This window comes from Allokutzneria sp. NRRL B-24872 (assembly GCF_002155965.1).
Taxonomy (GTDB): Bacteria; Actinomycetota; Actinomycetes; order Mycobacteriales; family Pseudonocardiaceae; genus Allokutzneria.
Window position 1 is genome coordinate 1 of record NZ_MUMH01000044.1, and the last position, 57,671, is coordinate 57,671.

The following is a 57,671-nucleotide window of genomic DNA, read 5'->3' on the forward strand; positions in this document are numbered from 1 at the left end:
GGCGGGTGAACTGCTCGGGGATGGCGTCCTGCCACAGGGCGTTGAAGGAGGCCCGCCGCGAGCGGTCGGACTGGCGGTGCTCCTGGATGCTGGTGAGCAGCTCGACGAAGCGGTCGTGGGCGACCTGCGGGTCGAAGCCGTCGGCGGCGAGCGCGGCGCGGGCGGCGCGCAGGGCGGCGGCCACGGGGGCGGAGCGCTCGTCAGGGGTGACGGAGAGTCGCGACTCCGTGGGGGTCGCCACCGCGTCGAACTCGACCGCGATCAGCGCGGCGGCCGCGAAGGGAAGGGGTTCGGACGGCAGGCGCTCCAGCCCGGTCAGCGCCCGCTCCACCGCCTCCATCAGTGCCTGAAGTGCGTCGTTCGTTACCACCCCGGGGACCCTAATCGGGTGGCGGCGCACGACGCGCACCGCCGCGCGATCATCACTCTTCCCGGTGGGGCCGCCACCGGATCATGGGTACCGCCGGGCGAGTGATCACACACCGTCACGAGAGACGGGCGATGGTGCCCTGGGCGACGGCGCAGAGCGTCTCGACACCGTTCGAATCCACAGTGGACAGATCGCAGCGGCAGGCCACGCGGGTGCGACCGGCGCGGACCACGGTGGCGTGAGCGCGCAGCACGGCGCCGTCGGCGGGGCGGAGGTAGTCGATGGTGAACCCGGCGGTGATCAGCCCGGCCCCGGCGACGCTGCCCGCGGCGAAGGTCAGCGCGTTGTCGGCGGCGTAGCCGAGCACGCCACCGTGCAGGACGCCGTACTGCTGGCGCAGCTCGTCGCGGACGTCCAGCTCCAGGGTCGCCGCGCCGTCGCCGAAGGCGGTGAGCCGGGCGCCGAGCAGCGCGCTGAACGGCTGGGCGGCCAGGACCTCGCGCGCGGTCTCCAGATCGGGGATGTCGGGCACAGCTCCACCTCACTTCGCTAGTGAAGTGAGCATCGCCAGCGCCGCCCCGGTCTGTCAAGATCGACGCATGCCCGAGCCCGACCAGCGCCTGTTCTTCCTGCTCCAGCGGGCGGCGCACCAGCTGCGCACGGTGGCCGACCGGCGCTGCTCGGCGGCGGCCGGGATCACCACGGCGCAGCTGGGCGCGCTGTTCGCGGTGCGCGAGCGGCCGGGGACCACCCAGCGGGAGCTGGCCGCGACGCTCGGATTGCGCGAGCCGGGGGTGACCGCGCTGGTCGGCAGGCTCGTCGCGGCCGGGCTGGTCAGCAAGGCGCCGCACCCGCGCGAGCACCGCGCCTCCGTGCTGGAGCTGACCGAGGACGGGGCCGCCGCGTTGGCCGCGGCGCGGCCGGAGATCGAGCGCTTCAACACCGAGATGCGCGAGCTGCTCGGCGAGGACGGGTTCCGCCGGACGGCCGCCGCCCTTGATCGACTCGCGCACTGGCGGCCGTGATCGACCCCGCTACGGTGGGTGCGTGGACGACGACCTCGCGGGCCTGCCGATCGAGCGGAAAGTCCGGCTGCTGACCGGAAAGACCATGTGGCGCACGCACGCCGACCCCGCGCTGGGGTTGCGCGAGCTGGTCATGTCCGATGGCCCGATCGGGGTGCGCGGCGAGAAGTGGGACGAGCGCGACCACTCGCTGGCGCTGCCCTCCCCCAGCGCGCTCGCGGCCACCTGGGACGAGGAGCTGGTGCGGCGGCTCGGCGCGGTGCTGGCGGCGCAGGCGCGCCGCAAGGGCGTGGACGTGCTGCTGGCGCCCACGATCAACCTGCACCGCTCGCCGGTGACCGGGCGGCACTTCGAGTGCTTCTCCGAGGACCCGGTACTGACCGCGCGGATCGGCGTCGCCTTCATCGAGGGCGTGCAGTCGGGCGGGGTCGCGGCGACGGCGAAGCACTACGTGGCCAACGATTCCGAGACCGACCGGATGACGCTGGACGCCCGCGTGGACGAGCGCGTGCTGCGCGAGCTGTACCTGGCGCCGTTCGAAGCGGCCGTCGAGGCGGGCGTGTGGGTGGTCATGGCCGCCTACAACGCGGTCAACGGCACGACGATGACGGAGAACCCGTTGCTCGCCGAGCCGTTGAAGGGCGCGTGGGGCTTCGACGGCGTGGTCGTCTCCGACTGGGGCGCGGTGCGCTCGGTCGCCGCGTCCGCGAACGCGCCGCAGGACCTGGTGATGCCCGGCCCGCGCAGTCACTGGAACCTCGGGCTGGCCGAGGCGGTGCGTTCCGGCGAGGTACCGGAGTCCGCGCTGGACGAGAAGATCCGCCGCCTGCTCCGCCTCGCCGAGCGTGTGAGCGGGCCTTCGAGCAGCGAGTCCCACGACGACCGCGACCTGCTCCGTGAGGCGGTCACGGCGAGCACTGTGTTGCTGCGCAACGAAGACGGACTGCTTCCTCTGTCCACTGTAGAGCGAGTGGCGGTGATCGGCCCCAACGCGGCGGCGGTGCGCTTCCAGGGCGGCGGCAGCGCGGAGGTCTACCCGGCCGCCGTTGTATCCCCTGTGGACGGTCTGCGCGCGGCGCTCGACGGCGTCGCCGAGGTCGTGCACTCCCCCGGGGTCCGCACGACCACCAAGCCGACGCCGCTGCACCGGGGCAACGCCACGCATCCCGTCACGGGCGAGCCCGGCGTGCTCGTGCGCATCCTCGACGCGGACGGCGCGGAGCTGCTGAGCGAGCACCGGCTCACGGGCAGGCTGCCGGAGCCCGGACGCGCCGAGGGCGAGCGGATCGCCGAACTCCAAGCAGTTCTACACCCCGACGTCTCCGGCGACTGGGAGCTGTCGTTCGGCGCATGGGGCCCGGTTTCCCTTGTGGTGGACGGAAAAACCGTCATCGATGAGGTCATCGACGTCGACACCGACGATCCCGCGACCCTCTACCTGGACCCGGCGTGGCGCACGGTCACGGTGGCGTTGGAGGCGGACAAGCCCGTGCTCCTCGTCGCCCGCCGCCAGCTCGCCCCGGACGCGCCCAGAGCCTCCGTGCTGTCCGCGGACGCACCGCGCGGCGACGACGAGTTCGCCAGGGCCGTGGAGCTGGCGCGCACCAGCGACGTCGCGGTGGTCGTGGTGGGCACGACCGACGAGTCGGAGAGCGAGGGTTCGGACCGCGCCACGCTCGCGTTGCCCGGCAGGCAGGACGAGCTGGTGCGCGCGGTCAGCGCGGTGAACCCCAGGACCGTCGTCGTGGTGAACTCCGGCGCGCCGGTCCTGATGCCGTGGCGCGACGAGGTGCCCGCCGTCTTGCTGAGCTGGCTGCCTGGCCAAGAGGGCGGCGTCGGGTTGGCGGACGTGCTGCTCGGCGCGGCGGAGCCCGGCGGGCGGCTGCCCACGACCTGGCCCGCCGAAGACGTTTCAGCGGCTTCGGTGACACCGGTGGACGGCAGGCTGGAGTACTCCGAGGGCCTGGACATCGGGCACCGGGGCTGGCTGCGCAGCGGCGAGGAGCCCGCGTACTGGTTCGGCCACGGACTCGGGTACACGACGTGGGAGTACTCGGAAGTCCTTGTGGAGCACGGAAATCGTGTGCGCGTGCGACTGTCCAACAGCGGGTTGCGGGCCGGGCGCGAGATCGTGCAGGTCTACCTCTCGCGGCCGACGTCGGAGATCCAGCGCCCGGTGCTGTGGCTGGCGGGCTTCGCCGCCGTGACCGCCGCGCCGGGTGAGGCCGTCGAAGCCGTCGTGGACCTGCCGGAGCGCGCTTTCGAGCACTGGGCGGACGGCGGTTGGCAGCGCGAGGTGGGCCCGTTCGACGTCCTGGTGGGCCGCAGCGCGGGCGATATCAGGGTGCGGTCGCAGTCCTGGTAGAGCGGTCCGGTAGGACATGCGGCATGAGAACGATCCGAATGGCCGCGCTGGCGGCCGTGCTGGCGTTGTCAGGTTCCGCGTGCGGTGGGGGCGGCACGAGCACGAACACCTCCCCCACCGCGCCGGGCGGCGACACGAGCGCTTCCGAGCCGAGCAAGCCGGCGAAACCCCAGACCTTCGCCGACGTCCCGGGCGAGGCGATGGTCTTCCAAGCCTCCTCCCGCGTCGGCGTCAACAAGGCCAAGGCCGCGGTGAAGGTCCTCCAGGTGGAGTGGGCGACCGAGCACTCCAGCCAGATGAAGCCGGCGCCCGCGGGGACGAAGTTCCTCAAGGTGTACTTCGCCGTCGCCTCCGCCAACCCCGCCGTCGAGGTCGAGGACTTCGGCCCGCGCGACCTCAACGTGCGGTGGGCCCAGTCGCAGGCGCCGTCCCAGGGGTGCCCGACCGGCGCGTACAACCCGATCTTCGTCACGGGCTACTGCCACGCCGGGACGGAGAACCCGCACACCGACCTGGTCCTGCTCACCAAGAGCTGGTCCATGCACAGCTACGCGACCAACTACAGCCCCACGGCCAAGCTCACCCCCGGCACCGGGTACGTGACGATGGGGCTGTACAAGATCCCGGACGTGGTCAAGGGGGACCTCGACGTCTGCGCCTCCGGCATGTTCAAGACCGGCTCGGAGAAGGAGACGGGCTGGCCCTGCCAGAAGCTCGACCTGCCGCCGAGGCCCTGAGCCCGCGACAGCGTGGTGCTCACAGCGTGGTGCTCACAGCGTGGTGCTCACGGCGTGGTGCTCACACCGGCAGCGGCTCGCCGGTCTCCAGCAGCGTCTTGAGGCTGGACAGCAGCGAGGGCCAGCCGCCGCCGATCATGCCGAGCACCACGCTGTCCGGCTCGAACCCGTCGTGCAGCACGGTGAGCTTGACCAGCTCGCCCTCCTGCTCCAGGTCGAAGGTGACCTTGGAGCGGGATTCGGCTGTCATCTTCGCCGCCGTCTCGGCGTCGATGTCGTAGGCGGCGACGAACTCCGGCGTGAAGGTGTGCCAGGTGTAGGACAGCCTCCGGTGCGGTTCGGCCTCCAGCACGACCTGGTCGGGATCGGAGATGCGCGTCTTGTCCGAGACCCACGTCATCGCCGAGCCCTTCTTCCAGTCGGTCTCGAAGCGCTCGCCCCAGTAGCGGCTGGTGAAAGCGGGGTCGGTGAGCGCCTGCCAGAGCCGCTCGGGCGTGGTCCTGATGTAGGTGGTGTAGCTGAACTCGGTCTGGCTCACGGTTTCCTGCTCCAATGCGGTCTTGAGGTCGGCCAGCGCCCGCACGCGCTGCCGGGCGTACTGCCCGATCCAGCGGTCGGCGATGGCGTTGATCGGCTCTGCGTTGAGGTAGTGCAACTTCTCCCGCCCCCGGCGCGAGGTGGTCACCAGGCCCGCGTCCTCCAGCAGCGCCAGGTGCTTGCTCACCGACTGCCGGGCCATGTCCAGCCCGGAGCACAGCTCGCGCAGCGTCTGCCCGTTGCGCGCGTTCAGGCTGTCCAACAGGCGCCGCCTGCTGGCGTCGCCGAGCGCCTTGAACACCTCGTCCATCGCTTCCCCCAATAGGCAGCCGGTTGGCTGCCAAAAATATAGGCAGCCTTCTGGCTGCATGTCAACCGCGCCGTTCCCGGACCGCCAGGCCCAGCGCCACCAGCACCAGCGCGACGGCGCAGGCCAGGGCCACCGCGAGCCCGGCTCGCCCGCCCGCCTCCGCCGCGACCACGTGGAAGGCGGCCACGAGCAGGGCCGCGCCGATCGCGGTGCCGATGCGCTGACCGGTCTGCAACACCGCGCCCGCCACCCCGGCCATCTCCCCGCGCACGTTCTCCAGCGTCATCGTGGTGTTCGGCGAGATCACCATCCCGCCGCCGAGCCCGGCAACGGCCAGCGGCAGCGCCACCCACGCGCCGAGCCAGGTCTCCGGGGCGGTCAGCGCGAGCACCCCGGCGACGGTGAACCCGCCCGCCACCAGGCACAGCCCGAGGATCGTCATGCGGCGGCCGAAGCGGGCGACGGCGCGACCGGCGAGCCCGGCGGCCAGCGCGGAGGCGAGGGCGAACGGGGTGACGACCAGACCGGACTCCAGCGCCGTGTAGCCCTGCCCGGTCTGGAAGAACATCGACAGGACCACGAAAACACCCGTGAAGCCGCAGAAGTAGGCCGCGCCGATCGCGGCCCCCGAGGAGTAGCCGGGGGTTTCGGTGAACAGCCGCGTGTCCAGCAGGGGTGAACGTCCTTTGTGGACGGTGTGGCGCTCCCATCTGACGAACACCCAGCCCAGCACCACGGCCAGCGGGAACAGCCACCAGAACCGGGCGAGGCCGTCGTTCTCGAACTGCACCAGGGGAAACAGCACGCACAGCACCGCCAAGCCCAGCAGCAGCGCCCCGACGACATCGATCTCGTCGCGCACCCGCGCGGGACGACGGCGGTCGGCGGGCAGCAGCCGCACCGCGAAGGCCAGCGCGACCAGGCCGATCGGCAGGTTCACGTAGAAGACCCACCGCCACCCGTGCTCCGCGCCGAAGAGCGCGATGATCACCCCGCCCAGCACCGGGCCGACCGCCGTGGACACGCCGATGCAGGCGCCGAGCAGGCCGAAGGCGCGCCCGCGCTCCGGGCCGCGGAAGAGGTCCTGGATCAGCCCGGAGTTCTGCGGGTTCAGCAGCCCCGCGCAGGCACCTTGGAGCAGCCGCGCCACGATCAGCGTCGTGGTGTCGGTCGCCATCCCGGCGAGGGCGCTGGTCAGCACGAACCCGCCGAGGGACACCAGGAACATCGTGCGGCGGCCGAGCGCGTCGCCGAGCCGCCCGCCCGCGACGAGGGTCAGGCCGAAGGCGAGCGCGTAGCCGGAGACGACCCACTGCACGGCTCCGGCGGAGGCACCGAGGCCGGACTGCATCGAGGGCAGGGCGACGTTGACGATGCTGACGTCGAGCAGGCCCATGAACCCGGCGCTCAGGCTGACGGCGAGGGCCTTCCAGCGGCGCGGGTCGGGCTGGTCGTGAGTCATGATCACATCCTCCCCCGCCCGGCCCGTCCCCCGCGCTCCGGAGATGCGGGCTCCGCCGCGCTGACCGACGATCGAGGTGAAGGTCCACGACGAAGGGATGCTCCGATGCGGACGTTGCTCGCCAACGAAGGTGACCTCGGCGGCCAGATCGCGGGGTGGAGCCTGCTCAGCGTCGTCCTGGCGATCGGGGTGGCCGCGCTGGTCATCTACATCGCGGCGCTGGTCGGCATCGTGCGCAGCGAGAACTACGCTCCGGGCGGCAAGGCGATCTGGGCGCTGGCCGTGCTCGCCTTCCCGTTCCTGGGGCCGCTGTTCTGGTTCGTGTGGGGAAAGAACTCGCGCTTCACGGCCTGACTCGGAGGAGGACATCGTGCTGCCGGAGGAGTTCGCGGCGCTCGCCGAGCGGCACCGGGCCGAGCTGCGGGTGCACTGCTACCGCATGCTCGGTTCCTTCCACGAGGCGGAGGACCTGGTCCAGGAGACGCTGCTGCGCGCGTGGAAGAACCGCGACGGCTTCCAGGGGCGCTCGACACCGCGGGCCTGGCTCTACCGGATCGCCACCAACGCCTGCCTCGACGTGCTGGACAGCTCCGCGCGCCGGGTCCTTCCCTACGACCTCAACGGCCCCGGCGGAGCGCTACCTTCGCGCACGGACATCCCTTGGCTGCAACCGTTTCCGGACCGCTGCGCGCCTCGCGACGCCGAGCCGGACTCCGTCGCCGTCGCCAGGGAAACGATCGAGCTGGCGTTCCTGGCCGCGCTCCAGCACCTGCCGCCCCGCCAGCGAGCCGCGCTGATCCTCGGCGACGTGCTCGGCTGGCCCGCCAAGCAGACCGCCGCGCTCCTGGAGAGCAGCGTCGCGTCGGTGAACAGCGCTCTGCAACGGGCGCGGGAGACGATGCGCGAGCACCTTCCAGCGCGGCGCGAGGACTGGGCGGCTTCCCCTGAGCGGGAATCCGCCGTGCTGCGCCGCTACATGGACGCGATGGAACGCGCTGACCTCGCCGGGCTCGCCGAGGTGCTGGCCGACGAGGTCCGCACCGCGATGCCGCCGTGGCCCATGTGGCTCCAGGGGCGCGACTCGGTGCTTGCCGCGTTGGCTGCGAGTTGGGACACGGGTTCGGCGAGCTACATCGGGCGGTTCCGGATGTTGGCCACGCGCGCGAACTTCCAGCCAGCCGTGGCGACCTACGTGCGCCGCGTGGGCGACACCGCCTTCCAGCCGTTCGCCGTGTCGGTGCTGCGCGTGGCGGAGGACCGGATCGCGGAGGTCACCGCGTTCCACGACCTCGACCTGTTCCCGGCGTTCGCCCTGCCCGAGCACCGATGAGTTTTCCCGGCCGCCACCGTCTCAACTCCAGTCGACCACTCGTGACGGAGGTAGATCATGGCCAAGATGCTGTACTCCGCGACCATGTCACTGGACGGGTTCATCGCGGGGGCGGGCGGTGACATGTCCTGGTTGCAGGAGCACATCGGCCCCAACCCCGCCGTGCAGGAGCTGATCTCCGAGATCGGCGCGCTGCTCGTCGGCAAGCGCAGCTACAGCGGCGACGACCCGCACCGAGGCGATCCGGAGCGCGAGGGCAAGGCGTTCGGCGGCGGGTGGGACGGGCCGCAGTTCGTGCTCACCCACCACGCGCCCGCCGAGCCGGTGCCGGGAGTGAGCTTCGTCGGCGACCTGGCGAGCGCGGTCGCCGCCGCGAAGGCCGCCGCCGGGGACCGCTACGTCAACATCATCGGCGCCGACGTCGCCCGCCAGTGCCTCGAAGCGGGGGTGCTCGACGAGATCTTCGTGTTCGTGGTGCCGGTGCTGCTCGGCGACGGCGTGCGCCTGTTCGACCACCCCGGCGGCACCAACGTCAAGCTCGAACGCATCGGGCTGAGCGAGGCGGCCGGCGCGACGAACCTGCGGCTACGCGTCGTCTGAGTCCCAGTCCCACTGGATGCCGACGACCCCGGAAGTGCCGTCCGCGACGAGGATGTGCACGCCGTCGCGGTCGTTGAGCGGCAGGTCGCCGGTGATCCGCTTCGGGCTGTAGAGGTCGCCCCGCTCGTAGGACCGGCAGCGAGCGGGGCGGCACTCCGGGTGGAAGCGGACCTCCATCACGTACTGCTTCTCGTGGTAGCGGAAGGCGTGCGCGAACTCCGTGCTGCGCCCGGGATGGCTGCTCACGCCCCGGTACTCGAAGACCCACGTGTCACCCGCGCGCAGCGTCTGACCGAAGAGCAGTTCGGCGACCATCACCGGCGAGCCCGGGTGCCTGCGCACGCGGCCCAGCTCGCAGTTCTCCAGCGGCACCAGGCCGACCGACTCGCTGGAGCTGTCCTCCGCGCCGAAGTAGCGGACCACGAAGCGGTCCACGCCGTCGCGGCGCGCGCGGATCGCCGTGCGGCAGAGGTAGTTGCCGAAGCGCCCGTGCTCGTCGAGCACCACGCGGTCGTAGCGGTTGAGCACGGCCAGGTGCTCGCCCTGCGTCTCGCCGAACTCCGACAGCAGCTCGCCGAGCGGGCCGATGTGCTCGCTCAGCCGCTGCGGGGTGGAGCGCGCGAGCAGGGTCACCAGCGACAGCCTCGGCAGGTGCAGCACCTCCTCCAGCGCGCGGACCACGTGCTCGGAGTCGGCGCGGCCGGGGCGGCTGTGCCCGTGCTGCCAGTTGCTGAGGCTGGAGAGCCCGATCGACACGCCGTGCCTGCGCAGGTGCGCGCGCAGGCGCTCCAGGGTCAGCCCGCGCTCCTTGATGGCCAGCCGCAGCGCCGCGTGGAAGGGGCCGGTGCGCAGCAGGGCGCCGAGCTCGCGAGAACGCCCGGTCTGGGTCACGCCCGGGAGTCTAAGCCGATCAGCGGCCTCAGACGCCGGTCTGTTGCGGAGGCGTGTTCTCCGGGTCGAAGCCCACGCGTGGGGGCCAGCGCCGCAGCTCCTGCTCGGAGGGATCGCGCATCTCCGAGTACACCTCGCGGCCGTCCTCGACCACCTCGCCGAGCAGGTCGAGCGTCTGGACGTCGATCAGCTTCCAGTCGACTCGGCGGCCGTCCGCGTTGAGGTAGCCGTGCTCGTCGCGCCGCGCGATCTGCAACGCCCTGGCGTGGGCGTCTGCCCACACGTCCTCGCCGCTGTCGGGCACCGCGAAGACCCACACGGAGCGGCTGATCGTGCTGAGGCCGTCGCACTCGACCGTCGAGGCGTAGCGGGCGGAGGCGCTGAACCAGGGCATGGCTCCAGCATGCCGAGCTCGCCGACGCCCGCGCCAGGCGGATGGCCGTTACGCGCGGGTCGCCTCTTCCAGGCCAAGGCGCACGGCCTCGCGCAGTTCCTCCGGCGAGAGTTCGGCCAGCTCGGGGTTCTCCGCGATGACCTCCGCGAGCGCGGCGCCGAGCTGGGCGGTCAGCTCCTCGGTCTCCTCGGCGGTCAGCTCTGCCTCGAGCTCGGCGTCCAGGTCCTGCCACGCGCCGTCGCGGTAGACGAGGTACTTCTCGCCGTTCCAGTACGGGATGTCGAGCCGCGCGGCCTTGTCTGAGTCGGCCGTCCACCCCTGAGCCTTGAGTTCAGCGTCCGCTTCGGCGGTTGTGTCGGCGGCCGTGTCGGTGCCGTACTCCTGCCACGCGCCCGCCTGGAAGACCATGGACTGCTGCTCGTTCCAGTGCCGGTCCCCGTCCTGCGGCTGGTAGAGGTGCATGAACACGTCATGCAGGTCCGCGTCGTGCTGCGCCAGCAGCGACCGGAACAACGCCTCGCGCCCGTTGTCGTCGATGAGCTGGCGGCGGTAGTCCTCGGGCATCGACGTGTCGAGCCAGTCGAAGAGCTTCGCGCGCTGCGCCGGGCCGGGTCCCTCGCCGATCCCGCTCATCCGCTCCGACAACGATGCGCGAGCGTCGTCCCACGACACGTCTTCCGACCACGTCCGCGCAAGCTCCGCGAACGTCGCCACCCACTTCTCGTGCAGATCGCGCCGAGCCTCAGTCGCCTGATACACGTTCTCCCCCTCTCACTACTTGCGCAGGTCCGACTCGTCTTTTTCGTCTGGATCGAATGTCACGTACTCCCCTGTGCGGCCTCGTTGTCATCACGCACAGCGACGGAAGCGGCATTCCATGACTTCATGACTTCCGACTCCGCTGTCCGATCGGCGTTCTTCATCTGCTCTTCAACCTTCCGCATCGCCTCCTGCAGGCGACGTTCCCTCCTCTCACCCCTTTCTTTGAGCCACTCATCGTCACGAGGGTCCACCAGACCGGCCACGTGCGCAGCGCGTGCTTCGCGGAGATCCCTCGTGTTTCGCTCTCGCTCGCGTTGAAGGTCCCGATGAAGCTCGCGAAGCTTCTCGTCGGTGGCGTTCGCCACCGTTTCGGCGACATGCTCCAAGAATTCTTTCAGCGCTTTTTCGGCAACCCTTTCCGTCGTTTCACCGAGATTCGACTTGCCCTTGGCCGGGTTGCCCTCGCGCGTGAAGCCGGGACGCTGCGGCACACTGCGGCTCGCCCTGACAACGTGGTCCGCAAACCCCGGGCGCCGCACCGCACGAGACGAGCCTCGCGCTAGCAAGGGCGCGAGCGCCGTCGCGATCACAACACCAGCAGTAATCACGTTCTGCGTGGTTGCGTCCTCAAATCCGCGCTGTGCGGGGGGCGTCATCGTCGTCGTCATCACGCGGAGAAGTCATGAGCGCACGCTAACCACGGCCGGATCGGCGCACCTGCCCGAAAAGGCAGAGCCGGGTGCAGTCCTCAGTGGACGGTCAGCGAACCCAACCGGCGAGGTACTGCGCCCAGTCCTCCGGGGTGGCGGCGAAGTCGACGTAGACGGCCGCGCCGACGCGGCGACCCGGAACCACGCCGAGGCGAATGCCCTTCACCGCGGCGGCGACGGTCTCGGCGGCGGTGTGCATCGGGCCGTCGTGGTAGGCGGGGACGCCGACGAGCAGATCGACCTCGGGCGGCACGACCTGGAGCGCGATGCGGGTCTGCGCGCGGAGGTAACCGGCGTAGGCGGCTTCGACGGGAATGCCGGAGTCGTAGGACATGACGGCGATCTGGTCGACGCGCCCGGCGACCTCGCCGATGTAGGTGGCGGACCACCAGTGCGGTTTTCCGCGCAGCGTCTGACCGACGAAGTTCGTTCCGCGCACGGGCTCGATCTGGTTGGCGGAAACCGAAAGCACTCTCGCCCGCGACTTCGTCATCTCCCGCGCCGAAGAAAGGGTTTCGAGGAGGTCGCGATCCCCCTCGGGAACGGGCTCGAAGTTGTAGTGCACGCCGCCGAAGCCGTCGTCGAGCACCTGGCGCCCGCTCTCCACGATCCGCGCTCGGGTCGCGGGGTCGGCGAGCTTCATGCGGCCCTCGTCGACGACGTTGCCGAGCCACGCCTGCACGCGGACTCCGGGCAGTACGCGGTGCAGCTGCCCGAGGAGATCGCGCGCGGTCGGGCGGAGCGCGGGGTCGAGCGAGCCGTCGTCGCGGAGCGGCCCGGAGTGCACGAAGAGATCGCGGAACCGCGCCTCGCGGACGCGGGCCACCAGGGCGTCCACATCGGAGCGCGAACGCCGACCGTCGACCCAGGCGTGGCCCATCCACAACGCGTCCGTCCCGCTCGCGCGCGAAGCCGAAGCCAGGTTCTGCGCGACCAGCCAGCTCCCGCCGCCGGTCACCACGAGCGCCGGCGCGAGGACCACCGCCGCCACGACGACCGCGCGGTGCACGCGGAGCCGCACCACGGCGGCCACCCAGAGCGCCGCCACGGCGACCAGGAGCACCACCCAGAGCACGCTGTCGAAGCCGAGAAGCACGCGCGTTTCGAGCACGATCGCGGTCAGCAGCACCGCCGCGAGGGCGAACGAGGTGATCCACAGGGCCTTGGACACGCACGCGAACCTACCCGTGACCGGCGATCGCGAAGGATCTCCGTGAATTCCCTTCACTGGATACCGCCAGATGGAGCAGTGCGTCGACAACCAGTGATCATCGACCACCCCGGCAAAACCACATCCGTGGACCTTCCCGAACACCGCGGAGTGAATATCCATGCATTTCCCTGCCTCATTCGACGGTAAATATCGAGTCAATAACTGCCCTTGTGCACGCCTATTTCCCGCCCGCACGCTGTCCGGCGGGCGGTTCGATCTAGCAGGCAGGTCGGGGTAGACGGCGGATCGCTCATTCGCGGAAATGCATTCCCAGAATGGAGCCGTCATGCGTCGCCGACAGCACCGAACACCGAAGGCACTTCTCGCCGTCGTCACCGCGTCGGTGGTGACCGCCGCGCTCGGGGCGGTGCCCGCGCACGCCGCCGACCCGCCGACCGTCTCCGACCCGGGTATCGGCAAGATCGGGGTGTTCGAGACCTCGGGAACGAAGAACGTCGCGAAGAACAGCCAGAACTGCCTGGAGACCTTCACCACCGCGGCCAACGGCGACATCTGGCAGATCGGTCAGACCGCTCCGGGCGCGCGCTGGGGCACGTGGACGAACCTGACCGGCGCCGCGGCGGGCAACCCGGTGGTCGTCAAGAACGCCGACAAGCGACTGGAGATCCTCGTCAGGGGGACCGACGGCGCGGTGCGCTACACCAGCCAGGGCACCACCGGGGTGACCTGCGGCACCAAGTGGGAGACCGGCGGCTGGAAGTCGCTCGGCACCAAGATCACCGGCGATCCCGCCGTGGCGCTCAACCCCGACGGCCGGGTGCAGCTGGTGGCGCGCGCCACCGACGGCACGCTGGTCAGCCGCTGGCAGAAGACCCCTGGCAGCGCCTTCACCGAGCAGTGGGACAGCGCGGTGGGCCAGCTCGGCACGCCGACCGGCACCACCATCGCGATGGAACCGGTGGTGGAGGCGAACCTCCAGGGCAAGCTCCAGATCTTCGCGGTCGGCGCGGACAAGAAGCTCTGGAGCCGGACCCAGAAGACGGTCAACGGCGTCAACGACTGGACCGCGTGGGTCGACCTCGGCGGGGAGTTCGCCGGTGTGCCCGCGGTGGGCCGCAACCACGACGGCCGGTTGCAGATCTTCGGGCGCCGCGCCAACGGGCAGATCTGGTACAGCGCGCAGATCAAGGCCGACGGGACGACGTGGGGCGCGTGGACCTCGATGGGCGGGGTGCTCAAGAACGACCCGGTGGTGATCTCCAACTCCGACGGCCGCCTGGAGATCTTCGCGAAGGCCGTTTCGGACGGCATGATCGTGCACCGCATCCAGGGCCAGCCCGGCAGCGTGGACACCTGGCGGGAGTTCGAGCGCCTCGGTGATCCCGGCACCGACAACCAGCTGATCGCCGCGCGCAACATGGACGGCCGCGTCGCGCTGATCACCAGGCAGGCCGACGCGCGGATGTCCACCAGGACGCAGAACGCGCCGAGCGCACCGCCCGGCAACGACTGGAGCGAGTGGACCAGCCTGTCCTCCGGGCCGTCGCCGTGCTCGGGGACGGGCGGGATGAACTGCCTGAGCATCCTCAACGTCGCGTCCAACCTGACGATCGGGCCGCTCGACGAAGCGCAGACGGACACCTACTACAACCTCTACCCGCCCAATCCGGCCAAGGAGAGCCAGAACTGGAAGCTGGAGTCGCGCGGCGGCGGCGCCTTCCTCTTCGTCAACCGGGCGGCCAACCGCTGCATGGACGTCTGGGGCTGGACCATGCGGATCTACCAGGAGACGTGCAGCGAGGGCACGAACCAGAACTGGTACCTGGAGCCGGTCAAGCTGGGCAGCACGTACCTGATCAGGCGCACCTCCAACGGCAGCTGCCTCGCCAAGATCGACAAGGTGGCCGCCGTCGAGGTCGGCACGTGCAACGCCAGCGACACCAAGCAGCACTGGCGGCTCGGCAAGAACAACGGTGACGCGCCGGGCACCGGCAACCTCGCCATCGACCACGGCCTCGCCAGGTGCGCCAGCGACAGCGGCTCGTGCGACTTCACCTTGGACGGCAAGGTCAACAACGCCTACGTGGACACGGTGCAGTGCCTGCCGACCACGCTGTCGCGCAACCTCGCCAAGATCAACCAGACCGCGGTGCTCAACTACACCGAGATGACCGGGTGGCAGAACACCGTCGGCGGCTCGATCACCGGTTCGGTCGAGTTCGGACCCGAAGTCGCCAAGATCACCGCCGCGATCACCGCCAGCTACTCGCACACCTGGGTGGAGGAGCGCGCGGTGAGCGTCGGCGCCTACCTGGTGCTCAAACCGAACCAGTACGGCTGGCTGGAGAAGGGCTACCTCACCAAGAAGGTCAGCGGCACCTGGTCCTTCGACGGGGCGCACGCCGACTGGACCGTTCCCGGGCAGAGCGTCATGCGCGCGAAGGAGGGCACCGACCAGCAGTACAGCGCGGTCACGGTCTTCCGGACGAGCATGACCCCGCCCACGACCTGCTGAGCTGAACCCCGGCGCGGACCGGCGCCCACCGCAGTGCGCGGGTGCCGGTCTACGCCGGGTGGAGCAGTGCCGACAAGATCGTTCATCTTGACTCCCGTGTGCGGGCCGGGGGCTGTCACCGTTGTGCGTTGTGACGGTGCGCGATGAGGTGCGGCAGGCGGTTTCCCCCGGCGTCGGCGTGGTCCCGGTCGTGGCCGCGGTGGCGGCCGGAGTCGGGTTGGCGCTTCAGGCTCGGCTGAACGGAGACCTCGGCGCGCTGGCCGGGGACGGGATCACCGGGACGCTGGCGTCCACCGCCGTCGGTCTACTGCTGCTGCTCGCGGTGGTTCCCCTGGTCCCGTCCGGGCGGCGCGGGCTCGGCCGAATCCGCACCGCGTTGCGCGACAAGGGATTGCGCTGGTGGCAGCTCTCGGGCGGACTGTGCGGCGCGCTGTTCGTGGCAGGTCAGGGAATCAGCGCCGCGCCGCTCGGCGTTGCCGTGTTCACCGTCGCCGCGGTGGGCGGCACGGCGGTCGGCGGGCTGCTCGTCGACAGATTTTGGCCTGGCCCAAGCGGATCACGGCCGATCACAGTGGCGCGCGCGGTGGGTGCCATGGCGTGCGTCGGAGCCGTCGCGATCGCCGGAGGTGGCGCGTGGACGGGCGACGCGACGGTCGTGTTGGTGGTGTTGCCCGTGGTGGCAGGTGTCGCGATCGCGGTGCAGTCCTCGCTGAACGGCCACGTCGGCGCGGTCGCGGGTTCGCCGTGGCCCGCGACCCTGCTCAACTTCGTCGTCGCGACGGCCGCGCTCGGGCTCGCGCTGGTGCTCCGCGTGGCGCTCACCGGGAGCTCGGTCGGACAGCTCCCGGGTGAGCCGTTGCTCTACCTGGCCGGGGTGATCGGCGTCGGCGTGATCGCGGTGGCGACGCTCGTGGTGCGGCGCATCGGAGTGCTGCTCTTCGGGTTGGCCGGCGTGGCGGGTCAGCTCCTGGGCGCGCTGGTGCTCGACATGATCACCACCGGTCCCCCGTCGGCCGCCACGCTCACCGGCGTGGTGATCACCTTCGTCGCACTGGTCCTGGCAGCCCGCTGAGCGGTCGCGGTCGCGGATCGTCCGGGACCGGCTCTACGGTGCTGGGCATGACCGAGTTCCACGAGCAGGACCTCAGCGGAGCGCACTTCCAGCGCACGAAGCTCCGGGACGCGACGTTCCGGCACGTGGACTTCAGCGGCGCCGACGTGCGCGGCGCCCTCTTCCACGGCACGAAGATGCGCGGCGTCGAACTGGTCGACGTGGAGATCAGCGGAGAGCTGCGCAACCTGGTGATCAACGGAGTCGACGTCGCGCCGCTCATCGACGCGGAGCTGAACCGCCGCATGCCCGAGCGCGCGAAGATGAATCCCAAGAGCGCCAACGACTTCCGCGAAGCGTGGCCGGTACTGGAAGAGCTGTGGGCTGGCACGGTGGAGCGCGCGCGGCGGCTGCCGGAGGCGGAGCTGCACCGCGGCGTCGACGGCGAGTGGTCCTTCATCCAGACGTTGCGGCACCTCAACTTCGCCAGCGCCGCGTGGGTGGGGCGGATGGTGCTGGGCACCGCGTCGCCGTGGCACCCGCTGGACCTGCCGTGGGACGAGGCGCCCGGCTGGGACGGCATCCCCTGGGACCGCGAGGCCCGCCCCTCGCTGGAGGAGGTCCTCGCGGTCCGCCGCGAACGCCGGGCGATGGTGCGCTCGGTGATCGAGTCGCTGACCGACGAGCAACTGGACTCCCAGGTGACGCGCACCGAACCGGGCTGGCCCCAGGCCGAGGACTTCTCGTTCCGGACGTGCCTGTGGATCGTGGTGAACGAGGAGTGGGAGCACCGGCTCCACGCCGAGCGCGACCTGCCTACGCCAAGCGAGCCGTGACGGGCAGCTCCTTGATTCCGTGCACGAAGCTGGAGCGCAGCCTGCGGACCGGTCCGGCCGGGTGGAAGCTCCGCACGCGGCGCAGCAGCTCGGCCAGGACCGCCTTCGCCTCGCCCCGGGCCAGGTGCGCGCCGAGGCAGAAGTGCGGTCCCATGCCGAAGGACAGGTGCCGCTGCTCGCCCCGCGTGATGTCGAAGGCGTCGCCGTTCTCCACCACCTCCTCGTCGCGGTTGGCTGATGCGTACATCAGCGCGACGCGCTCGCCCTCGCGCAGCGGGATTCCGCGCAGCTCGGTATCCCGCACGACGGTGCGCGCCATGTAGTTCACCGGCGAAGCCCAGCGGAGGATCTCCTCGACCGCGCCGTCGAGCAGGCTCGGGTCAGCGCGCAGCGCCTGCCACTGCTCGGGGTGTTCCATCAGCGCGATCAGCCCGTGCGACAACGTGTTCCGCGTGGTCTCGTTGCCCGCGACCATGAGCAACAACGCGAAACCGGCGATCTCGTCATCGGTCAGCTCCTGCTGCGCCAGCGTCGACAGGATGTCCTCGCGCGGGTCGGCGCGGCGCACCGCCACCAGCTCCAGGATGTACTGGCGGAAGCGCACGACGATCTCGGCCAGCTCCGAGGGCGGCCGGGCGTAATCCGGGTCCTCCGCGCCCATCAGCACGTTGCTCCAGTGGTAGAACAGCGCGCGGTCGGCCTCGGGAACGCCGAGCAGCTTGCAGATCGCCAGCAGCGGCAGCTCGGCGGAGACCTCCGCGACGAAGTCGAAGGTGCCCAGCCGCAGCGCGCGCTCGACGATGCTCTCCGCGAGCGCGCGGTGGTCCTGCTCGAAGCGCCGGACGATGCGCGGGGTGAAGCCCTTGCCGACGAGCGTGCGCAGCCGGCGGTGCTCCGGGTCGTCGAGGTTGATGAAGTTGCCGACGTCGAGCTTCTTCGCCTCGGCCGTGCGCCGGGCGCGCAGCGAGATCCCCTGGGCGGAGGAGAAGAGCTCGGGCCGCGTGCTGATCGCGCGGACGTCCTCGGCCCTGGTGATCACCCAGGCGGAGTCGAGCAGGTGCGGGTCGGGGATGTCCTGGCGGTGCACGGGCGCGGTGCGCCGCAGGTGGGCGAGCTGGTCGTGGGGCACACCGTCGGCGTACACGTGGCAGCTCAGCACGTCGATGTCAGCTGTTCGCATGGCCTCGAATCCCGTTGGTGTGCAGGTGTTTCGATGCTAGGCGGCTTCTAGGATCAACGCGTGGAACCTTTGGTGCCCGCCTATGGAGCCGGAACGCTCGCCGACCTCACGCCGTCGCTGCTGGCCGCGCTCGGCGTTCCCGGCGCGGTCGACGTGCTCGGCTTCGCCCCGACGCCCAAGGTGTGCCTGCTGCTGGTCGACGGCCTCGGCTGGCAGTTGCTCGCCGACCACGCCGCCGACGCGCCGTTCCTCTCGTCTTTCACCACGAGCCGTCCGATCACCTGCGGTTTTCCCGCCACCACCGCGACCAGCCTCGCCTCGCTCGGCACCGGGACGCCCGCGGGCGAGCACGGCTTCGTCGGCTTCTCCTTCGCCGCCGGGGACGAGCTGCTGGACGCGCTGCGGTGGCACCGCCACGGGGTCGCCGAGCACGTGGACCTGCGCTCGACCCTCATCCCCGAAGAGATCCAGCCTCACCCGACCGTGTGGCAGCGCGCGGAGGCCGCTGGCGTGGCGGTGCGGCTGGTCGCTCCTCAGGTCCAGCAGCGCAGCGGCCTCACCCGGGCCGTCCTGCGCGGCGGTGGGTTCCTCGGCACGTTCGCGCTCGGCGACCTGGTCAGCCGGGCGATCGGCGCGATGCGCGAGCCCGGGCGGGTGTTCTGCTACGCCTACCACGCTGACCTCGACGCGATCGGCCACCGCTACGGCCCCGGAAGCGCGCCGTGGCGACGGCAGCTCCGCTTCGTCGACCTGCTCGCCGCCTCGCTCGCCGAGGACATGCCCGCCGACAGCACGCTGGTGATCACCGCCGACCACGGCATGGTGGCGGTCGGCGACGCGGACAAGGTCGACTTCGACGCCGACGACCGGCTCAGCGAGGACGTGCGGCTGCTCGGTGGCGAAGCGCGCGTCCGCCACGTCTACACCCACTCCGGAGCCACCGACGACGTGCTCGCGCGCTGGAGGGCGGTGCTCGGCGACCGCGCGTGGATCAGCACCCGGGACGAGGCGATCAGCAACGGCTGGTTCGGCCCGCACGTCGGTGACCGCGTGCGCGAGCGCGTCGGCGATCTCGTCGTGGCCGCGAAGGACTCCCTCGTCGTGGTCAGCTCCCGTCGAGAACCGCGCGTCAGTGATTTCTTCGGCCAGCACGGCTCGCTCACCGCCGAAGAACAACTGGTGCCTCTGCTCGTCAAGGGCTGCGTTACCGTGTGAGGCACCCATCCACGCATGATCTGTGCTGCACAACGCCAGGAGACCTGACCCCCGATGCTGGACCGAGCTGTCATCGACGCGCTGTTCCCCGCAGACCTCCCCGAGCCCCAGCACTGGGAACAGCAGTACCCGGCTCGCGAGCTGCCCGAGGGGGCCCTGGTCACCCGGTTCGGCCCGTCGCCGACCGGTTTCGTGCACATCGGCGGGGTCTACGTCGCCACCATCGACCAGGACATCGCGCGCCGCTCGGGTGGCCGCTACCTGGTCCGCATCGAGGACACCGACCAGTCCCGCGAGGTCGAGGGCGCGCTGGAGCAGTTCCGCCGCGCCTTCGCCTACTTCGACCTGGTGGCCGACGAGGACGTCGACCTCGGCGGCGACTACGCCCCGTACGCGCAGTCGCAGCGCGAGCGCGTCTACCTCACCTACGCGCGCGAGCTGCTCCGCGAAGGCCGCGCCTACCTGGACTTCGCCACCAAGGACGAGCTGGCCGACATCACCAAGCGGCAGAACGCGCAGAAGGTCGCGCCCGGCTACTACGGCCGCTGGTCGCTGTGGCGCAACGCCACCGCCGAGCAGGTCCAGGCCAAGCTCGACGCCGGTGAGCCCTACGTCGTGCGCTTCCGCGCGCCGGAGGACGCCGGGCACCGGGCCCGCTTCACCGACGCGATCCGCGGTGACATCGAGGCCGAGGCCAACCGCAACGACGTCGTCGTGCTGAAGAGCTCCGCGCAGTCCCCGCGCCTGCCCACCTACCACTTCGCGCACGCCGTCGACGACCACCTGATGCGCGTCAACCTGGTCATCCGCGGCGATGAGTGGATCTCGTCGGTGCCGTTGCACCAGCAGCTGTTCGCGGCGCTCGGCTTCGAGCCGATCACCTACGCGCACATCGCGCCGCTGATGAAGCAGGAGGGCAGCAGCAAGCGCAAGCTGTCCAAGCGCAAGGACCCCGAGGCCGGTGTCGACTTCTACATCGAGGCCGGCTACCCCGCCGCCGCGGTGCTCTACTACCTGCGCGGGCTGGCCAACGGCCGCCTCGCCGAGCTGCCGCTGGAGCAGGCGCTGGCCGAGCCCATCCAGCTCGCCAACTGCGGTGTCGCCGGGCCGCTCGTCGACCTGGTGAAGCTCGACGCGCTCTCCGCCGACCACATCGCGACGCTGTCCGGCCAGGAGATCCTGGACGCCATGCTGGAGTGGTCGGCCACCTTCGACCAGGAGCTGCGCAAGGTCCTGGAGGCCGAGCCCGAGCTGGCGCTGCGCGGCCTGGCGGTGGAGCGCGACGGCGTGGAGAACCCGCGCAAGGACCTCCGCAAGTGGAGCGAGTTCCGCGAGGCCTACGGCTTCTTCTTCCCGCAGCTGCACGAGGCGGTGACCGGCGTCGCCGACGAGCGGATCACCGCGCTGGGCGTGCCCGCCGACGTCGTCAGCGCGCTGGTGCGCGACTTCGTCGAGGGCTACCAGCAGCTGGAGGACGGGCAGGAGTGGTTCGGCCAGATCCGCGACCTGGCCGCCAAGCACGGCTTCGCCCGCAACGCCAAGGAGTACAAGAAGGACCCCGAGTCCTTCCCCGGCTCCATCCGCGAGGCCTCGCAGATCATCCGCATCGCCATCACCGGCTCCACCCGCAGCCCCGACCTGCACGCGATCACCAGGGCCATCGGCCAGGAGGAGACGCTGCGCAGGCTCGCCCCGCTGACCGCGTAGTCGCTCCCGGGGCGGCCGTCCACTGTGGACGGCCGCCTCGTTTTGGCTGGTCTGGGGCGCGCGGGCGTGACATGCTGCGGTCATGCCCGTCGACCCGCACCTCCTCGCGCTGTTCACGATGACCACGTTGGTCGCCATGCTCACGCCAGGCCCCGACATGCTGTTCGTGCTGGGCTGCGGCATCAAGGGCGGCCCCCGCGCCGGACTGTTCGCCACCGCCGGAGTCGCGGTCAGCGAGATCGTGCACGTCGCGCTCGCCGCCGCCGGCCTCGCCGCGCTGTTCGAGGCGGCACCCACCGCCTTCACCGTCGTCCGCGTCGTCGGCGCCGCGTACCTGATCTACCTCGGCGTGCAGATGATCCGCCACCGCGGCGAGCAGACACCCGACGTCGAGGCCTCCGGCGGCGGGATGACCGCGCGCAAGGCGTTCCTCAACGGCCTGTTCACCAATCTGATCAACCCGAAGATGGTCACCTTCACCATCGCGTTCCTGCCCCAGTTCGTCAGCCCCGAGCTCGGCCAGGTGTGGTTGCAGTTCGCGATCCTGGGCGCCGTGCTCGTCGTGCTGGAGTTCATCGTCGACGGCACCGTCGGCGTGCTCGCCGGGCGCATCGGCGGGTGGCTGCGGCGCCGTCGCTCCGCCAAGCGCCGCATCGACGTCGCCACCGGCGGCATCTTCATCGGCCTCGGCGTCCGCCTGGCAGTCGACTAGTCGACCACGAGCCCTCACACGACCCGAAGGCCGTGTGAGGGCTGGTCACGACGACCGGGCGATCAGCACGGCCTGACGTAGTAGGCACCGTAAGTCCACGGCTGCAAACCGATCGGCGTGACCCCCGGGGGAAGGCACTCTTCATCGTCGCCGAAGACCTTCTCGATGTGGACGAGGACGTTCGACGGGCCGCAGTGGTTGTAGTAAGCGTTGTTGTTGATGACGAAGTAACCGCACGGGTGCCCCGCCATCGCGCTCTCGGCGGCGTTCGCGGTACCAGCCAGTCCGATCGCGGACGCGCACAGCACGAGCGCGGCGGACAACAACCTCATCGACACGATAACCCCCAGCTTTTTCACGTACGAAACCTGCATTTCATCGCGGAAATTAACCACCGCGAAATCCGCGCGCAAAAGCTTCACGCAGCGGTGAAAGTGTCAGGTCAAGGCAACCGGCGCTAGTAGCCGTGCGTTGTCGCGCCTTGTGCCAGAAGGGAGAACGCGGCGCTCGCAGCGGCGGTCGCCTCCGGGTGGACGGACGCCGCGGTGCGGCCCGAGGCGAGCTTGGCCCAGTTTTCGCGGGCCAGGATCTCGCGCGCGATCGCGTACTGCGCGGCGATGAGCCGGGGCAGCAGGTCGCCCGGGGTCGCCCCGCGCAGCGCTTCGGTGAGCGAGGCGATGTCGTCGGCGGTGACCTCGCGGAGCCGCGCGGCGATGCTGGGCGTGTCGAAGACCAGCCGGTGGTAGGCAAGCACATCGGGCGAGTCGCACAGGCCCGTCGTCGGCGCGTGCGAGTCGAGACCGCGCTGGAAGTGCTGGTGCAGCGCGAAAATCGGCGCCTGGTCCGGCGCGCGGTCGCGGACCACGCGGGCAGCCTCGCCGAAGTGGTCGGCGGCGCGGTGCAGGACCAGGTCCTCCTTGGAGTCGAAGTAGCGGAACAGCGTCGGCTTGGAGACCTCGGCGGCGGCCGCCACGTCGGCGACGGACACCTGGTCGAAGCCCCTGGTCAGGAACAGGGTGACGGCCGCGTCGGAGAGCGCCTGGCGCGTGCGTTCCTTCTTCAGGTCCCTCAGCCCGCTCATGGGCTCACCCTACCAGACTGCATTACCCAGTTAAAAACATAACCGAGTTGTGTTTTACTGGTCGGCATGAGCGACGTGATGATCAGTGGAGCCGGGCCGACCGGACTTGTCCTCGCACTCGACCTCGCCCGCAGGGGGATCGCGGTGCGCGTCCTGGAGCGCTCGCCGAGGCCGCAGACCGGCTCGCGCGGCAAGACCCTGCACGCCCGCAGCGTGGAGATCATGGCCGACCTGGGCGTAGGCCCTCGGATCGCGGAGATCGGCACGGCGAGCCAGAAGTACCGGAAGTACTTCAACGGCGAGCACGTGAGCGACAGCGCGCCCTTCGGCGAGAGCACGCTGTTCCTCACCCAGACCGGCGTGGAGGAGGCCCTGCGCGAGCAGCTCGCCACCCACGGGGTGCACGTCGAGTTCGGCGCGGAGCTGACCGGGTTCACCCAGGCGGAGGACCGCGTGGTGGTCGAGCTCGCGGACGGCCGCACGGCCGAGACGGGCTACCTGATCGGCTGCGACGGCGGGCGGAGCACGGTGCGCAGGCTGCTCGGTCTGGCCTTCGTCGGCGAGAGCGCGCAGGAGCAGTCGATGATCTGCGGTGACGTCGAGGTCGACGGGCTCGACCGCGAGTACTGGCACCAGTGGGTCGACGACGAGGGCGCGTTCATGCTCTGTCCGTTCCGAGGCACCTCGGCGTGGCAGGTGCAGACCGCGCCGGAGTTCACCGAGGACGGCAGCATGATCGAGCCTTCGCTGGAGTCCTTCCAGCGGCGCTTCGAACGCCACGCGCGCGTACGAGGGCTGGAGCTGCGCAACGCGACCTGGCTGTCGAGCTGGCGGATCAACGTCCGGATGGTCGAGCAGATGCGCGTGGGGCGGGTGCTGCTGGCGGGCGACTCCGCGCACGTGCACCCGATCGCGGGCGGGCTCGGCATGAACACCGGCATCCAGGACGCGTGGAACCTCGGGTGGAAGCTGGCACTGGTGGCCTCCGGCCGCGCGAACGGGACGTTGCTGGACACCTACCAGGAGGAGCGGCTGCCGATCGCCGCGTGGACGCTGAACCTCTCCACGGAACGGCTCGACGCGGCGATGGCGAAGCTGCACGTTCCGGGCACGGGGCTGGACACCGTGGCGGTCACGGAGGTCAGCGGACTCGGCATCAACTACCGCTGGAGTTCCCTCGCCGGGCAGAGCCTCGGTGTCCTCCAGGCGGGTGACCGCGCGCCGACCGGATCAGCGGCAGGTCCGCTGTTCACCGTGCTCGGATTCGGCGAGTCCGGCCGCGCCGGACAGCGCGAGGTCGCCGACGCGCACCCGGACCTGGTGCGCGCGGGAGCCGGCGCGGAGGGCTTCGGCATCGAGGGCGACGCCGTCGCACTGATCCGGCCCGACCACCACATCGCGGTGATCAGCACCGACGCCGACCCGGTGCTGAAGTACTTGGCGGAGTTGTTCAACTGAGCGCTGACCTGCGCACTTGAAGATCCATTGTCAGACGGCGCCGACCCACCAGGGGTCGGCGCCGTCGTCAAAGGAGCACTCGATGAAACACGCCGCAGGTCTACTCGCGCGGACCGTGTCCGTCCTCGCGCTGGCCCTCGCCATCGCCACCCCGGCAACCGCCGCCGCGCAGTCCCGCCTGGAAGTCCCCGTCACGTGGTCGCAGCAACCGGACGGCACCACCTGCGGACCCACCACGGCGAAGATGCTCCTCGGGCCGCTCGGCGTTTCCATGAGCGTCGAACAGCTCAAGGGCCCGGTGGGCTACTACACGAGCAATCAGACCAACAGGTGGGGCATGCGCAACGGGCTGAACCAGCTCCAGAGCCGCCACACCTACCGGGTGATCGAGGCCGACAAGATGGACCAGGGCGCGGCCAAGGACCACCTGATCCAGGCGGCGCGGGACGACCTGCGTTACGGCGTGCCGATCGCGCTCGCGATCAACGGCAGGATGCCCGGCTACCCGCAGAGCGTCGACCACTGGGTGGCTGTCGCGGGTGTCGACGGGCGCAGCGTGCTCGTCCACGACCCGGTCGCGCAGCGGCCCGGCTGGAAGAACGTTCCGGCGTCGCGCTGGCTCGACGTCAGCCAGATCCCGATCAAGGCAATCGTGATGTGATCGCCTCCACGACCACGTCGGGCTCGGTCACCGGCACGTAGTGGCCGGAGCGCCTGGCAAGGACGTGGCGCCCGCCGGGCGAGGAAGCGGCTCGGCGGGCGTGGGCGGCGATGGCCTCGGCGCGCATGGCCGAGGTCATGCCGCCCCCGCTGAGCGCGCCGGAGATCACGGTCAGCGGGATGCCCTCCGTCGAGGGCGGGTGATTGCGCCACGCGGCCAGCTCGTCGAGGAACGTCCGGGACTGAAGCCGTTGGGTGCGGACGACTCCGGCGTGGAACGCCTCGCGCACCAGGTCCTGGCGCACGTCCTCGGGGATACCGCGCAGCAACGAGCGGTAGGCGAAGCGCAGCAGGCCCAAGCGCGCGAGCACGGCCCCGGTCGCGATCGCCACCCGCTCAGCACGGCGGAAACCACGCCCGAACAGGACGTCAGCCGCCTCATCGGTCGGGTCGACCAGCACGAGCCCGACGATCCGCGAGGGCGACGCGGAGGCGGCGAGGCGGACGATGGGGCTGCCCGCGCTGTGTCCGACCAGCACGAACGGCCCCGGACCGAAGTGGTCGAGCAGCGCGCCGAGGTCAGCGGCCATCCGACTCAGCGTGCGGCCGCGCGGGTCGGGAGCGCTGCGGCCGAGCCCGGAGCGGTCGTAGACGATCGCGCGAGCACGCGAGGCGACGAGCGGCTGAACCCCGGCCCAGGAGGAGCGCGTCGCGGCGGCCCCTGCCTCGAAGACGACGGTCGGCGCAACTCCAACACCAGAGCTGGGGCCGGGCAGCACCATCGCGTGCAGCCGACGACCGTCTGGCAGGGGAACCCACTCCGACGTGCCCTGTGTGTGCGTCATGAGCTGATCCGCCAGTCCGCGCTGTCCAGCTGGTGTCGCCAGAACTCCGCGAACCGACCGCCCTTGGCCAGCAGTTCTTCCACGGAGCCGTCCTCGGCGATCCGCCCGTCTTCGAGGAACACCACGCGGTCGACGTGCCGGACTCCGCCCACGCGATGCGTGACGATCACGCGCGTGCGCGGCACCGAGTCGGCGCTCAACGCCTGCACCACGGCAGTCTCGTTCTCCGTGTCGAGCGCGCTCGTGGCCTCGTCGACCAGCAGCACGGGCGCGGGCTTGAGCAGCGCGCGGGCGATGGACACGCGTTGGCGCTCACCGCCGGAAAGGGCGCCACCGGCCTCGCCGACGCGGGTGTTCTCGCCGTTCGGCAGCCGTTGGACCAGCTCGTCCACCCGCGCCAGCCGGAGCACTTCGGCGAACCGTTCAGCATCCGGATTCGCTTGTCCGGCAAGGATGTTGTCCCGCACGCTGCCCTCGAACAGGTAGGGCTGCTGGAAGACCACGCTGACCAGGTCGCGTCGCGCGTCAGCGGTCAGCTCAGCCAGGTCAGTGCCATCGACGAGCACGCGGCCGCTGGTGGGGCGGTGGAGCCCGGCCAGCAGCGCGAGCACCGTGCTCTTGCCCGAGCCGGACGGCCCGACGATCGCGGTCGTGGTGCCCGGCTCCAACGTCAGGTCGAAGCCCGACAGCACGTCCTCCGTCGTGTACCGGTGAACCACGTTCTCCAGCGTGATGCGCGGAGCGGACTGTCCACTGTGGACCGATGATGCGGCGGAGTCGGTCGGCGCGGTCAGCACGGCGCGAATCCTGGTGAGCGCGGTGGTCACGGCTTCAAGCCCCGGCGACAGGTCCGCGAGCGCGCTGAACGGCTCCAAGTACCGCGCGATGACCACGATGAGCGCGACCGCCTCGGGTGGGCTCAGCGATCCGCCCACGGCGAGCGCGATCACGGTGCCCGCGAACACGATCAGCGCGAGCTGCGTGGCCAGGCTGAACAACAGCTGACCCGGAATCTGCATGCGCAGCAACCGAATCGTCGCGCCGTGCTGGGCGTCGAGCGCCGCGCCCGCGTGGCTGCGCTCAGGCTCGACACGGCGTGCCGCCCGCAGAGCTTGCTGCGTGCGCGCGAACTCCACGATGCGCTCCGTCAGAGCGCTGTTCGCCTCCGAAGCCGTCCGATCAGCGCTTCGCGCGAGACGACCGGACGCCCACAAAGCCCCCAGCAGCACCGGAACTCCGGCGAGCGCGGCAACGCCCAGCGGCCACGCGATCAGCATCAGCGCCAAAGCGATCGCGATCGGCAGCAGCACGGCTCCGGCCAGCGGCGTGAGCAGATACACGATCAGACCAACAAGATCCGGCCCTGTCGCGGCGATCGCCTGCCGCGCGGTCGGCGTCGTCGAACTGTCCAACCAGGACAGTCGAACCTGCGTGAGCCGGTCCGCGACATCGTGCTGAGCGTTGTCCAGCAACGCGAAACCGATGTCGAAGCCCATCCGAGCCACGACCGCGTCCACTCCCCAACCGGCGACCGTCGCGGCTGCAAGCACGCCGAGCCACGGCACCGCTTCGGTCGGCGAAGGCCCGAACAGCGCCGCGACGAGCGGGACGAGCACGACGACGCCCGCCGCGCGGAGCAGCACCGACACGACCGTGAGTGTGCCGTGGCGCCACAAACGCGCGCGCTGAGCGGGGATCAGCCGCAGCAGGGTGCGGATCACCGGACCTCCTCGTTGACTTTCCCCGCGCGCCACAGGCTGCTGTACCGGCCGTCGGCCGCAAGCAGTTCCTCATGGGTGCCGGTCTCGGCAATGCGGCCGTGGTCGAGCACGACGATTCGGTCCGCGTCGGTGATCGTGTGCAGCCGGTGGGCGATGACGAGAACCGTTCGCCCTGCGGTGAGCCGGTTCAGGGCCTGCTGCACCAGGTACTCGGACTCCGGATCAGCGAACGCCGTCGCTTCGTCGAGCACCAGCACCTGCGCATCGGCGAGCAGGGCCCGGGCGATCGTGAGCCGTTGCCGTTCTCCGCCCGAGAGTTGCACCCCTGGGCCGAGAACCGTGTCATATCCTTGCGGCAGGCGGGAAATCCGATCGTGGATCTGTGCGTCACGAGCCGCCGCGTGCACCTGCTCGTCCGTCGCGTCGGGCACCGCGAGCGCGATGTTGTCACGAACCGTCCCGTGCACGAGCTGGGTCTCCTGCAACACGAAGCCGACGCGGCTGTACAGCTCGTCGGCGGTGAGCGACCGGATGTCCCTGCCGCCGATCCGGATGCTGCCGAAACCCACGTCGTGGAAGCGCGCCACGAGCGCCGCCAGGGTCGACTTGCCAGACCCTGACGGCCCGACGAGCGCGGTCACTGTCCCCGGCCGCAGCGCCAGAGAAACCTCATCGAGCACTGGAATGCCTGGGCGGTAAGCGAAAGACACGCGGTCCAGCTCCACCGTCCCCGGCTCCCCCGTGCCACCGTCCTCGCGTGTCGTCAACTCCTCCGAATCCAGGGCGACCTGAATGCGCCGCGCGGCGAGCACACCCTGCCGCAACCCCGCCAGCCCGTAGCCGACGCCGAGCAGGCGCGCGCCAAACGTGGTGCCCAGCAACAGGAACGGCAGCAGCACTCCGGGATCGGTACCGCCGAGCACGAGCAGCGTGCCGAGCCCGGTGATCAGCAGCAGGAACGTCGCGGGCCTGGTCGCGAAGTCCAGCAACGTCTTCTTGCCGGTGAACGGCCGCTGCCAGTCGCCGAGGAACGCGACGTACTCGTCCAGCCGACGCCGGAAGCTCGACGCCGCCGCGCCGCCGAACACGCGGATCACCGGCTGGCCTTCGAGGTAGGCGCCCGCCTCCCCCGCCATGCGGTCGGCCCACTGCTGCGCCTGCTTGGTCTTCTGGCCGGACTGCACGAGCATGATCGCCATTGTCACGACGTAGACCAGGATCGGTGCCAGCAACGCCAGCGCGAGCCGCCAGTCCACCACGAACAGGTAGCCGAGCACCGCGAACGGCGCCACGATCGCGGCCACGGCGTCCGGTACCGCGTGTGTGACCAGGTAGTGCAACGACAACGTGTCGCCCTGCACCAGATTGGTGATCGCGCCCGAGCCGCGCTCGGTGAACCAGCCCAGCGGCAGCCTCGCCAGCTTGCCCAGCAACCGCTGTCGAACCCCTCGCGCGAACTTGGCGTCCACCGCGTGCAACCACAGCGACAGCGCCGACTCCAGCACCGTGCCCGCGCCGAGCACCACCAGCGCGGCGATCCCGACGCCCCACAGGCTCGACGCCTCCGCGCCCGCGAGCACCAAGCGCGCCAGCTCCGCCAGCAACACGAACGGCGCCAACCGCACGAGCGTGACGACGGCCTGGAGGACTCCGGCAGCGATCAGCTTGCGGCGCAACGGAGCCAGCAGCCGACCCGATGCCTGCGCCCGCCATTCCCCTCTGACGTCGGGAGCAGGCATCGGGTCTTCGTCCACTTCGGACTTGACCGAACGGAACGAGCCCATCGCTTTGCCGTAGTACCAGTAGGCGCGGCCGTAGACCTCGGACTTCGGGAAGCCGAAGGAGTCCTTGAGCCGGGCGCGCAGGTGTTTGAACGAGCCCGCTTCGGTCGCGAGCCACGCGCTCCAGTTCGACCAGTCCCTGGCCTCGATCGCCGCCGCCAGACTGCCCGCGTCCTTGCGCGGCACCCAACGCAGCCGAAGCCGGGGGTGGTCGCGCAGCGGGATCTGCCGGTCCTCGGCACCGTGTTCTTCGAGGTAGAGCTCGATCGGCAGGTCGTCCGGGACGGTCTCCAGGATACCGTTGATGGCTGGGATCGCCGCCGAATCGCCGACGAGCAGATAGCCCGCCGGGCGCTCCTCCGGGACCTCGAACACCGTGGAGCCCAACGACATCACCGGCACTGTCATGCCCGGTCGCGCGGTTCGTGCCCACCGCGACGCGGGCCCTGCCGGGTCGTGCAGCACCACGTCGATCGCGAACGTCCCGGCTGCCGGGTCAGCCTCCGCGAGCGTGTAGCCGCGCTGGTGCTCCGCCTCTCCGCCGTCCGGGTCGGGGAACCAGAAGCGCAGCCACGCGGTCGGCCCGGCGGTGACGTCCTCGAACACCGTGGGAGCGGAGAACGTGATGCGCAAGAAGTGCGGCGCGAGCAGCTGGGTGCCGAGGACGGTCGCTTCGTGATCGCGCGCGCCGAACCCGCGCATCATCGCGCCTTGTAAGCCCCGCGCCATCAGACACCCGCCCCGGCCGCCGCCAGCTCCGCGATCATCTCCGTGACCGGGCGCCCGGGTGGGCACACCTCGACCAAGCCCTTGATCGAGGCCGTCAGCAGCAACCGCACGTACTCCGGGCGCTCGATCTGCGGCAACGTCGACGGCGCGCTGCCGAGGCGGTCGTCGTTGGCGAGCCTGTCCACCACCGCTTCCCGCTCACGGGCCAGGCCGCCCGCGTCCGCGACCTCGGCCGCCGCGCTGTTCTCCTCCGAAGCGGTCATCGCGATCGTCAACGAGGCGACCGAACTGCTCAGCGCGATCGCCGCGTCCGGCGCGTAACCCCGCCGCCCCAACGCTTCCACCTCGACCGCGAGCAGCCGCTGGCCGCTCTCCCCGCGCGGGAACAGCAGCTGCAGGTAGCCCACCAGCCCGGGGTGCCGCAGCGCGAACGACCGCATCTGCATCGCGAAGGACAGCAGGTGCCTGGGCGCGTCGTGCTCCGGGTCGTCGTGCAACCGCAGCTCGGCCAGGATGCTCTCGCCGATCAGCCGCTCCAGCCCCCAGCGCCCCTCCACGTGCCGGTACAGCGCCGTCGAGCTGACCCCGAGCCCGCTCGCGACCGCCTTGACGCTGAGCTGGCGCATGCCCAGCTCGCGCCCCACCCGCACGATGTCCTCGACCGCGATCTTCGCCGGACGACCACCGACCGCACGCGTCACCCCAGCCCTCCTCACCCAGTAAGTTACCGGGTGAAACTAAGGCTGACCTAACCGCCGAGTCAAGCCCGTGGCCGTCCGTCGAGGATCAGCAGTGGCCGGCCGGGTAGGCGGTGATGATGTCGTTGTTCTTGGTGTCGCTGGTGACCACGCGGACGACCTTGCGGCCGACCTCCTTCTTGGTCTGCAGGTTGACCAGGATGATGTTGCGCGAGCGGCACGTCTTGCCACCGGACACGGAGGTGTTGCGCTCCGGCGTCTGCATCGTGTGGTAGATCGCCAGGTGCGCGATGTCGCGCCAGTTCTGGGCGGTGCCGAAGGCCATCACCTCGAAGTCCTTGAGGTGGCGCTTGAGGATGTGCCGGTAGCCCCACGTCTCGGTGCCGCATCGCAACGCGGCACCGCCCGGGTACAGGTGGGCGATCTTGCCCGCGGCGTCGCCGATGCCGCACGGGGCCCACGGCGGCGGCTGGGCGGGAGCCTGGCCGGGGGCGGCCACCCAGGCCGTGGTCGGGGCGGCTTGCGCCGGAGCGGCCACCGAGACGAACGCCGCGCAGGCGGCGAGCGCGATGGTGACGAGGGAGCGCGCTGCGCTCATGGTGATTCCTCACTTCACTGGACCAACTGGAGCAGTTCGACGAAAGCACCGGCGTGACGCCGGGTGCAACGCGGCACAGTTCGACTCCTTTGTCACTGTCGGATCTCTGTGCCCGCGCACGGCGGTACAGTGACCGCGTGGGACGGGTTTCGGTCGCGATGCGGGTCCAGCTGCTGCTGGCCCTCTTCCTTCCTGCCCTCTTCGTGCTCCTGCCCGCGGCGGCCGGAAACGGCTCACTGGGCCTGGCCACCGCGCTGACAGCGGGTATCGCGGCCGCCTTCGCCGTCGCGATCGTGGTGTGCGGGCGCCTGGAAACGGCCGTCCCGATGCGTGTGCGCGCGATCAGCCTGCGCGAACGCGCCCGCCTCGCCGACTTCGTCCGGCTGCGCGACCCCGACGCTCCGGGCCGCCCCAAGCCACGAGCTCCGTCGTTCGGGACCACGACCGCCTGAGACACACCCGGCGGTCGCCTCGGTCTGCCCGAAACAACGACTCGCCCTCACGGAGCGTCCCTTGTTCGACTTCGTCCTCTACCCGGTTTCCGCCGTGCTCTGGTTCTGGCACAAGGCCTTCGGCGCCGTGTTCAGCCCGGACAGCGGCATCGCCTGGGTGCTCGCCGTCGTCTTCCTCGTCTTCACCGTCCGCGCCCTGCTGATCAAGCCCGCGCTCAGCCAGCTCCGCTCGGCCCGGCGCAACCAGAAGCTCGCCCCGCAGATCAAGAAGATCCGCGAGCGCTACCGCGACGACCAGCAGCGCATGCTCCAGGAGGTCCAGAAGCTGCACGCTGCCGAGGGCACGAACGCCTTCGCCGGATGCCTTCCCGCGCTGTTGCAGATCCCCGTTTTCCTCAGCCTCTACTGGGTTCTGCGCGGGTTCACCCCCGGCGCGCAGTCCAACCACGCCTTCGACAGCGCGGGCGTGACCTCCTTCCTCAACGCCGACGTCTTCGGCGCCAAGCTCGGCAACTGGATCAGCCAGCCGCTGGCCGACCTTGCCGCCTTCGGCACCGACCGCGCGCACATGATCGCGGTGGGCGTGCCGCTGATGGTGCTCGCCGGACTCGCCACGTTCCTGACCATGCGGATGAGCATGCGCCGCCAGGACAACCCCAACCCGCAACTCGCCTCGATCACCAAGGCGATGACCTATCTGGCACCGGTGGGCATGCTCGCCTCCGGGCTGTTCTTCCCGGTGCCGATCGGGGTGCTGCTGTACTTCCTGGCCACCAACGCGTGGACCTTCGGCCAGCAGCAGGTGCTCACGTGGTTCGTCGACCGCGAGGAGGTCGCGGTCCAGGCGGCCAAGCCGAAGGCGCTCGGTCCCCGGCCGGGGCAGAAGCCGAAGCGCTGACGTTTCAGCCGGATTTCACCGCCCCTGGTTAGCGTCGGCGCCCCGGCAGTCGCTGACCAGGAGGAGAAAAGTGTTGTCCCAGCAGGATTCCCAGACCCCGATGAAGATGATGTTCACGGCCGGGTTCGTCGCCGCGCTGGTCGGGCTGGGCATCCTGCTCAGCAACGGCCCGTCCGTCGGCGCGGTGCTTGCGGTGCTGGCCGGCGCGGGGTTGGTGGCGGCCTCGATCCGGCTCCGCAACGCCGCGCTCGACCAGCAGCTCTACCGCGCGGTTCGCCCGGCTGACCCGGCCGCGGTCACCGCGCTGTGGGGCGGGCTGGTCGGCCTGCTCGGGCTCGGCGCGCTGTTCGGCTGGCTCTTCCAGACCCAGGGCGGAGTGCTCACCGTCGCGCTCTGGCCGCTCGTGGTGGCCTGGTACCGCAAGCGCCGCACGGCAGTGCAGGTCGACGCCACCGGCGTGAACGTCGGCGGAGTCCCCCTGCCGTGGAACGAGGTGGCCGAGCTGGTGGTGAGCGATCCCCGTACGGGGCAGGAGATCCAGGTCGGGGCGCGGCTGCACTCCCGCGCCCCGGTCCAGGTTCTCGCCCAGCACAGGGGTTTCGACGTCACGCGGCTCACCGCGATGGTCGCCAAGCACGGTCCGCAGGACGTGCGTGTCGTGGTGACCGGCGCGCGCTGAGCTCAGGAGTGCGACACGGAGAGCTTGTAGATCACGACCTGGCCGAAGTTGCTCGTGCTGCACGGAGATGAGTTCTCGCAGTGGGCCAGCGTGTACGCGCCCGCCTTGAAGTAGGCGGTCGTGGTCCGCTTCGCCACGGTGGCCTGCAGCACGTCGTTGTAGTACGCCTTGATCGTGCCGCCGCTGGCCACGAACTTGACCCGGAACCGTTGTCCCAGGCGGTAATCGCTCGTCACGAGCTTGTAGCGCGAGTCATCGGCGTAGTGCAGGTAGAGCTTGCCGCCGTCCAGCCGGAACATGATCAGGTGCGAGCTGGTGTTGTGCACCTGCCCGGCGATCACCTGCGGTTTCTCCCTGGGGACCGCGGTGATCGCCTGGTCGATGACCATCGTGTGCGTGCCCGAGGAGGTCGACCACGCGGCCTTCTCGGCGCCGTCCATCTCCCGCAGCTCGGAGCGCGGGTACTGCGAGCCGCCCGTCGACACCCCGGTGACCGCCGCCCGGAACTGGATGCCGTCGCAGCCCGAGTTGGTGCGGAACCACGGGTCCTCGGTGTGGCGGTCGAGCGCGGGCTGACTGACCTCCTTCGGCTTCTCGGGCTCACCGATCGGCAGCTGGAGCTTCCAGTTCTTCAGGTCGAGCACCTGCCCCGGCGAGCCGCACGCCTCCGCGTGACCAGCGGCGACGGCGGGCACGCTGCCTGCGGTCAGCACGAGCGACAGGGACAGCGCGGCGACACGCCTCATCGGCACTCCTGACGTAGTGCATCGATTTACCGTTCTCGGCGGGGAACGTACTCCCCGCCGAGAACGCGTGTCAACGCAAGGGTTCAGGACCTGCGGACGATGACGTCGCCGTAGTTGGTCTTCGCTTGCACCTCAACGGTTTCACTCGCTCCGCCCGGAGACGCGACCTCCGCGAGGGCGTTGCGCACGCGGCCGAACCCGGTGCTCACGTCCAGCAGCGCGGCGGTGCCCTCGCGGACCCCGATCTCCAGGTCCCCCGCGCCCGTCTTGATCACGACCACGCCGCGCACCACGTCGCCGACGCGGACGGAGCCGTTGGACGTGGCGGCCTCGATCCGGTCGCCGAGCGCGTGTTCGACGGCGATGTCGCCGTTGGCCGAGCGCACCCGCACCTCGCCGGTGACCGTGCCGATCTCGACGTGCCCGTTGGCGGTCTTCACCGTCCCGGTCCCGTCCAGCTCACCGATCTGGATCTTGCCGGTGCCGGTGGTGATCTCCGCGCGGCCCACGGCGCGCTCGACCGAGGCGTGCCCGGCCGAGGTCTCCAGGCGCAATGCACCGGTGCGGTCCAGCCGCACGTGCCCGGCGGCCGTCTTGACCTCGCAGGTGCCCAGCGCGCCCTGGGCGGTGATCTCGCCGAGCGCGACGTCGCCGTCCAGCCGCGAGCCGGTCGGCAGCTGGACCGTCACGTCGATGGAGCGGGTCTTCTTGGACAGGCCCAGCGTCACCGACTTCGGCCCGGTGATCACGAGATTGCCGTCGGCGTAGTCGACGCGCGTCTGCTCGGCCGCCTTCACGTCGGAGGCGTCGTCGGGGTTGGTGGGCACGACCTCCACGACCGTGTCCGTGCGCTCGCTCGCGACGATTCTGATGTCACCGACCGCGATCTTGACGGTGGCGGAAATGGCTTGGGGCGTCTCGAAAATGGGCATGGCGAATCCCCTCATCGTGCTGGGTGGGCATCCCCGCGGTCAGGGGGATGTGCGAGAAGAACGGGTGCGGCTAGCGGACCCAGCCGGTGTAGCGCTGGCCGCCTCGGCCGCCGCGCTGACCGGCGTGGTGCTCGCGGTCCGGCTGCCGCAGCGACGCGGAGGCGATCCGGACGAGCCACGCGTTGACCGAGCGGCCCTCTTTGGCGGCGGCTTCCTCGATCGCGGACTTGAGCTGTTCGGGCAGTCGGAAGTTGATCCGCGCCGTCGCCGCCTCATCGGCGCCCGGTACGGGCTCCTCGACCTCGGGTCCCGACGCGGGCGCCTCCTCCGACGGCGGCGGTGTGACCACGAAGTTCGGGTCGCGCCCCCGCATCCGCAGCTCGACCGAGCCGGGTGCGAGGTCGCGGGTGATCTCGTCCGCGGCCGCCGACAGCGCCTCCAGCAGCGTCAGCCGGATCGCCGACCGCAACGACACCGTCATGCGCTCGACCACCTCTTCGGCGTCACGCCCACTGCCCTCGACGAGCACCGCGAGCTCCCGCCCGAGGCCCTCCACATACGAGCTCAAGTCCATGGCACCACTATGACATGCCCAGCGGCGCCACTTCAAGCCATCATGGCGTCACTTTGGCGCCATATGGCGTTTCCGCTGCTCTAGACCCTCTCCGCTACCTGCCAGGTGACGCGCGTCGGACGGGAACCTGTCTTGGTGAACTCACGCACTGCTTCGCGCACGTCCGCGAGCGGGAGCGCTGCGTTGCGCCGGAAGCGGGCTCCGCTGGTGGGGTCGAACCACAGTTCGGGAGCGTCTGCGCTCGGATTGGGGTTGAGAGAGTCCCAGACGTCTTCGTCGCCGTAGTAGTTCAGAGCACCCCAGCCAGTTTCCGGGTTGGTGGAGACGCGGAGTTGGTGTTCGGGGAACTCTTCGTCGTCGATGCGGTGGTGGAGCATGCTGCGGCAGGGACGGTCCCAGAGGTAGAGCTGGCTGGTCCAGACAGGATGCGGCACGTCGATGACCGTGCGGATGACCTCGGCGATCTCGTGCTCGGTGCTGGCGTAGACGAAGCGGTTGTCGATGATGGCGGTGAGGATCAGGCCGGTGCCGCTGGTCATGGTTGTGCCCTTCCTTCGAGGACGAATGGTTCGTCGGCTTCCGGCTCCCACACCACGAGCGTGTAGCCCTTCGGGAGGATCGCTCGCACCGCGCGAGGGCAGCTGAGCGGGCCACCGCACACGGTGTTGTTGATGACTACTGCGGCGTAGGTGATGCCCAGGGTGCGCATACGGTATGCGATCTTCGTTTCGACGTGGTCGGCGGCGCCGATGGCGCCGTCCTGTCTGGTGCGCGGGAAGTGCGGCGAGTTGAGCAGGAACAGTTCCGCTTGGGTGGCGTCCTCATCGCGGCAGCTGGTGACCAGCGCGTGCGAACCGTCGCCCACGACGCAGACGCCTGTTGTGCGTTGTGAGGTGCGCTCGGGGAGCAGGGCAGCGATAGCGGCGGCCCATTCCCGGGTGAGCGCGAGGTCCAGGCTCTGCCCGGGGCCGTCAGGTGAGTAGCGGCGGGCCGGGTGCGGGACGCTGACGCTGCGCTCGGCCGGTTTCCAGTCCTCGGGAAAGGTGGGGATCGTCGGCGCGGCGAGTGCGGGGAAGACGTCTCCGATGTAGGTGTTGATCTTCTCGGTGACGTGGTCGAGTGCATCAGCGGCGTCCAAGAACTCCTGGGCGGCGGACTCCAATCCCTGCTGGGCGTCTTGGAGCGCGAAGTTCTCCCTGCCGACCGAGACCATGGCCAAGCTCGGTCGGTGTTCGTCGAGGATGCGCTGGGCGAGAGAGCGCAGCGCAGCAGCGGGACTGGCGTCGCGGGCCATGCAGAGCCGGTTGCAGACCTCGGCCAGATAGCCCACCGCTAGTACTCCGCCGCCGCGCCGCGCAGCAGCGATGAGCAGTGATGCAGACGATCAATGCCGCTGACGATCTTCTCGATAGCAGTGTGGGTGTGGGCGAGCGCCGTCGCGGCTTCATCGCGCAGGGACCCGGCCCAGGCGGAGCTGAGCTGTGCCTGCATCTGCTCGACGGCCTCGCGGTGGGCGCTGGCGGCTCCGATGTCGTGCTCGACCGCCCCGGCCAGGACGGTGAGGATCACGCGGATTTCGCCAGCGGACACGTTCTCGTCCCCCTCGTTGATCTGAGCTCAACCAGGCACTCGATGTCGATCGCCGGTCGGGTGGCTGTCCGGCCACGGGTCGACGGTGGCACGGACGTCATCGGGTTTCAGCAGTCTCGGGCGGGATTTCCTTTGGCAGAAGTGGGCTGCGAGCACGACGAGTTCGCGCGCATCCTCTCCGCTCAGTGCTCAGTCACGCATGACGGCATCGACAACGTGTTCTACCTACTCGCCAACCCACCAACCCACGACGACACCACGGCCGCAGTCCGCGCCGCGTGCTCGGTCACCACCGTGAAGTGATTCCCGGGCACACCAACAGGCTCGACCCCAGGCCACTCCGCCCGCCACGCGACGTCCTCAGACACCTCAGGCATGCACTCCGTCGCCTGGATGAACAGTGTCGGTGTCGCCAGCATCTCCGGTCGCCAGCTGCGGAAGATACGCATGTACCCACCCATCGCGGTGAGCTGCGGGCCGTCCACCGCCATCGCGTCGAAGCCGCTGATCTGCTTGCCGTACATGGCTTTCCGGAAGTCGCGGTCAAGCTCCTGGTCGGGCGCGAAGCTGTCGATGAGCACGAGACCGGCGGCGGGACGGCCCACGTTCGCGAGGTGCGCGGCGACGGCGTGCGCGGTCCAGCCACCGGAGGAGTGCGCGAGCAGCACGATCGGCGCGGAACCGAACTGCCGAGCAAGCGCCTCGGCGTGGTGTGCGGCGAGCGCGGAAACACTCGCGGGCAAGGGTTCTCCGGCGCGGTATCCGGGTGAGTGCAGCGCCCACATCTCGTGGCTGCCGCGGAAGGCCGAAGCGAAGCCAGCGAACTGTTGCGTCCCAACGGGGGGAACGAGGGACGGCACGCACACGAGCTTCACGGGGCCGGGGCCCGCCGCCAGCCGGACCGGCGCCTCACCGAGGAAGCGGGTGAAGCTGGGGGCGAACTGGGACATGCCTTCCAGCAGCTCGACGTACTCGTCGACGCGGCCGAGCTCGTGGGAGTGGCGGTACTGCGTGCGAATGGGGTCGTCCTCGGGCGCGGGGGCCGTGGCGCGCTCGATGTGCTCGGCGAGCGCCGAGGGGGTGGGGTGGTCGAACACCATGGTGGCGGGCAGTTTCAGCCCGGTGGCCCGGCTGAGCCGGTTGCGCAGCTCCACGCCGGTCAGCGAGTCGAAGCCGAGTTCGGCCAGCGCCGCCGAGGGATCGACGGGGCCGCGGTAGCCGAGCACGTCGGCGATGTGCTTCTGCACCAACTCCAGGATGTCCGCGGGTTCGTCGCTCAGCACGGGCGCCTCGACGACGAGCTTCACCGGGATGGAGACCGGGCGCGTGCTGGCGCATCCGGCGTCGAACAGCTCCAGAGCCTCCACAGTGGACAGACCGAGGACGCCGTGGCGCGCGATCCGTGACCGCTCGGCCGCACCGAGGCCGTCCGTGATGCCGCCGTCGCCGTCCCACATCCCCCACGCGAGCGAGGTCGCGGCGAGCCCCGCGGCGTGCCGGTGCTGGGCGAGTGCGTCGAGGTAGGTGTTGGCGGCGGCGTAGGCGGCCTGGCCCGCGCTGCCGACGATTCCGGCGAAGGACGAGAACAGCACGAACGCCGACAGGTCGCGCTCCGCGGTCAGCTCGTGCAGGTTCCGCGCGCCGTCGACCTTCGGCGCGAGCACGGCAGCCAACCTCGACGGCGTGAGGGACTCCGAGGCGCCGTCGTCCAGCACTGCGGCGGCGTGGATCACCCCGCGAAGGTCCGGGATCGCCCGCAGAACCGCGCGCAGGGCTTCACGATCGGCAACGTCACAGGCCACAGTGGACACTCGGGTGTCGCCGAGGTCCAACGCCTCAGGCTCAGACCGCCCGAGCAGCACCACGTGCCGCACACCGTGGTCCTCGGCGAGGTGCCGAGCCACCACGCGTCCGAGCTTCCCACCGCCGCCAGTGATCAGCACGGAGCCTTCGCTGTCCCACTTCGCCTCGCCGTCAGTGGCCACCCGAACCAGGCGCGGCGCGAGCAAACGCCCGTCCCGCAGCGCGAGTTCCGGCTCAGCGGAGGTCAGCGCGTGCGCTGGCACCTCGTGCGGCTCACAATCGATGTCCAGCAAGGAGAACTCGCCGGGCCGCTCAGCGATGGCCGAGCGCACCAATCCCCACACCGGAGCCGCGTCCAGGTTCGGCGAGTCCGTGTGAACGGCGCCCCGGGTCAGCACGACCGACCGAGCAGCGGACGATGAGCGAACCACCTCCAGCGCCTCATAGGCGTCTTGGACGAAGCGCACCGAGGGCAGCACTCCGCCGCGCCCACCGGGCACCTCCACCCACTCCTGCGCGTACATCGCATCGGAGCGCGAAGGCCGGAACGGTCGCAGCACCAATCCATCCACAGTGGACACAACACGGTCGGAGACATCAGCGATCAGCAGAGAAACCGAATCCTCCACAAAGGACAATCGAACGCGCGCCGACGAGACGCCGGCCGCGTACAGCGACACCCCGCGCCACACGAACGGAAGCCCGGCCACGTCGGAAGTGCTCGAAGCGAGGCTCATCGCGTGCAGGGCCGAATCCGCGAGCGCGGGGTGCAACTGGTGCCCAGTCCCCGCAACGGAAACCTCAGCGAAGATCTCCTCACCGCGCCGCCACGCCGCGTGAAGTCCGCGGAACGTCGGCCCGTAGTGGAATCCCGCAGCGGAGAGCCGGTCGTAGAAGCCCTCCAGCGACAGCGGCGAAGATCCCTCCGGCGGCCAGGTCGTCCACTCCACGGGCGGCGGCGGCACTGCGGGCTCCAGCGCGGCGGTCGCGTGCCGGACCCACCCCTGCTCGCCGCGCGCCTCGATGACGAGCGAGTGCTCGGAGTCCTCGACACGCAGCTCCACCTCGCCGTTCTCCGGCAGCACGAGCGGCGTCTCCAACGTCAGCTCCGCGATGCGCGCGCCGTTGCTGACCTGGAAAGCCAGATCGAGGAAGCCGGTGGCGGGGAACAACATGCGGTCGCCGACGCGGTGCTCCGCCAGCCACGGGTCGCGCTCCGGCGACAACATCACCGACAGCGACGACCCCGGCCAGAACCGCTCGTGCTCGAACGGATAGGTCGGCAGTGGCGCCCGCCGAGCGCCGGAGAACATCGCGGCCAGTGAAACCGGGACACCGTGCACGAAAAGCGCTCCGACGGCCTCCGCGAAGGCCGCGTCCTCGGGCTGGTCCTTGCGCAACGCGGGAATGAGCACGCCGTCCGCGCCCAGCGAGCAGAGCGTGTTGTCCGGCCCGAGCTCCAAGAAGACCGACGACGCGAGCTGAGTCATGCCGTCGTGGAACCGCACGGTCTCGCGGACGTGCCGGACCCAGTACTCCGGGGTGTCCACAGCACCGGCAGTCACGATCGGAATCGTCGGCGCGTTGAAGGTCAGGCGGGACACCACGGCCGCGAAGTCGTCGAGCATGGGGTCCATCAGCGGGGAATGGAAGGCGTGGCTCACCGCGAGCCGCTTCGTCCTTCGCCCGCGCTCGCGCCACAACCGCTCCTGCGCGGCGATCTCCTCCGTGCTGCCGGACAGCACGACCGCCTGCGGGCCGTTGACCGCCGCGACCGCGATGCCCGACACCTCGGACTCAGCGGCCTGCACGGCGAGCATGGCTCCACCAGCCGGGAGCGCCTGCATCAGCCTGCCGCGCGCGGTGATCAGCTCGCACGCGTCGGCCAGCGAGAGCACCCCGCTCACGTGGGCCGCCGCGAGCTCGCCGACGGAGTGCCCGATGAGGTGGCTCGGCCGCACGCCAAGGCTCTCGACCAGCCGGAACAACGCGACCTCCACCGCGAAGATCGCGGGCTGCGCGTAGCCGGTCTCGTTGAGCGCTTCGGAATGCAGGACGTCGCGGAGCGGCTGGTCCAGGTGCTGATCGAGGTGCGCCGACACCGCATCGAACGCCTCCGCGAACACCGGATACGCCTCGTACAGCCCCTGGCCCATGCCGAGGCGCTGGCTGCCCTGCCCGGTGAACATGATCGCGAGAGACGGTTCCTCGCGGACCTCACCCGCCATAACGGTGCGACCGACGATCGCGGCGCGGTGCCTCATCGCCGCCCGCGTGCTCAAGGTCAACCCGACGTCGGCCGGGTCAAGCTCGTCCACAGCCGCCGAGACCCGCGAGATCTGGCGCTGGAGCCCGGCTTCAGTGCGCGCTGAGATCACCCACGGCACAGCCCGCGAAGCGCCAACAGCACGCGGTGCGGCGGGGGCGGGCTCGATGATCACGTGCGCGTTCGTCCCGCTCACACCGAACGAGGACACGCCGGCGCGGCCGGACCACGGCGTGGACTCGGTCACCAACCGCACGTCCCCGGTCGACCAGTCCACAGTGGACGTCGGCGTGCTCACGTGCAGGGTCGCGGGCAGCGTGCCGTTGCGCATCGCCAGCACGGTCTTGATCACGCCTGCCAAGCCGGAGGCGGCCTGGGTGTGGCCGATCGTCGACTTCACCGAGCCGAGCCACAACGGCTCGGGCCGATCTTGGCCGTACGAAGCCAAGATCGCCTGCGCCTCGATCGGATCGCCCAGCCGCGTGCCGGTCCCGTGTGCCTCCACGTATGAGATGTCGGACGGTCGCAGGTCCGCGTCGGCGAGCGCCGCGGCGATCACGCGCTGCTGCGAGGGGCCGTTCGGCGCGCTCAGCCCGTTGGACGCGCCATCGGAGTTCACCGCCGAGCCCCTGATCACGGCCAGGACCTCGTGCGCGTTGCGGCGTGCGTCGGAGAGCCGTTCGACCATGACCGCGGTGACGCCCTCGGCGAAGTTCGTCCCGTCCGCGGCGTCGGAGAAGGACTTGCACCGACCGTCAGCGGCGAGGCCGCCCTGCTTGCTGAACTCGCTGAACACCGTAGGCGTCAGCAGCAGGGCCACTCCGGCGGCGATCGCGAGCGAGCACTCTCCGTTGCGCAGAGCCTTGATCGCGAGGTGCAGCGCCACCAGCGACGACGAGCACGCCGTGTCGACGGTGAGCGCGGGGCCTTCCAAACCGAACTGGTAGGCGATGCGGCCCGACATGACGCTGCCCGCGTCGGCGGTGGTGAGGTACCCCTCGGCGGCCTCGGCCATCAGGCCCGCGTAGCCCTGGGAAGAGCCGCCGACGAACACGCCGGTCCGGCTGCCCTTCAACGAGTTCGGGTCGATGCCAGCGCGCTCGACGACCTCCCACGCGGTCTCCAGCAGCAGGCGTTGCTGCGGGTCCATCGCGAGCGCTTCGCGCGGGGAGATCCCGAAGAACGCCGCGTCGAAGCCCGCGATGTCGTCCAGGAAACCGCCGACGCGGGGCGTGCTCGTCGAGCCGAGGTCCCAGCCACGGTCAGCCGGGAAGCTGGTCATCGCGTCGGTTTCCTGGCGCAGCAGCTCCCACAGGTCCTCCGGCCCGCGCACGCCGCCGGGCAGGCGGCAGCTCATCGCCACGATCGCGATCGGCTCGGTGGTCGCGGAGGGCGCGGGTTCGGTGACGCTCACCGCGCCGAGCAGGTGATCGACGAGCGCCGCCGGGGTCGGGTGGTCGAACACCACCGTGGCGGGCAGGCGCGTGCCGAGCGCGGTGCTCAGTCGATCACGCAGGTCAACGGCGGTGACGGAGTCGAATCCGGCTTCGCGGAAGGCTCTGCCGGGCTGAACGTCATCACTGGACGCGAGCCCGAGCACCTTGGCCGCGTGCGTGCGCACCAGGTCCACCAGCTCGCGGCGCGAACGACCGACAGGTGAAGCGACCGGCTCTGCTTCGGCGAACTCCTCGAAGAACGGCCGGTGGCGACTGGCCGAATAGCCTGGCACGAAACGCTTCCAGTCCATATCGGCTACGGAGACCGTGACGTCGTCGTGCTCAACGGCCTGCCGCAGCGCCGTGAGCGCCAGGTTGGCGGGCATCGGGCGCATGCCGACGCGGTCCAGGAAGCGCTTCGCAGCCTCACCCGCCGCCATGCCTCCGCCCGCCCACGCGCCCCAAGCAACCGAGGTCGCGGGAAGGCCACGAGCACGCCGGTTCTCCGCCAATGCGTCCAGATGCGCGTTCGCCGCCGCGTAGATCGCCTGGCCCGCGCCGCCCCACACACCCGCGTTGGAGGAGAACAGCACGAACGCGTCCACGTCGCTGACCAGCGAGTCCAAGTGCTGGGCACCCAGAACCTTGGCCGCCAGCTCCCTTTCCAGAGCCGCGGAGTCCACTTCGGACAGAAGTGTCGGCTGAGTCGCCCCAGCAGCGTGGATCACCGTGGTCAGGTCGGGGATCTCCGCCAGCACCGCCGCGAGCGCGTCCCGATCCGTGACGTCGCACTGCACCACTGTGACGCGGTCATCAGGCGAGGGCCCGCCGGTGCGGCTGAGCGCGACGACCCGCGATGCGCCCTCGTGCAACGCCCACTCGGTGATCATCTGCCCGAGCGCGCCGGTGCCGCCCGTGATCAGCGTCGGTCCCCGCAGGTCCCAGGAGCGCGACGGCTTGGCGTCGCCGAGCGGAGCGCGGACGAGCCGCCGAGCGAAGGTCGCCGTGGACCGCACAGCCACCTGATCCTCAGTACCTCCGAGGACCGCGTGGAGCCGGGCAAGGGCTCGCTCCCCCACGTCCGCGGGCAGGTCGACCAGGCCGCCGTACACCTCGGCGCGCTCAAGGCCGAACACCCGCCCCAAGCCCCAGAACTGCGCCTGCGTCGGACGAACGACCTGGTCAGAGCGCCCCACCGAGACTCCGCCGGAGGTGGCGATCCACAGCGGCACGGTGACCTTGGAGATCAGCTCGATCGTGGAGTCCAGCCCGTCGTCGGCCAGCGCCAGCAAGGACAGCACGCCGTCGTAGCCGCTCGTCTCGCCCACCTCGGCGAGCGACACCACGTCCCCGAGCGCGTCGATCCACGGATGCTCGATGTCCGGAGCGACCACGAGCCAGCGCCCCTGAGACGAGTCAACGCCGTCAAGGGGCTTCCACCGCACGCGATAACGCCACGAGTCCACAATGGACCGCTCCTGGCGGGCTCGACGCCAGGAGCGCAGAGCGGGCAGGACGGCCTCGATCGCGGACTCATCAGCGGACAGCAGCTCGGCGACCGCGCTCGGCTCGCTGCTCTCCACAGCGTCCCAGAAGCCCGACTCCTCCACCTCGCGGACCGCGCCCGTGGGGCGGTAGCGCACGTGCTCGAACGGATAGGTCGGCAGCTCGACGACGCGCGCCCCGGTGAACTCCGCCGACCAATCGACGGCGATCCCCCGGACGAAGGCCTCCGCGAGCGCCTTCGGGAACCGCGCACCGTCTTCGCGGCGCAGCGTGCTCAACGTGACCGCGTCCGGCACAACCGCCTGCACAGAGGCCGACAGCATCGGATGCGGCGAGGACTCCAGGAACACGTCGTGGCCGTCACGCGCCAGCGAAGCCACCGCGTCGGCGAACAGCACGGTCTGCCGCAGGTTCTGGTACCAGTACGACGCGTCCAAGTGCGCGCCGTCGAGCACATCGCCCGTCACGGTCGAGTAGAACGGAAGATCACCCGACGACGGTCGCAGATCCGCAAGCGCGGCAAGGAGTTCCGCACGGACCCGCTCGGTCTGCCGTGAATGACCGGCCACCTGCACGCCAGGAATCCGCTTCGCCCGGACGCCTTCGGCCGAGTACTCCGCGACCAATTCGTCGACCGCGCCAGGCTCACCGGAGACGGTGACCGAGGCAGGATCGTTGACCGCCGCGAGATCGAGTCGGCCGCCCCATCGTTCGATCCGAGTCTCGACCTCCGCACGAGGCAAGGTGATCGCTGCCATCGCACCGCCGCCGTTGAGCGACTGGTAGACCCGCGAGCGCAGCGCGACAAGACGTGCCGCTTCCGGAAGCGACAGCACCCCGGCCACGCACGCCGCCGCGATCTCGCCCTGGCTGTGCCCCACGACGGCATCCGGCCGGACCCCGTGGTCGCGCCACAACTCCGCCAGGCTGACCATGATCGAGAACAGCACCGGCTGGACGACGTCGACCCGGTCGAGATCGGTTCCGGAGCGCAGCACCTCAAGCAGCGACCAGTCCACGTGCGGCCGCAACGCCGTATCGCACTCCGCAAGCAACGCCGCGAAGCGCGGCGACCGCTCCAGCAGATCCTTGGCCATGTCCGGGAACTGGCTGCCCTGGCCGGGGAAGACGAAGGTGATCTTGCCGGTCGGCGCGGCGATCCCCCGCACCAGGGCGGGATGTTCACCGTCAGCGGCGAGCGCGTGAAGAGCAGCGGGGTCGAGCACCACCGCCCGGTGTTCGAAGGCCGAACGGCGAGTCAGGGTCAGCCCGACATCAGCAGCAGGAAGAGCGTCCACAGTGGACAGGCGGCGAGCCAGGGCCAGCAGAGCGGTCGGCGTGCGTGCGCTCAGCGGCCACGGCACGGTCTCCGCGGCGGCGACCGGCGCCGGATCGAAAGGCGGCTCCTCGATGATCACGTGCGCATTGGTCCCGCTGACGCCGAACGAGGACACACCCGCGCGCCGAGTCCCGGACGGCCACGAGCGGTTCTCCGTGAGCAGTGCGACGGACCCGGCCGCCCAGTCCACATGGGACGAAGGCGACGCGACGTGGAGCGTGCGCGGCAGCTCGCCGTGCCGCAGCGCGAGCACCGCCTTGATCACCCCGGCGACCCCGGCGGCGGCCTGGGTGTGCCCGATGTTCGACTTCACCGAGCCGAGCAGCACCGGTGACGCGCGATCTTGGCCGTACGTGGCCAAGATCGCCTGCGCTTCGATCGGATCGCCCAGCGCGGTGCCGGTGCCGTGCGCCTCCACAACGGCCACATCGGACGGAGTCAGCCCAGCCGACGCCAGCGCCGCACGGATGACCCGTTGCTGAGAAGGCCCGTTCGGCGCGGTCAAGCCGTTCGAAGCACCGTCGGAGTTCATCGCCGAGCCGCGCACGACCGCCAGGACGGAGTGTCCGAGCCGCCGCGCGTCGGACAGCCGCTCGATGATCACCACGCCCGCGCCCTCGGCGAAGCCGGTCCCGTCCGCCTCGGTCGAGAACGCCTTGCACCGACCGTCCGGCGAGATCCCGCCCTGACGGCCGAACTCCGTGAACACCGCCGGGTCCGACATGATCGTCACGCCGCCGACGAGCGCCATCGTGCACTCGCCGTCGCGCAGCGAGCGGGCCGCCAAGTGCAGTGCCACCAGCGAGGACGAGCACGCCGTGTCGAGCGTGACCGCCGGTCCTTCCAGGCCCATCGCGTACGCGACCCGGCCGGACACCACGCTGACCGTGCTGCCTGTGGCGATGAGCCCTTCAAGCTCCTCGCGCGCCGAACTCGACATCAGCAGCCGTGTGTAGTCCTGGCCGCTCGTGCCGACGAACACGCCGGTCCGCGAACCGCGCAGCGAAGCAACGTCGACACCAGCGCGCTCGACCGCTTCCCAGCACAGCTCAAGGAAAACGCGTTGCTGCGGGTCCATCGCCAGCGCTTCACGGGGGGAGATCCCGAAGAACGCGGCGTCGAAGTCGTAGGCGCCGTCCAGGAACCCGCCCGCCGCCGACACCGACCAACCGCGGTCGACCGGGGGCTCGGAGATGCCGTCGCCGCCGGAGCGCAGCAGCTCCCAGAACTCCTCCGGTGACCGCACGGAGCCGGGGAACCGGCAGCTCATGCCGACGATCACGATCGGATCGTCCTCAGTGGACCGAACGGTGACAGCCTCCGGCGGGGCCGTCTCCTGCGCTAGGTGCGCAGCCAGCGCCGCAGGTGTCGGGTAGTCGAACACCAGCGTCGCGGGTAGCCGAACCCCGGTCGCCGCGGTGAGCCGGTTGCGCAGTTCCACGGCGGTCAGCGAGTCGAACCCGGCGTCGCTGAACGCCTGATCAGGGCCGATCGCCGAGGGTGAGGCGTGCCCGAGCACGGCGGCGGCGTGTGCCCGCACGAGGCTCAGCGGATCGCCGACCGGCTTGCTCGTGGCCGCACGACGAGCGCGACGACGAAGCCCCCCGGCGTTGAGCCGCAGCGGAACGAGCACCGCGGCGTCGGTCGTCAGGGCCGCGTCGAACAGCTCAAGACCCTGCTTCGCGCTCAACGGCAGGACGTCCGAGCCGGTAACACCGCTGCCCATGCCGCTGTCCCACAGCCCCCAGGCCAGCGAGATCGCGGGCAGCCCGAGCGCGTGCCGGTGGCGGGCGAGCGCGTCCAGCGAGGCGTTCGCGGCGGCGTAGTTGGCCTGCCCCGGCCCACCGAGCACTCCGGCGGCGGAGGAGAACAGGACGAACTCCGCCAGCCCGGAGGTCAGCTCGTGCAGGTGCCACGCGGCGTCGACCTTGGCCCGCAGCACGTGCGCGAGCCGCGACGGCGTCAGCGACGTGATCACGCCATCGTCGAGCACTCCGGCCGCGTGGATCACCGTTGTCAGATCAGGAATCTCGGCCAGGACCGCCGCGAGGGCTTCCCGATCACCGGCGTCACAGGCCACCACGCGCACCGACGCGCCGTCCAGCTCCGGGGCGGGACCTCCGCTCCGGCTGAGCAGAACGAGCTTGCGCCTACCGTGATGCTCCACGAGATGCCTGGCGACGAGCGTCCCGAGCGCACCCGTGCCCCCGGTGATCAGCACCGTTCCCTCAGAGGGCGCGGGCAGGGTGAGGACGATCTTGCCGGTGTGCTTGGCGTCGCGCATGAAACGCAGCGCTTCGGGCGCGCGCCGCATGTCCCACGTCGTGATCGGCGGCAGCGTCAAGGCTCCGCGCTCGAACAGGTCGACGAGCGTGCGCAGCATGTCGCCGATGCGCGCGGGGCCCGCCGCCTCGAACAGGTCGAACGGGAAGTAGTTCGCCGACGGGGCGCGGAGGTCGGTCTTGCCCATCTCGACGAACCGGCCGCCTGGGCGCAGCAGCCCGAACGAGGCGTCGACGAACTCCCCCGCCAAAGCGTTGAGCACCACGTCGACCTGCGGAAACCGCTCCGCGAAGCCAAGATCTCGGGACGAGGCGAGCCGCTCGGCGGGCAGGTCCACCGCCGACCACTTCGCCGGGCTCGCGGTGCCGTAGACCGTGCAGCCGAGGTGGCGGGCGAGCTGGACCGCCGCCATCCCCACCCCGCCGGCGGCCGAGTGCACCAGCACCGACTCGCCGGGCTGGGCACCGCCGAGGTCGACGACCCCGTAGTAAGCGGTGAGGAACGCCAACGGCATCGAAGCCGCCTGCGTGAAGTCCCATCCCTGTGGCACCTTCACCAGCATGCGGTGGTCGGTCACGGCGCTCGGCCCGAACGACGCGGGCACGATGCCCAGCACCCGGTCCCCCACGGCGAAGCCGCTCACCCCGGGACCGAGTTCCACAACGGACCCCGCCGCCTCGCTGCCGAGGACCGACTCCCCGGGGTAGGCGCCCAACGCGGTGAGCACGTCACGGAAGTTCAGCCCGGCTGCCCGGACTTCGATCCGAACTTCACCTTCAGCCAGCGGCTTGGACGGAGAGTCCACAAAGGACAGATTGTCCAACGTGCCACGCGTGGTGACGTCGAGCCGCCACGAAGACCCGACCGGCCCGGCGTACGGCGCGAGCTTCGGGCGAAACGCCAGGTCCTCGCGGACGGCGATCTCGTCCTCACCGAGCGCGGCAGCGCGAAGGACCACGTCGTCCGGCGCATCCGCGTCCACCAGGAGGAATCGGCCGGGGTGCTCGGACTGCGCGGACCGCACGAGCCCCCACACCGCCGCCCGCGCCACATCGGAGCCGGTCCCGCCCGGCGCGACGACCACGGTCAGCGGACGATCTTCAGACAGCGCGGATTGGACCGCTACCAACGCTTCCTGAACGTCAACCGGGCGCACGACCGGCGCGTCGATCCCTGCGGACGGTAGCTCGACGTGCTCCCACTGGACCTCCAGCAGGCTCCCGACCGGAGTGGTGCGCGCACGAAAGGTCAGCTCCCCCACGGTGATCACCGGCTGACCAGCGAAGTCCGTCGCGGCGAGCGAAACCCCGGACGCCGTCGGCGTGATCCGCACACGCAGCGCCGTCGCGCCGTTGGCGTGCACGGTGACATCCCGCCACGAGAACGGCAACTGAGCCGTCCCGCCCGCGTCGAGTCCGGCGAGCGTCACCAAACCCTTGGCGTGCAACGCGCCGTCGAGCAGCGCGGGGTGGACGTGGTAGCCCCGAACGTCGGCGGCCTCGGGCAGCTCGACCTCGGCGAAGATCTCCTCGCCGCGCACCCACACCCGGCGCAGCCCTCGGAAGAGCGGGCCGTAGTCGAACCCGTGCGACGCGAAGTGCTCGTACACCTCCTCCGCCGCAACGCTTCTCGCGCCCGTCGGCGGCCACTGCACGGCCTGTTCAGGTGCGACGGCGGCGGCACCGAGGACCCCGCTCGCGTAGTCGCCGATCGTGAACGCGCCTGCGCCGTCCACGGTGAGCTGAATCCGAACCGATCCAGACTCCGGCAGCACCAAGGGCTTCTGGAGGGTCAGCTCGGAGACCCGGTCGCACCCGACGTGGCGACCCGCCTCCAGAGCCAACTCCAGAAACGCCGTCCCTGGCAGGATGGTCGTTCCGCCCACGGAATGCTGCCCGAGCCACGCGTGCGCGCTGACCGACAGGCTGCCCGTGAGCACCACCCCGGCGTCGTTGGCCAACGCGGCGCCGAGCAGCGGGTGATCCACCGGATCGAGCCCGAGCGCCGTCGCGTCCGAGGCGTCGCGGCCGGGGTCCAGCCAGAACCGGCTCCGTTGGAACGGATACGTCGACAGGTCGACGAGCCGCGCTCCGCTGCCCTCGTAGAACGCCGTCCAGTCCACAGTGGACCCGTGCGCGTGCAGGTTCCCCAGCATGCGCGCGAACGCCAGCTCCTCCTCGCGTCCCATCGCCGGAAACCCGTCGACCAGCGCGCTCAGGCCGCCCGGCCCCAGCTCGATGAGCGCCGTCGCCCCGAGTTCACGCAGCGTGGAGACGCCATCGGCGAACCGGACGCACGACCGCGCGTGCCGAACCCAGTACTCCGGCGAGGCAACCCCGGAGAGCACCTCACCATCCACATTGGACACGACGGGAATGCGCGGCACGGAGAACTTCAGTCCCGCGACCACCTCACGCAACGAATCGAGCATCGGCTCCATCAGCGCCGAGTGGAACGCATGGCTCACGCGGAGCAGCTTCGCCCCGGGCCACCGCGCGCTGACGGCCTCAACCTCTTCAAGCGAGCCGGAGATCACCACCGAGCGCGGTCCGTTGACCGCCGCGACGCTCGCCCCTGCGGCCAGGACCTCGTCTTCCGAAGCGGGAATCGAGGCCATCGCCCCACCCGTGGGCAGGCTCTGCATCAGCCGACCGCGCGCGGCGACGAACGTGCACGCGTCGGCAAGCGAGAGCACACCGGACACGTGCGCTGCCGTCAGCTCGCCGACCGAGTGCCCGATGAGCAATTCTGGCTTCACACCAAGTGATTCGACGAGCCGGAACAACGCGACGCCGACCGCGAACAGGGCGGGCTGCGCGTACTCCGTGCGGTCCAACGCCGCCGCGTCGCCCCACATCACGTCCATCAGCGGCCGGTCGAGATGCGGGTCCACCGAAGCGCACACCTCGGCAAGCGCCTCCGAGAACACCGGGTAGCGCTCCGCCAGCGCACGCCCCATGCCGACGCGCTGCGCTCCCTGCCCGGGAAACACCACCGCGATCTTGGGCGAGCGCACGGCCTCAACGATCTCCACCGGAGCGTCGCCCAGAACGACCGCCCGGTGCGCGAACGACGACCGCGCTGTGGCGAGCGTGTATCCGACGTCGACCGGGTGCATGAAAACGTTTGCCAAGCGCGAAACCTGCTCGGTGACCGCCTCCGGTGTCATGCCGGAGACGATCCACGGCACCACACGGGACGAGGGCGAGCGCTCCTCGACGGCCGCGGATGCCTCTTCGAGGATCACGTGCGCGTTGGTCCCGCTGAACCCGAACGCCGACACCGCCGCCCGGCGCGGACGCTCCCCGGCCGGCCACGGTCGAGCTTCGGTCAGCAGCGACACGGACCCGGCCGTCCAGTCCACAAAGGACGAAGGCGCGTCCGCGTGCAGGGTCTTCGGCATGACCCCGTTGCGCAGAGCCATGATCGCCTTGATGACGCCGCCGACGCCCGCCGCGCCCTGGGTGTGGCCGATGTTCGACTTCAGCGAGCCCAGCCACACCGGCTCGGCGCGGTCCTGGCCGTAGGTCGCCAGCAGCGCCTGGGCCTCGATCGGATCGCCCAGCGCCGTCCCGGTCCCGTGCCCCTCCACCATGTCCACATCGGATGGTTGAAGCGCGGCGTCCTCAAGCGCGTCGGTGATCACGCGCTGCTGGGCGGGACCGTTGGGCGCGGTGAGCCCGCTGCTGGCCCCGTCGGAGTTCACCGCGGAGCCGCGCAGCACCGCGAGCACCGGGTGGCCCAGGCGCTCCGCGTCGGACAACCGCTCCACGAGCAGCATCCCGACGCCCTCACCCCACGCGGTCCCGTCGGCCGCATCGGAGAACGCCTTGCAGCGCCCGTCCGGCGCGAGCCCACGCTGCCGCGCGAAGTCCACGAACGCCACCGGCGAAGACATGATCATCGCCCCGCCGACCAGCGCCATCGCGCACTCGTCGCGCCGCAGCGCCTGCGCCGCGAGGTGCAGCGCCACCAACGAGGACGAGCACGCGGTGTCCACGGTGATCGCGGGTCCCTGCAAGCCCAGGGCGTAGGCGATGCGGCCAGACGCGATGCTGCCGGAGCTGCCCGCGCCGAGGTAGCCCTGGACGTCCTCGGGCTCGTGCCGCAGCCGCGAGCGGTAGTCCTGGTACATCACGCCCGCGAACACCCCGGTGCGGGAACCACGCAAAGTGCTCGGGTCGATACCGGCGCGTTCGACCGCTTCCCACGCCGTCTCCAGCAGCAAGCGCTGCTGCGGGTCCATGCCGAGGGCTTCGCGCGGGGAGATCCCGAAGAACGCCGGGTCGAAGTCGGCGACGCCGTCGACGAAACCGCCTTCGGCGACGTAGGTCGTGCCGGGCGCGTCCGGGTCGGAGTCGATCAGTCGAGCGAGGTCCCAGCCGCGGTCGGCCGGGAAGCCGGAGATCGCGTCCCGGCCCTCGGCGACCAGCTGCCACAGCTGCTCGGGTGTGCCGACCCCGCCGGGATAGCGGCAGCTCATCGCCACCACGGCGATCGGCTCGCGGGTTCGCCGCAGCTCCTGGCGGGTGCGGTGCAGGTCGACCGTCACGCGCCGGAGGTAGTCCCGCAGCTTGTCCTCACTCATCGAGCACGCCTCCCAGGGACGTGGTCGAGCAGCCAGCCGTGCACGGCCCCGGCGGTGGCGTCGGCATACCGCTCCATCATCGAGAAGTGATCGCCCGGCACGTCGACGGTGGTGTGCGCGTTGTCCCAGCTGGGGTTCCAGCTCCCGCGCAGCGCCTCGTCCGGCGGCTCGCTGGCCCGGACGAACAGCATAGGCGCGGTGAACCCGCCGGAGGTAGCACTCGCCCAGTCCAGCGTCGCGTAGTGGCCGAACGCGGTGATCCACGCGTCACCCCAGGCATCGCCCGGCCCGCTCACCTCGTCCTGCTTGGTGCTCACCCGCCGGGCGATCGCGGCGAAGATGTCGTTGACCAGCCCCTCGTCCTTGGGCGCGAAGCAGTCGATGTTCACCACCGCCTCCGGCCGCCGCCCGCGCGCTTCCAGCCGCGAGGTCAGCGCGAGCGCGGGCATGACGCCGGTGGAGTAGCCGACCACCACGAAGGGCTCGTCGCCGACCTGTTCCTCGACGAGGTCGACGTGCAGGCGCACCAAGGCTTCCGCGTCCGCGGGCAAACGCTCTCCTTTGAGGAAACCGGGATTGGGCAGCACGATCATGTCCCGCACCCCGCGCAGCGACTTCGCGAAGCGCGCGTACTGGTAGGCACCGGGCTTGCCGACGAAGTGCGGCACCAGGACCAGGCGCGGGCCGGTGACGCCCTCGGTGAGCCGGGTGATCGGCGGCTCGACGGTGAAGTCCGCGCGCGTGGTGAACTTCGGCCGGTAGCGGGCCGCGGCGACGGCGATGCCGACGAACTCCTTGAACTCGCCCATCTCGCACGCGTGGCGCAGCAGGGAGGTCAGTGATCCGTTGATCTCTGTATCGCTCGCTTCGCTGATCTCCTGGCCAGCTCCGAGCGCATCGCGGAGGTGTTCGGCCAGCGCGGCGGGCGTCCCACGCTCGAAGACCACCGTGGTCCACAGCTCCAGCCCGGTCGCGGAGTTCAGCCGTCCGCGCAGGTCAGCGGCGGTGAGCGAATCGAAGCCCAGCTCCAGGAAGGGCCGGTCGGGGGTGATCTCGGCGGTCGTCGCGTGGTGCAGCGCCTTCGCCGCCTCCCAACGCACCAGCTCCAGCAGCAGCTCGCCGCGCTCGTCCGGGCTCAGCTCGGCCAGCTGGTCGCGCACGGTGCCGGGTGTGTCCGGCTCGCGAGCTTCGGGGATCTCCGAGATCTCCGAGATCAGCGGGCTCGGCCTGGCGGAGGTGAAGACCGGGAGAAAGCGCTCCCAGTCCACGTCGGCGAGCACGGGCACCGTCTCGGCGCCGCTCAGCAGGCCGTGGAAGGCCCGCACAGCGGAATCGGGGTCCATGAAGGGAATGCCGCGACGGCGCAGCTGGTCCTCGGCGAGGTTCGCCGCCATGCCACCGTCCTCCTCGGGCCGCCAGATGCCCCACACCACCGACAGCGCCCGGAGACCGCGCGCCTTTCGATTATGCGCCAACGCATCCAGATAAGCATTGGCCGCCGCGTAGGCACCGTGGTCCCGGCTGCCCCAGGTCGCCGACACGGACGAGAACAGCACGAACGCGTCGAGGTCACCGGGGAACAGCGCGTCAAGGTTGGCCGCACCAGCCAGCTTCGCCCTAGTGGTTTCCGCGAATGTGACCAGATCGGTGTCCTCGAGTGACACCAGCTCGCCCGCGCCCGCGAGGTGCAGCACCGCGCGCACCGGGCGTCCCTCGGCGGCGAGCCCGCTGACCAGCGCTTCCAGCTGCTCACGGTCAGCCACGTCGCATGCGGCGAGCGTGATGTTTGCGGACTCAAGCTCTTTCGCCCGCACCGCACCACGACTGGCCAGCACGACGTCCTCCGCGCCGATCTCGGTCAGCCAGCGCGCGATGCGCCTGCCGACCCCACCGGTTCCTCCGGTGACCAGGACCGTGCCCTTCGGAGTCCACTGTGGAGCGTCCGTTGTGGATGGCTCCGTCCGCACCATCCGCCTCGCTCGCACCCCGTCCGCGCGGACCGCGAGCTGGTCCTCGTCCCCGGCTCCGGTCAACGCGCGCACGAGCAGGTCGGCGTCCAGCACTTCAGGAACATCGATCAGGCCGCCCCACCGCTCCGGATGTTCAAGCGCGGCAACCCTTCCCAGTCCCCACACCGCCGCCTGCACCGGTCGTTCGAGTGCGCCGACCTCCACCGCGTTGCGCGTGAGCAGCCACAACGGCGCGCCGATCTTCGCATCGCCGAGCGCTTGGATAAGGGTCAGCGTCGCCGCGAGGCCGAGCGGAAGGCCGTCGCGCACGGTCTCCTCCGACGCCAGCAGCGACAGCACGCCGTCCGGGCGCATCCCCTTCAGCTTCTCCGCCATCTCTTCCCGCGTCGCTTCGGCATCGACCTGCACGGTCACGGCGTTCAGCGCGCGCACGACGTCTTCGCCGCCGCCAGTGGTGATCACCAGCCAGGTGCCCGTGTTCCTCGCTTCGGCCGGGGTGATCGGGCGCCACTCAATGCGGTAGTGCTGGTCGGATCGGCTCTTGCGCCACCATGACGGCCCCGCCGCGCCTTCAGGTGCTTCCACCCAGAAGCGTTCGCGTTGGAATGCGTAGGTCGGTAGATCGACTCGCTGCACTCCGGTTCCGTAGGCGCTCGTCCAGTCCACCTTGCCGCCTTTGACGTGGAGTTCGCCCAGCGACAGCGCCATTCTCCGCAGGTCGCCCTCGCTTCGCCGCAGCGACCCGACAACCACGCCCGCCGCTCCCAGAGTCTCGCGCACGGCGCCGGTGAGGACGGGATGTGGGCTGACCTCCACCACGACGTCGTAGCCCTCATCGGCCAAGCGTCGGACCGCCGCGTCGAGCTGAACGGTCTCGCGCAGGTTCCGATACCAGTAGTCGCTGGTCAGCGCCGTGCCGTCCACCCATGCACCCTCCACAGTGGACATGAAGCGCACTTCTCCGGCTGTCGGCTCGACCCCCAGTTCGAGTTGAACGGTTTCAACCTGCGCCGAGTGCGAGGCGTAGTCCACGTCGATCCGGCGCGCGTAGACGTTGTCTGTTTCGCACGTCGCCAGCAGCTCGTCCAGCCCCTCCGGCGTCCCGGAGATCACCACCGAGGCTGGCCCGTTGACCGCCGCGATCCCAATACCGGGCTTCAGGTACCGCTCCGCTTTCTCACGCGGCAGCGCCACCGACACCATCCCGCCCTTGCCCGCCAACGCGACGAGTGCTTTGGAGCGCAAGGAAACGATCTTCGCGGCGTCCGCCAAGGACAGGGCTCCGGCGACGCACGCGGCGGCGATCTCGCCCTGGCTGTGCCCCACGACCGCGTCGGGCCGGACACCGAAGTCCTTCCACACCTCGGCCAACGACACCATCACCGCGAACAGCGCGGGCTGCACGACATCGACTCGGTCCAGGTTCCCGCGCAGCTCGGCGAAGAGGTCCCAGTCGACATACGGCTTGAAAGCTCGTGCGCACTCCCGCATCCGCGCGGCGAACACCGGCGAGGTCTCCAGCAGCTCGATGGCCATGCCGCTCCACTGCGAGCCCTGACCAGGGAACAGGAACGCCACCCTCGCGGCCGACTTGGCCTCGCTCCGCACGAGCATCGGCGACTCTTTCCCGTTCGCCAACGCTTTGAGCGCTTCCCGATCGTGAACAGCGGCCCGGTGGGTCAGCGCGGCGCGCCCGGTCGCGAGCGAGAAACCGATGTCGTCGTCACGGAGTTCCGGGTACCGCTCGATGTGCTCGACCAAGCGCGCGGCCTGCTCGCGCAACGCCTTCTCCGAGCGAGCGGACAGCACCCACGGCAGCGCGGCCCGCGAACATCGCTGCACGCTCGGACACTCGGGCGCCTGCTCCAAGATCACATGAGCGTTGGTACCGCTCGCCCCGAAGGCCGAGACGCCGATCCGGCGCGGCGCACCGGTTTCCGGCCAGGGCTGCTCCTCCGTCAGCAGCTCAACGGCTCCGGCCGACCAGTCGACCTTCGGCGTGGGCGCGTCGACGTGCAGCGTCTTGGGGAGCACGCCGTTTCGCAGCGCCAACACGGACTTCACCACGGAAGCCAGCCCCGCCGCCGCGGCCGCGTGCCCCATGTTGGACTTCAGCGAGCCGACCAGCAGCGGCCGTTTCCGCGCTCCGCCGTAGCTCGCGATCAGCGCGTTCGCCTCGATCGGGTCGCCGAGCACCGTTCCAGTCCCGTGCGCTTCGACAGCGTCCACATCGGACGGTTCGAGCCCGGCGTCACCGAGCGCGGCCCGGATGACGCGTCGCTGGGCGGCTCCGTTCGGCGCGGTCAAGCCGTTGCTCGCGCCGTCCTGGTTGATCGCCGAGCCCCGCACGACCGCGAGCACCGGGTGCCCGAGCCGCTGCGCGTCGACCAGTTTCTCCACCGCGACAACGACGATCCCCTCCGCCCAGGCAGTGCCGTCGGCCGCCTCGGCGAAGGACTTGGCGCGGCCGTCCGGGGAGATCGCGCGCTGCCTGCTGAACTCGATGAAGCCCTCGGGCGTCGACATCACCGTCGTGCCGCCGACGAGTGCGAGCGTGCACTCCCCCGTCCGCAGCGCCCGGCACGCGACGTGCAGCGCGACCAGGGACGACGAGCACATGGTGTCGACGGTGACGGCGGGGCCTTCGAGGCCGAGCGTGTAGGCGACGCGGCCGGAGGAGATCGCCCCGGAGCGCCCGATCGCGATGTTGCCCTCCATGCCCTCCGGCCAGGCCGGGATACCACGTCCGTAGTCATGATCGGTCGCTCCGAGGTACACCCCGGTCTTGCTGCCGCGCAGGGACTCCGGGTCGATCCCGGCTCGCTCCAGCGCTTCCCACGAGGTCTCCAGCAGCAGTCGTTGCTGCGGGTCCATCGCGAGGGCTTCGCGCGGGGAGATGCCGAAGAACGCCGCGTCGAACTCGGCGACCCCGCGCAGGAAACCGCCGTGCCGCACGTAGGTCTTGCCGGGCGCGTCCGGGTCGGGGTCGTAGAGGCCGGCGACGTCCCAGCCGCGATCCGCGGGGAACTCCGAGATCGCGTCACCGCCCTCGGCGAGCAGGTTCCACAGCCGTTCAGGGGTGTCGACGCCGCCGGGCAGGCGCAGCGCGGTGGCCACGATCGCGAGGGGTTCGCTGCGTTCGCGCTCGACCTCGC

General features: G+C 70.5%; 41 protein-coding genes and 1 pseudogene (1 of these 42 running past the window's edge). 17 read left to right on the plus strand and 25 right to left on the minus strand.

The window, feature by feature from the left end; all coding sequences use genetic code 11:
* Together CCN37_RS12945 and CCN37_RS12950 are read right to left on the minus strand one after the other, a co-directional pair.
* On the minus strand, positions 1–370 hold a 370-nt coding region (locus CCN37_RS12945; RefSeq protein ID WP_143261583.1), incomplete at its 3' end, for a hypothetical protein.
* A gap of 115 nt (positions 371–485) precedes the next feature.
* The gene (locus tag CCN37_RS12950; protein ID WP_086821001.1) at positions 486–902 is read right to left on the minus strand and encodes a PaaI family thioesterase; all 417 of its coding nucleotides are present in this window, start codon (positions 900–902) and stop codon (positions 486–488) included.
* Positions 903–969: 67 nt separating this feature from the next.
* Between CCN37_RS12950 and CCN37_RS12955 the strand changes: the two genes are divergently transcribed.
* From CCN37_RS12955 to CCN37_RS12965, 3 genes are read left to right on the plus strand one after another with little or no spacing between them, the layout of a single operon-like run.
* A complete protein-coding gene (locus tag CCN37_RS12955; RefSeq protein ID WP_086821002.1) occupies positions 970–1,395 on the plus strand; it encodes a MarR family winged helix-turn-helix transcriptional regulator in 426 nt (141 codons plus the stop codon).
* A gap of 22 nt (positions 1,396–1,417) precedes the next feature.
* Positions 1,418–3,760, plus strand: a complete 2,343-nt coding sequence (locus tag CCN37_RS12960; protein ID WP_246842999.1) for a glycoside hydrolase family 3 C-terminal domain-containing protein — start codon at positions 1,418–1,420, stop codon at positions 3,758–3,760.
* Positions 3,761–3,783: 23 nt separating this feature from the next.
* Positions 3,784–4,497 (plus strand): hypothetical protein, encoded by a 714-nt coding sequence (locus CCN37_RS12965; protein ID WP_143261584.1) that lies wholly within the window; start codon positions 3,784–3,786, stop codon positions 4,495–4,497.
* Positions 4,498–4,558: 61 nt separating this feature from the next.
* On the opposite strand, the gene CCN37_RS12970 is transcribed toward CCN37_RS12965, so the two are convergent.
* A complete protein-coding gene (locus tag CCN37_RS12970; RefSeq protein WP_086821004.1) occupies positions 4,559–5,344 on the minus strand; it encodes a metalloregulator ArsR/SmtB family transcription factor in 786 nt (261 codons plus the stop codon).
* 61 nt (positions 5,345–5,405) lie between these two features.
* The gene (locus CCN37_RS12975; RefSeq protein ID WP_086821005.1) at positions 5,406–6,806 is read right to left on the minus strand and encodes an MFS transporter; all 1,401 of its coding nucleotides are present in this window, start codon (positions 6,804–6,806) and stop codon (positions 5,406–5,408) included.
* A 105-nt stretch (positions 6,807–6,911) separates the two neighbouring features.
* Between CCN37_RS12975 and CCN37_RS40770 the strand changes: the two genes are divergently transcribed.
* From CCN37_RS40770 to CCN37_RS12990, 3 genes are read left to right on the plus strand one after another with little or no spacing between them, the layout of a single operon-like run.
* Complete coding sequence (locus tag CCN37_RS40770) at positions 6,912–7,160, plus strand: PLD nuclease N-terminal domain-containing protein (protein WP_086821006.1); 249 nt, start codon at positions 6,912–6,914, stop codon at positions 7,158–7,160.
* A 13-nt stretch (positions 7,161–7,173) separates the two neighbouring features.
* Positions 7,174–8,136: a sigma-70 family RNA polymerase sigma factor gene (locus tag CCN37_RS12985; RefSeq protein ID WP_086821045.1), complete on the plus strand. Its 963-nt coding sequence runs from the start codon at positions 7,174–7,176 to the stop codon at positions 8,134–8,136.
* 57 nt (positions 8,137–8,193) lie between these two features.
* Entirely contained in the window at positions 8,194–8,736 is a 543-nt protein-coding gene (locus tag CCN37_RS12990) for a dihydrofolate reductase family protein (protein ID WP_086821007.1), read from the plus strand.
* Here CCN37_RS12990 and CCN37_RS40775 read toward each other — a convergent pair.
* The 5 genes from CCN37_RS40775 to CCN37_RS13010 all read right to left on the minus strand — a co-directional run bounded on the left by CCN37_RS40775 (position 8,722) and on the right by CCN37_RS13010 (position 12,664).
* Positions 8,722–9,627, minus strand: coding sequence for a hypothetical protein (locus CCN37_RS40775; RefSeq protein WP_086821008.1), 906 nt, complete (start codon positions 9,625–9,627; stop codon positions 8,722–8,724). The two genes, CCN37_RS12990 and CCN37_RS40775, sit on opposite strands and share 15 nt — an antisense overlap.
* Before the next feature lie 28 nt (positions 9,628–9,655).
* Complete coding sequence (locus tag CCN37_RS13000; RefSeq protein ID WP_086821009.1) at positions 9,656–10,021, minus strand: DUF4288 domain-containing protein; 366 nt, start codon at positions 10,019–10,021, stop codon at positions 9,656–9,658.
* A 48-nt stretch (positions 10,022–10,069) separates the two neighbouring features.
* On the minus strand, positions 10,070–10,780 hold the full coding sequence (locus CCN37_RS13005) for a hypothetical protein (protein ID WP_086821010.1): 711 nt from the start codon (positions 10,778–10,780) through the stop codon (positions 10,070–10,072).
* A gap of 59 nt (positions 10,781–10,839) precedes the next feature.
* A complete protein-coding gene (locus CCN37_RS38965; RefSeq protein WP_143261585.1) occupies positions 10,840–11,454 on the minus strand; it encodes a hypothetical protein in 615 nt (204 codons plus the stop codon).
* Positions 11,455–11,542: 88 nt separating this feature from the next.
* The gene (locus tag CCN37_RS13010; RefSeq protein WP_086821011.1) at positions 11,543–12,664 is read right to left on the minus strand and encodes a hypothetical protein; all 1,122 of its coding nucleotides are present in this window, start codon (positions 12,662–12,664) and stop codon (positions 11,543–11,545) included.
* 328 nt (positions 12,665–12,992) lie between these two features.
* Between CCN37_RS13010 and CCN37_RS13015 the strand changes: the two genes are divergently transcribed.
* The 3 genes from CCN37_RS13015 (at position 12,993) to CCN37_RS13025 (ending at position 17,069) form a co-directional block, all read left to right on the plus strand.
* Complete coding sequence (locus CCN37_RS13015; protein WP_086821012.1) at positions 12,993–15,182, plus strand: RICIN domain-containing protein; 2,190 nt, start codon at positions 12,993–12,995, stop codon at positions 15,180–15,182.
* A 130-nt stretch (positions 15,183–15,312) separates the two neighbouring features.
* The gene (locus CCN37_RS13020) at positions 15,313–16,254 is read left to right on the plus strand and encodes a DMT family transporter (protein WP_246843001.1); all 942 of its coding nucleotides are present in this window, start codon (positions 15,313–15,315) and stop codon (positions 16,252–16,254) included.
* A 47-nt stretch (positions 16,255–16,301) separates the two neighbouring features.
* On the plus strand, positions 16,302–17,069 hold the full coding sequence (locus tag CCN37_RS13025) for a DinB family protein (protein ID WP_086821013.1): 768 nt from the start codon (positions 16,302–16,304) through the stop codon (positions 17,067–17,069).
* Here CCN37_RS13025 and CCN37_RS13030 read toward each other — a convergent pair.
* Positions 17,050–18,249: a cytochrome P450 gene (locus CCN37_RS13030; RefSeq protein ID WP_086821014.1), complete on the minus strand. Its 1,200-nt coding sequence runs from the start codon at positions 18,247–18,249 to the stop codon at positions 17,050–17,052. The genes CCN37_RS13025 and CCN37_RS13030 overlap by 20 nt on opposite strands.
* Positions 18,250–18,309: 60 nt before the next feature.
* On the opposite strand from CCN37_RS13030, the gene CCN37_RS13035 reads away from it, so the two are divergent.
* The 3 genes from CCN37_RS13035 to CCN37_RS13045 all read left to right on the plus strand — a co-directional run bounded on the left by CCN37_RS13035 (position 18,310) and on the right by CCN37_RS13045 (position 21,883).
* Entirely contained in the window at positions 18,310–19,464 is a 1,155-nt protein-coding gene (locus tag CCN37_RS13035; RefSeq protein ID WP_086821015.1) for an alkaline phosphatase family protein, read from the plus strand.
* Positions 19,465–19,518: 54 nt separating this feature from the next.
* Entirely contained in the window at positions 19,519–21,171 is a 1,653-nt protein-coding gene (locus tag CCN37_RS13040; protein WP_086821016.1) for a glutamate--tRNA ligase, read from the plus strand.
* Positions 21,172–21,253: 82 nt separating this feature from the next.
* A complete protein-coding gene (locus CCN37_RS13045; protein ID WP_086821017.1) occupies positions 21,254–21,883 on the plus strand; it encodes a LysE family translocator in 630 nt (209 codons plus the stop codon).
* 62 nt (positions 21,884–21,945) lie between these two features.
* On the opposite strand, the gene CCN37_RS13050 is transcribed toward CCN37_RS13045, so the two are convergent.
* A complete protein-coding gene (locus CCN37_RS13050; RefSeq protein ID WP_143261587.1) occupies positions 21,946–22,305 on the minus strand; it encodes a DUF6355 family natural product biosynthesis protein in 360 nt (119 codons plus the stop codon).
* 35 nt (positions 22,306–22,340) lie between these two features.
* Complete coding sequence (locus CCN37_RS13055; protein WP_086821019.1) at positions 22,341–22,964, minus strand: TetR/AcrR family transcriptional regulator; 624 nt, start codon at positions 22,962–22,964, stop codon at positions 22,341–22,343.
* A 66-nt stretch (positions 22,965–23,030) separates the two neighbouring features.
* Between CCN37_RS13055 and CCN37_RS13060 the strand changes: the two genes are divergently transcribed.
* Positions 23,031–24,422: an FAD-dependent monooxygenase gene (locus CCN37_RS13060; RefSeq protein WP_086821020.1), complete on the plus strand. Its 1,392-nt coding sequence runs from the start codon at positions 23,031–23,033 to the stop codon at positions 24,420–24,422.
* A gap of 82 nt (positions 24,423–24,504) precedes the next feature.
* Complete coding sequence (locus tag CCN37_RS13065; RefSeq protein WP_086821021.1) at positions 24,505–25,083, plus strand: C39 family peptidase; 579 nt, start codon at positions 24,505–24,507, stop codon at positions 25,081–25,083.
* On the opposite strand, the gene CCN37_RS13070 is transcribed toward CCN37_RS13065, so the two are convergent.
* The 5 genes from CCN37_RS13070 to CCN37_RS13090 form a co-directional block, all read right to left on the minus strand.
* The gene (locus tag CCN37_RS13070) at positions 25,064–25,927 is read right to left on the minus strand and encodes an alpha/beta fold hydrolase (RefSeq protein ID WP_086821022.1); all 864 of its coding nucleotides are present in this window, start codon (positions 25,925–25,927) and stop codon (positions 25,064–25,066) included. The two genes, CCN37_RS13065 and CCN37_RS13070, sit on opposite strands and share 20 nt — an antisense overlap.
* Entirely contained in the window at positions 25,924–27,648 is a 1,725-nt protein-coding gene (locus CCN37_RS13075; protein WP_086821023.1) for an ABC transporter ATP-binding protein, read from the minus strand. Before CCN37_RS13075 ends, CCN37_RS13070 begins: the two co-directional genes overlap by 4 nt.
* Positions 27,645–30,158: an ABC transporter ATP-binding protein/permease gene (locus CCN37_RS13080; RefSeq protein ID WP_086821024.1), complete on the minus strand. Its 2,514-nt coding sequence runs from the start codon at positions 30,156–30,158 to the stop codon at positions 27,645–27,647. The genes CCN37_RS13075 and CCN37_RS13080 overlap by 4 nt, the downstream gene beginning before the upstream one ends.
* On the minus strand, positions 30,158–30,859 hold the full coding sequence (locus tag CCN37_RS13085) for a TetR family transcriptional regulator (protein WP_086821025.1): 702 nt from the start codon (positions 30,857–30,859) through the stop codon (positions 30,158–30,160). Before CCN37_RS13085 ends, CCN37_RS13080 begins: the two co-directional genes overlap by 1 nt.
* An 85-nt stretch (positions 30,860–30,944) precedes the next feature.
* Entirely contained in the window at positions 30,945–31,454 is a 510-nt protein-coding gene (locus CCN37_RS13090; protein ID WP_086821026.1) for a hypothetical protein, read from the minus strand.
* Positions 31,455–31,591: 137 nt separating this feature from the next.
* On the opposite strand from CCN37_RS13090, the gene CCN37_RS13095 reads away from it, so the two are divergent.
* The 3 genes from CCN37_RS13095 (at position 31,592) to CCN37_RS13105 (ending at position 33,483) form a co-directional block, all read left to right on the plus strand.
* The gene (locus tag CCN37_RS13095; RefSeq protein WP_246843002.1) at positions 31,592–31,906 is read left to right on the plus strand and encodes a DUF6412 domain-containing protein; all 315 of its coding nucleotides are present in this window, start codon (positions 31,592–31,594) and stop codon (positions 31,904–31,906) included.
* Between the two features lie 61 nt (positions 31,907–31,967).
* Complete coding sequence (gene yidC, locus CCN37_RS13100; protein WP_086821027.1) at positions 31,968–32,804, plus strand: membrane protein insertase YidC; 837 nt, start codon at positions 31,968–31,970, stop codon at positions 32,802–32,804.
* Between the two features lie 73 nt (positions 32,805–32,877).
* Positions 32,878–33,483 (plus strand): hypothetical protein, encoded by a 606-nt coding sequence (locus CCN37_RS13105; protein ID WP_143261588.1) that lies wholly within the window; start codon positions 32,878–32,880, stop codon positions 33,481–33,483.
* 2 nt (positions 33,484–33,485) lie between these two features.
* Here CCN37_RS13105 and CCN37_RS13110 read toward each other — a convergent pair whose 3' ends face one another.
* From CCN37_RS13110 to CCN37_RS42160, 8 genes and pseudogenes are all read right to left on the minus strand, one after another.
* Positions 33,486–34,229, minus strand: coding sequence for a polysaccharide lyase family 7 protein (locus CCN37_RS13110; protein WP_086821029.1), 744 nt, complete (start codon positions 34,227–34,229; stop codon positions 33,486–33,488).
* An 83-nt stretch (positions 34,230–34,312) separates the two neighbouring features.
* Positions 34,313–35,161 (minus strand): DUF4097 family beta strand repeat-containing protein, encoded by an 849-nt coding sequence (locus CCN37_RS13115; RefSeq protein ID WP_086821030.1) that lies wholly within the window; start codon positions 35,159–35,161, stop codon positions 34,313–34,315.
* Positions 35,162–35,231: 70 nt separating this feature from the next.
* Positions 35,232–35,735 carry an Arc family DNA-binding protein gene (locus CCN37_RS13120; protein ID WP_086821031.1) on the minus strand — a complete coding sequence of 168 codons (504 nt, stop codon included), beginning with the start codon at positions 35,733–35,735 and terminating at the stop codon, positions 35,232–35,234.
* An 80-nt stretch (positions 35,736–35,815) separates the two neighbouring features.
* Positions 35,816–36,274 carry an Imm1 family immunity protein gene (locus CCN37_RS13125; protein WP_086821032.1) on the minus strand — a complete coding sequence of 153 codons (459 nt, stop codon included), beginning with the start codon at positions 36,272–36,274 and terminating at the stop codon, positions 35,816–35,818.
* Positions 36,271–37,065 carry a DddA-like double-stranded DNA deaminase toxin gene (locus CCN37_RS13130; RefSeq protein WP_210407995.1) on the minus strand — a complete coding sequence of 265 codons (795 nt, stop codon included), beginning with the start codon at positions 37,063–37,065 and terminating at the stop codon, positions 36,271–36,273. The genes CCN37_RS13125 and CCN37_RS13130 overlap by 4 nt, the downstream gene beginning before the upstream one ends.
* Before the next feature lie 2 nt (positions 37,066–37,067).
* Positions 37,068–37,325, minus strand: a complete 258-nt coding sequence (locus CCN37_RS13135) for a hypothetical protein (protein WP_086821033.1) — start codon at positions 37,323–37,325, stop codon at positions 37,068–37,070.
* Positions 37,326–37,546: 221 nt separating this feature from the next.
* Positions 37,547–52,546: pseudogene (locus CCN37_RS41470) on the minus strand (type I polyketide synthase); the annotation flags it as partial.
* Positions 52,543–57,671, minus strand: partial view of a type I polyketide synthase gene (locus tag CCN37_RS42160; RefSeq protein WP_305764710.1) — the 3' portion only. Its footprint extends 76 nt past the window's final position; only the last 5,129 of its 5,205 coding nucleotides appear in the window; its start codon lies off the right edge, out of view; its stop codon occupies positions 52,543–52,545. The gene CCN37_RS42160 and the pseudogene CCN37_RS41470, both read right to left, overlap by 4 nt.

Bases quoted from the DNA above. Each gene is read 5' to 3' on its own strand.
- CCN37_RS13060 (WP_086821020.1), top strand. From the start codon at position 23,031: ATGAGCGACGTGATGATCAGTGGAGCCGGGCCGACCGGACTTGTCCTC.
- CCN37_RS13030 (WP_086821014.1), bottom strand. From the start codon at position 18,249: ATGCGAACAGCTGACATCGACGTGCTGAGCTGCCACGTGTACGCCGAC.
- CCN37_RS13015 (WP_086821012.1), top strand. From the start codon at position 12,993: ATGCGTCGCCGACAGCACCGAACACCGAAGGCACTTCTCGCCGTCGTC.
- CCN37_RS13040 (WP_086821016.1), top strand. From the start codon at position 19,519: ATGCTGGACCGAGCTGTCATCGACGCGCTGTTCCCCGCAGACCTCCCC.
- CCN37_RS40770 (WP_086821006.1), top strand. From the start codon at position 6,912: ATGCGGACGTTGCTCGCCAACGAAGGTGACCTCGGCGGCCAGATCGCG.
- CCN37_RS13065 (WP_086821021.1), top strand. From the start codon at position 24,505: ATGAAACACGCCGCAGGTCTACTCGCGCGGACCGTGTCCGTCCTCGCG.
- CCN37_RS13120 (WP_086821031.1), bottom strand. From the start codon at position 35,735: ATGGACTTGAGCTCGTATGTGGAGGGCCTCGGGCGGGAGCTCGCGGTG.
- CCN37_RS12990 (WP_086821007.1), top strand. From the start codon at position 8,194: ATGGCCAAGATGCTGTACTCCGCGACCATGTCACTGGACGGGTTCATC.
- CCN37_RS12975 (WP_086821005.1), bottom strand. From the start codon at position 6,806: ATGACTCACGACCAGCCCGACCCGCGCCGCTGGAAGGCCCTCGCCGTC.
- CCN37_RS13045 (WP_086821017.1), top strand. From the start codon at position 21,254: ATGCCCGTCGACCCGCACCTCCTCGCGCTGTTCACGATGACCACGTTG.
- CCN37_RS12955 (WP_086821002.1), top strand. From the start codon at position 970: ATGCCCGAGCCCGACCAGCGCCTGTTCTTCCTGCTCCAGCGGGCGGCG.
- CCN37_RS12970 (WP_086821004.1), bottom strand. From the start codon at position 5,344: ATGGACGAGGTGTTCAAGGCGCTCGGCGACGCCAGCAGGCGGCGCCTG.
- CCN37_RS13055 (WP_086821019.1), bottom strand. From the start codon at position 22,964: ATGAGCGGGCTGAGGGACCTGAAGAAGGAACGCACGCGCCAGGCGCTC.
- CCN37_RS12965 (WP_143261584.1), top strand. From the start codon at position 3,784: ATGAGAACGATCCGAATGGCCGCGCTGGCGGCCGTGCTGGCGTTGTCA.
- CCN37_RS13025 (WP_086821013.1), top strand. From the start codon at position 16,302: ATGACCGAGTTCCACGAGCAGGACCTCAGCGGAGCGCACTTCCAGCGC.
- CCN37_RS13115 (WP_086821030.1), bottom strand. From the start codon at position 35,161: ATGCCCATTTTCGAGACGCCCCAAGCCATTTCCGCCACCGTCAAGATC.
- CCN37_RS13090 (WP_086821026.1), bottom strand. From the start codon at position 31,454: ATGAGCGCAGCGCGCTCCCTCGTCACCATCGCGCTCGCCGCCTGCGCG.
- CCN37_RS13125 (WP_086821032.1), bottom strand. From the start codon at position 36,274: ATGACCAGCGGCACCGGCCTGATCCTCACCGCCATCATCGACAACCGC.
- CCN37_RS13110 (WP_086821029.1), bottom strand. From the start codon at position 34,229: ATGAGGCGTGTCGCCGCGCTGTCCCTGTCGCTCGTGCTGACCGCAGGC.
- CCN37_RS13000 (WP_086821009.1), bottom strand. From the start codon at position 10,021: ATGCCCTGGTTCAGCGCCTCCGCCCGCTACGCCTCGACGGTCGAGTGC.
- CCN37_RS13080 (WP_086821024.1), bottom strand. From the start codon at position 30,158: ATGGCGCGGGGCTTACAAGGCGCGATGATGCGCGGGTTCGGCGCGCGC.
- CCN37_RS13070 (WP_086821022.1), bottom strand. From the start codon at position 25,927: ATGACGCACACACAGGGCACGTCGGAGTGGGTTCCCCTGCCAGACGGT.